The organism is Winogradskyella aurantia, from assembly GCF_002266855.1.
Lineage (GTDB): Bacteria > Bacteroidota > Bacteroidia > Flavobacteriales > Flavobacteriaceae > Winogradskyella > Winogradskyella aurantia.
In genome coordinates, this window is record NZ_NGJN01000006.1 from 115,344 (window position 1) to 173,014 (window position 57,671).

59 protein-coding genes and 1 tRNA gene (2 of these 60 cut by a window edge) are annotated in these 57,671 nt (G+C 36.0%); 29 read left to right on the forward strand and 31 right to left on the reverse strand.

The window, feature by feature from the left end:
- From neuC to CA834_RS11625, 9 genes are all read left to right on the forward strand, one after another.
- Nucleotides 1–844, forward strand: partial view of a UDP-N-acetylglucosamine 2-epimerase gene (gene neuC / locus CA834_RS11585; RefSeq protein WP_094968880.1) — the 3' portion only. It extends 275 nt beyond the left edge of the window; 844 of the gene's 1,119 nt are visible here — the last part of the coding sequence; its start codon lies off the left edge, out of view; the stop codon is at nt 842–844.
- Nucleotides 837–2,222 (forward strand): hypothetical protein, encoded by a 1,386-nt coding sequence (locus CA834_RS11590; RefSeq protein WP_094968881.1) that lies wholly within the window; start codon nt 837–839, stop codon nt 2,220–2,222. The genes neuC and CA834_RS11590 overlap by 8 nt, the downstream gene beginning before the upstream one ends.
- Nucleotides 2,222–3,367 (forward strand): glycosyltransferase family 4 protein, encoded by a 1,146-nt coding sequence (locus CA834_RS11595; RefSeq protein WP_094968882.1) that lies wholly within the window; start codon nt 2,222–2,224, stop codon nt 3,365–3,367. Before CA834_RS11590 ends, CA834_RS11595 begins: the two co-directional genes overlap by 1 nt.
- 6 nt (nt 3,368–3,373) lie before the next feature.
- Nucleotides 3,374–4,165 (forward strand): sulfotransferase, encoded by a 792-nt coding sequence (locus tag CA834_RS11600; protein ID WP_094968883.1) that lies wholly within the window; start codon nt 3,374–3,376, stop codon nt 4,163–4,165.
- Between the two features lie 72 nt (nt 4,166–4,237).
- A complete protein-coding gene (locus tag CA834_RS11605; RefSeq protein ID WP_240507582.1) occupies nt 4,238–5,407 on the forward strand; it encodes a glycosyltransferase family 4 protein in 1,170 nt (389 codons plus the stop codon).
- Entirely contained in the window at nt 5,400–6,479 is a 1,080-nt protein-coding gene (locus CA834_RS11610; RefSeq protein ID WP_094968884.1) for a glycosyltransferase, read from the forward strand. The genes CA834_RS11605 and CA834_RS11610 overlap by 8 nt, the downstream gene beginning before the upstream one ends.
- Nucleotides 6,480–6,506: 27 nt before the next feature.
- Nucleotides 6,507–7,847, forward strand: a complete 1,341-nt coding sequence (locus CA834_RS11615) for an O-antigen ligase family protein (protein ID WP_240507584.1) — start codon at nt 6,507–6,509, stop codon at nt 7,845–7,847.
- Nucleotides 7,801–8,820, forward strand: coding sequence for a glycosyltransferase family 4 protein (locus CA834_RS11620; RefSeq protein WP_094968886.1), 1,020 nt, complete (start codon nt 7,801–7,803; stop codon nt 8,818–8,820). Before CA834_RS11615 ends, CA834_RS11620 begins: the two co-directional genes overlap by 47 nt.
- A 46-nt stretch (nt 8,821–8,866) precedes the next feature.
- On the forward strand, nt 8,867–10,261 hold the full coding sequence (locus CA834_RS11625; protein ID WP_094968887.1) for a sugar transferase: 1,395 nt from the start codon (nt 8,867–8,869) through the stop codon (nt 10,259–10,261).
- 7 nt (nt 10,262–10,268) lie between these two features.
- Here the strand turns inward: CA834_RS11625 and CA834_RS11630 are convergent, their stop codons facing one another.
- Both CA834_RS11630 and CA834_RS11635 read right to left on the reverse strand, forming a co-directional pair.
- The gene (locus tag CA834_RS11630) at nt 10,269–11,426 is read right to left on the reverse strand and encodes a lipoprotein N-acyltransferase Lnb domain-containing protein (protein ID WP_094968888.1); all 1,158 of its coding nucleotides are present in this window, start codon (nt 11,424–11,426) and stop codon (nt 10,269–10,271) included.
- 10 nt (nt 11,427–11,436) lie between these two features.
- Nucleotides 11,437–12,507 (reverse strand): putative type IX sorting system protein PorV2, encoded by a 1,071-nt coding sequence (locus CA834_RS11635; RefSeq protein WP_094969020.1) that lies wholly within the window; start codon nt 12,505–12,507, stop codon nt 11,437–11,439.
- A 114-nt stretch (nt 12,508–12,621) separates the two neighbouring features.
- Here CA834_RS11635 and CA834_RS11640 point away from each other — a divergent pair, with 114 nt between their 5' ends.
- Together CA834_RS11640 and CA834_RS11645 are read left to right on the forward strand one after the other, a co-directional pair.
- Entirely contained in the window at nt 12,622–13,380 is a 759-nt protein-coding gene (locus tag CA834_RS11640) for a CDP-alcohol phosphatidyltransferase family protein (protein ID WP_094968889.1), read from the forward strand.
- 25 nt (nt 13,381–13,405) lie between these two features.
- Nucleotides 13,406–14,287: a DUF808 domain-containing protein gene (locus CA834_RS11645; RefSeq protein WP_094968890.1), complete on the forward strand. Its 882-nt coding sequence runs from the start codon at nt 13,406–13,408 to the stop codon at nt 14,285–14,287.
- 6 nt (nt 14,288–14,293) lie between these two features.
- Here the strand turns inward: CA834_RS11645 and lptB are convergent, their stop codons facing one another.
- The 4 genes from lptB to CA834_RS11665 form a co-directional block, all read right to left on the reverse strand.
- Nucleotides 14,294–15,034 (reverse strand): LPS export ABC transporter ATP-binding protein, encoded by a 741-nt coding sequence (lptB, locus tag CA834_RS11650; protein ID WP_094968891.1) that lies wholly within the window; start codon nt 15,032–15,034, stop codon nt 14,294–14,296.
- Nucleotides 15,035–15,107: 73 nt separating this feature from the next.
- Nucleotides 15,108–15,455: a carboxymuconolactone decarboxylase family protein gene (locus CA834_RS11655; protein ID WP_094968892.1), complete on the reverse strand. Its 348-nt coding sequence runs from the start codon at nt 15,453–15,455 to the stop codon at nt 15,108–15,110.
- Between the two features lie 10 nt (nt 15,456–15,465).
- A complete protein-coding gene (tatC, locus tag CA834_RS11660; RefSeq protein WP_094968893.1) occupies nt 15,466–16,290 on the reverse strand; it encodes a twin-arginine translocase subunit TatC in 825 nt (274 codons plus the stop codon).
- Entirely contained in the window at nt 16,290–17,255 is a 966-nt protein-coding gene (locus CA834_RS11665) for a KpsF/GutQ family sugar-phosphate isomerase (RefSeq protein ID WP_094968894.1), read from the reverse strand. Before CA834_RS11665 ends, tatC begins: the two co-directional genes overlap by 1 nt.
- Before the next feature lie 87 nt (nt 17,256–17,342).
- Here CA834_RS11665 and recQ point away from each other — a divergent pair, with 87 nt between their 5' ends.
- Complete coding sequence (gene recQ, locus CA834_RS11670) at nt 17,343–19,544, forward strand: DNA helicase RecQ (RefSeq protein ID WP_094968895.1); 2,202 nt, start codon at nt 17,343–17,345, stop codon at nt 19,542–19,544.
- Here the strand turns inward: recQ and CA834_RS11675 are convergent, their stop codons facing one another.
- Entirely contained in the window at nt 19,545–19,991 is a 447-nt protein-coding gene (locus tag CA834_RS11675) for a hypothetical protein (protein WP_094968896.1), read from the reverse strand.
- 113 nt (nt 19,992–20,104) lie between these two features.
- Here CA834_RS11675 and CA834_RS11680 point away from each other — a divergent pair, with 113 nt between their 5' ends.
- Nucleotides 20,105–21,037, forward strand: coding sequence for a peptidylprolyl isomerase (locus CA834_RS11680; protein WP_094968897.1), 933 nt, complete (start codon nt 20,105–20,107; stop codon nt 21,035–21,037).
- 163 nt (nt 21,038–21,200) lie between these two features.
- A complete protein-coding gene (locus tag CA834_RS11685; RefSeq protein ID WP_094968898.1) occupies nt 21,201–21,920 on the forward strand; it encodes a tetratricopeptide repeat protein in 720 nt (239 codons plus the stop codon).
- 48 nt (nt 21,921–21,968) lie between these two features.
- Here the strand turns inward: CA834_RS11685 and CA834_RS11690 are convergent, their stop codons facing one another.
- The 7 genes from CA834_RS11690 to recF all read right to left on the reverse strand — a co-directional run bounded on the left by CA834_RS11690 (nt 21,969) and on the right by recF (nt 27,992).
- A complete protein-coding gene (locus CA834_RS11690; RefSeq protein ID WP_094968899.1) occupies nt 21,969–22,529 on the reverse strand; it encodes a type 1 glutamine amidotransferase domain-containing protein in 561 nt (186 codons plus the stop codon).
- 187 nt (nt 22,530–22,716) lie between these two features.
- Nucleotides 22,717–23,076, reverse strand: a complete 360-nt coding sequence (locus CA834_RS11695; protein ID WP_094968900.1) for a hypothetical protein — start codon at nt 23,074–23,076, stop codon at nt 22,717–22,719.
- Entirely contained in the window at nt 23,073–25,490 is a 2,418-nt protein-coding gene (locus CA834_RS11700) for a penicillin acylase family protein (RefSeq protein ID WP_094968901.1), read from the reverse strand. The genes CA834_RS11695 and CA834_RS11700 overlap by 4 nt, the downstream gene beginning before the upstream one ends.
- Nucleotides 25,491–25,572: 82 nt before the next feature.
- The gene (locus CA834_RS11705; RefSeq protein WP_240507585.1) at nt 25,573–26,055 is read right to left on the reverse strand and encodes a CIA30 family protein; all 483 of its coding nucleotides are present in this window, start codon (nt 26,053–26,055) and stop codon (nt 25,573–25,575) included.
- 113 nt (nt 26,056–26,168) lie between these two features.
- On the reverse strand, nt 26,169–26,465 hold the full coding sequence (locus CA834_RS11710; RefSeq protein ID WP_094968903.1) for a DUF721 domain-containing protein: 297 nt from the start codon (nt 26,463–26,465) through the stop codon (nt 26,169–26,171).
- Nucleotides 26,466–26,496: 31 nt separating this feature from the next.
- Nucleotides 26,497–26,916 carry a lipocalin family protein gene (locus CA834_RS11715; RefSeq protein ID WP_094968904.1) on the reverse strand — a complete coding sequence of 140 codons (420 nt, stop codon included), beginning with the start codon at nt 26,914–26,916 and terminating at the stop codon, nt 26,497–26,499.
- Nucleotides 26,913–27,992 (reverse strand): DNA replication/repair protein RecF, encoded by a 1,080-nt coding sequence (gene recF / locus CA834_RS11720; protein ID WP_094968905.1) that lies wholly within the window; start codon nt 27,990–27,992, stop codon nt 26,913–26,915. The genes CA834_RS11715 and recF overlap by 4 nt, the downstream gene beginning before the upstream one ends.
- A 138-nt stretch (nt 27,993–28,130) precedes the next feature.
- On the opposite strand from recF, the gene CA834_RS11725 reads away from it, so the two are divergent.
- From CA834_RS11725 to CA834_RS11760, 8 genes are all read left to right on the forward strand, one after another.
- Nucleotides 28,131–28,898, forward strand: coding sequence for a tetratricopeptide repeat protein (locus CA834_RS11725; protein WP_094968906.1), 768 nt, complete (start codon nt 28,131–28,133; stop codon nt 28,896–28,898).
- Nucleotides 28,898–29,404, forward strand: a complete 507-nt coding sequence (gene ribH / locus CA834_RS11730) for a 6,7-dimethyl-8-ribityllumazine synthase (RefSeq protein WP_094968907.1) — start codon at nt 28,898–28,900, stop codon at nt 29,402–29,404. Before CA834_RS11725 ends, ribH begins: the two co-directional genes overlap by 1 nt.
- Nucleotides 29,405–29,569: 165 nt before the next feature.
- On the forward strand, nt 29,570–29,785 hold the full coding sequence (locus tag CA834_RS11735; protein WP_094968908.1) for a hypothetical protein: 216 nt from the start codon (nt 29,570–29,572) through the stop codon (nt 29,783–29,785).
- A 7-nt stretch (nt 29,786–29,792) separates the two neighbouring features.
- Nucleotides 29,793–30,077, forward strand: coding sequence for a riboflavin synthase subunit beta (locus CA834_RS11740; RefSeq protein ID WP_094969021.1), 285 nt, complete (start codon nt 29,793–29,795; stop codon nt 30,075–30,077).
- Entirely contained in the window at nt 30,077–31,936 is a 1,860-nt protein-coding gene (mutL, locus tag CA834_RS11745; RefSeq protein WP_094968909.1) for a DNA mismatch repair endonuclease MutL, read from the forward strand. Before CA834_RS11740 ends, mutL begins: the two co-directional genes overlap by 1 nt.
- 3 nt (nt 31,937–31,939) lie before the next feature.
- A complete protein-coding gene (locus tag CA834_RS11750) occupies nt 31,940–32,692 on the forward strand; it encodes a rhomboid family intramembrane serine protease (protein WP_094968910.1) in 753 nt (250 codons plus the stop codon).
- 2 nt (nt 32,693–32,694) lie between these two features.
- On the forward strand, nt 32,695–33,567 hold the full coding sequence (locus CA834_RS11755) for a rhomboid family intramembrane serine protease (protein WP_094969022.1): 873 nt from the start codon (nt 32,695–32,697) through the stop codon (nt 33,565–33,567).
- A 213-nt stretch (nt 33,568–33,780) separates the two neighbouring features.
- On the forward strand, nt 33,781–34,593 hold the full coding sequence (locus tag CA834_RS11760) for an endonuclease/exonuclease/phosphatase family protein (RefSeq protein ID WP_240507587.1): 813 nt from the start codon (nt 33,781–33,783) through the stop codon (nt 34,591–34,593).
- Here CA834_RS11760 and CA834_RS14760 read toward each other — a convergent pair.
- The 15 genes from CA834_RS14760 to CA834_RS11835 form a co-directional block, all read right to left on the reverse strand.
- Complete coding sequence (locus tag CA834_RS14760; RefSeq protein WP_094968912.1) at nt 34,585–34,893, reverse strand: DUF6122 family protein; 309 nt, start codon at nt 34,891–34,893, stop codon at nt 34,585–34,587. The two genes, CA834_RS11760 and CA834_RS14760, sit on opposite strands and share 9 nt — an antisense overlap.
- Complete coding sequence (locus CA834_RS11770; protein WP_094968913.1) at nt 34,893–35,507, reverse strand: WbqC family protein; 615 nt, start codon at nt 35,505–35,507, stop codon at nt 34,893–34,895. The genes CA834_RS14760 and CA834_RS11770 overlap by 1 nt, the downstream gene beginning before the upstream one ends.
- Nucleotides 35,508–35,527: 20 nt before the next feature.
- Nucleotides 35,528–37,135: a signal peptidase I gene (lepB, locus tag CA834_RS11775; protein WP_094968914.1), complete on the reverse strand. Its 1,608-nt coding sequence runs from the start codon at nt 37,133–37,135 to the stop codon at nt 35,528–35,530.
- 62 nt (nt 37,136–37,197) lie between these two features.
- Nucleotides 37,198–37,899, reverse strand: a complete 702-nt coding sequence (gene dapB, locus CA834_RS11780) for a 4-hydroxy-tetrahydrodipicolinate reductase (RefSeq protein ID WP_094968915.1) — start codon at nt 37,897–37,899, stop codon at nt 37,198–37,200.
- Nucleotide 37,900: 1 nt separating this feature from the next.
- On the reverse strand, nt 37,901–38,503 hold the full coding sequence (locus tag CA834_RS11785; protein WP_094968916.1) for a DUF5683 domain-containing protein: 603 nt from the start codon (nt 38,501–38,503) through the stop codon (nt 37,901–37,903).
- Nucleotides 38,493–39,395 (reverse strand): ParB/RepB/Spo0J family partition protein, encoded by a 903-nt coding sequence (locus CA834_RS11790; RefSeq protein ID WP_094968917.1) that lies wholly within the window; start codon nt 39,393–39,395, stop codon nt 38,493–38,495. The genes CA834_RS11785 and CA834_RS11790 overlap by 11 nt, the downstream gene beginning before the upstream one ends.
- Entirely contained in the window at nt 39,395–40,162 is a 768-nt protein-coding gene (locus tag CA834_RS11795; RefSeq protein WP_094968918.1) for a ParA family protein, read from the reverse strand. The genes CA834_RS11790 and CA834_RS11795 overlap by 1 nt, the downstream gene beginning before the upstream one ends.
- A gap of 132 nt (nt 40,163–40,294) precedes the next feature.
- Complete coding sequence (locus tag CA834_RS11800) at nt 40,295–43,153, reverse strand: M16 family metallopeptidase (RefSeq protein WP_094968919.1); 2,859 nt, start codon at nt 43,151–43,153, stop codon at nt 40,295–40,297.
- 121 nt (nt 43,154–43,274) lie between these two features.
- Nucleotides 43,275–44,156: an SDR family oxidoreductase gene (locus CA834_RS11805; RefSeq protein WP_094968920.1), complete on the reverse strand. Its 882-nt coding sequence runs from the start codon at nt 44,154–44,156 to the stop codon at nt 43,275–43,277.
- 28 nt (nt 44,157–44,184) lie between these two features.
- Nucleotides 44,185–46,308, reverse strand: a complete 2,124-nt coding sequence (scpA, locus tag CA834_RS11810) for a methylmalonyl-CoA mutase (protein WP_094968921.1) — start codon at nt 46,306–46,308, stop codon at nt 44,185–44,187.
- A 53-nt stretch (nt 46,309–46,361) separates the two neighbouring features.
- Nucleotides 46,362–47,738, reverse strand: coding sequence for a methylmalonyl-CoA mutase subunit beta (locus tag CA834_RS11815; protein WP_094968922.1), 1,377 nt, complete (start codon nt 47,736–47,738; stop codon nt 46,362–46,364).
- Nucleotides 47,731–48,057 carry an FtsB family cell division protein gene (locus CA834_RS11820; RefSeq protein WP_094968923.1) on the reverse strand — a complete coding sequence of 109 codons (327 nt, stop codon included), beginning with the start codon at nt 48,055–48,057 and terminating at the stop codon, nt 47,731–47,733. The genes CA834_RS11815 and CA834_RS11820 overlap by 8 nt, the downstream gene beginning before the upstream one ends.
- Nucleotides 48,054–48,662, reverse strand: coding sequence for a uridine kinase (udk, locus tag CA834_RS11825; protein ID WP_094968924.1), 609 nt, complete (start codon nt 48,660–48,662; stop codon nt 48,054–48,056). Before udk ends, CA834_RS11820 begins: the two co-directional genes overlap by 4 nt.
- 51 nt (nt 48,663–48,713) lie before the next feature.
- Nucleotides 48,714–49,157, reverse strand: a complete 444-nt coding sequence (locus tag CA834_RS11830) for a c-type cytochrome (RefSeq protein WP_240507589.1) — start codon at nt 49,155–49,157, stop codon at nt 48,714–48,716.
- A gap of 10 nt (nt 49,158–49,167) precedes the next feature.
- On the reverse strand, nt 49,168–50,268 hold the full coding sequence (locus CA834_RS11835) for a PQQ-dependent sugar dehydrogenase (RefSeq protein WP_094968925.1): 1,101 nt from the start codon (nt 50,266–50,268) through the stop codon (nt 49,168–49,170).
- Between the two features lie 101 nt (nt 50,269–50,369).
- On the opposite strand from CA834_RS11835, the gene CA834_RS11840 reads away from it, so the two are divergent.
- The 3 genes from CA834_RS11840 to CA834_RS11850 all read left to right on the forward strand — a co-directional run bounded on the left by CA834_RS11840 (nt 50,370) and on the right by CA834_RS11850 (nt 52,528).
- Nucleotides 50,370–50,444: transfer RNA gene (locus CA834_RS11840), tRNA-Pro, on the forward strand.
- 237 nt (nt 50,445–50,681) lie between these two features.
- Nucleotides 50,682–51,467: a hypothetical protein gene (locus CA834_RS11845; RefSeq protein WP_094968926.1), complete on the forward strand. Its 786-nt coding sequence runs from the start codon at nt 50,682–50,684 to the stop codon at nt 51,465–51,467.
- A gap of 266 nt (nt 51,468–51,733) precedes the next feature.
- Nucleotides 51,734–52,528, forward strand: coding sequence for a glycosyltransferase family A protein (locus CA834_RS11850; protein ID WP_094968927.1), 795 nt, complete (start codon nt 51,734–51,736; stop codon nt 52,526–52,528).
- Between the two features lie 200 nt (nt 52,529–52,728).
- On the opposite strand, the gene CA834_RS11855 is transcribed toward CA834_RS11850, so the two are convergent.
- Nucleotides 52,729–53,208, reverse strand: coding sequence for a hypothetical protein (locus CA834_RS11855; RefSeq protein ID WP_094968928.1), 480 nt, complete (start codon nt 53,206–53,208; stop codon nt 52,729–52,731).
- A gap of 159 nt (nt 53,209–53,367) precedes the next feature.
- Here CA834_RS11855 and trxB point away from each other — a divergent pair, with 159 nt between their 5' ends.
- From trxB to CA834_RS11875, 4 genes are all read left to right on the forward strand, one after another.
- Entirely contained in the window at nt 53,368–54,351 is a 984-nt protein-coding gene (trxB, locus tag CA834_RS11860) for a thioredoxin-disulfide reductase (protein WP_094968929.1), read from the forward strand.
- Nucleotides 54,352–54,611: 260 nt separating this feature from the next.
- On the forward strand, nt 54,612–55,205 hold the full coding sequence (locus tag CA834_RS11865) for a YceI family protein (RefSeq protein WP_094968930.1): 594 nt from the start codon (nt 54,612–54,614) through the stop codon (nt 55,203–55,205).
- 25 nt (nt 55,206–55,230) lie between these two features.
- On the forward strand, nt 55,231–56,502 hold the full coding sequence (locus tag CA834_RS11870) for a TonB-dependent receptor (protein ID WP_206186874.1): 1,272 nt from the start codon (nt 55,231–55,233) through the stop codon (nt 56,500–56,502).
- A 142-nt stretch (nt 56,503–56,644) separates the two neighbouring features.
- Nucleotides 56,645–57,157, forward strand: a complete 513-nt coding sequence (locus CA834_RS11875; protein ID WP_165764799.1) for a YceI family protein — start codon at nt 56,645–56,647, stop codon at nt 57,155–57,157.
- 5 nt (nt 57,158–57,162) lie between these two features.
- Here CA834_RS11875 and CA834_RS11880 read toward each other — a convergent pair whose 3' ends face one another.
- On the reverse strand, nt 57,163–57,671 hold the 3' portion of the coding sequence (locus tag CA834_RS11880) for a GIN domain-containing protein (RefSeq protein WP_094968933.1). It continues 328 nt past the right edge of the window; 509 of the gene's 837 nt are visible here — the last part of the coding sequence; its start codon lies beyond the right edge, outside the window; it ends in the stop codon at nt 57,163–57,165.

Genomic DNA, 57,671 nt, shown 5'->3' on the forward strand with positions numbered 1-57,671 from the left:
TGATTTAATTGTTGTTCATGGTGATAGAGTCGAAGCTTTGGCCGGTGCTATAGTGGGTAGTTTAAATAACACCTTGGTTGCCCATATTGAAGGAGGCGAGCTCTCAGGCACCATAGACGAGCTGATAAGGCATTCTGTGAGTAAATTAAGTCATATACACTACACTTCAAATGAACGCGCCAAAAAAAGATTGTTACAAATGGGTGAGCTCGCACAATCTATTTTTACTATTGGGTCACCAGATGTAGATATCATGTTCTCTAATCAACTTCCTAATTTGGAAGAAGTGAAGCGCTACTATCAAATAGAATATTCTGACTATGCATTAGCCATGTTCCACCCTGTAACAACAGAAGCTGACAGCATAGCCCAAAAGGCCCAACAATTCGTGGATGCATTGATAAAAAGTGATAAAAACTATGTTGTCATTTATCCCAATAACGATCTTGGGAGTAATCATATCCTGAAAGCCTATGAAAATCTTGAAAACAATAAACGGTTTAAAATTTTTCCTTCGTTGCGTTTTGAATACTTTTTAACCCTTTTAAAGCATGCTAATTTTATTATTGGCAACAGCAGTGCGGGGGTTAGGGAAGCTCCTTATTACGGTATACCCACTGTAAACATTGGTTCCAGACAACAGAATAGAGTAAAGCATCAGAGCATAATTAATTGTAGTAATGGTAAAGAAGATATCTATAGGACTATACAAAATATAAATTTAGTAAAAGCGCAATCTATTGAGGTCTTTGGACGGGGTAATAGTGCTCGTTTATTTTTAGACTCCTTAATAGCACCAAACTTCTGGAAAATCAATCATCAAAAGCAGTTCAAGGATGTCTAGAACTAAAGTGTTATTTGTGGTTCCTGATGGGGTAGGTATAAAAAACTATTTATACTCTTCAGTGTTGGCACATTTAAAGAAAAATTCTGATATCAGTATTTGGTCCCCCTTACCGCATGAAGCGTTCAATGGTATTAAAGATATTCACAATGTAACCTTTAATTATTCCCAAATTGAATTGTTACCAGAAACACCTTTAACACGTCTTTTTAGGGAATCTGCGTCTTATGCAAGGATGCTACATAATAGCAGACTTAAGAGAAATGAAACCATTTTAACCAATTGGAGGCCACAAACCTATAATTTAAAGGTTAAAATTCTATATGCCGCTGCTAAGATATTGGGGAACTTATTTTCTAGGGATTACAATAGAATTCTAAAGTTTGAAAAAAAAAGTACAAAGCACATACCACAAGGTGTTATTAATTCTTACAAGACAAGGTTAAAAGAGTGCCAGCCAGATGTTGTCTTTATAACGCATCAGCGCGTAGCAGGTTTAATGCCTATTTGCTTAGCCGCCAAACAACTTAATATAAAAACCAGCACGGTTATTTTTTCTTGGGATAACCTCCCTAAAGCTAGATTAGCCATACGAACAGATGATTATTTGGTGTGGTCGGCTTGGATGAAAAACGAAATGATGGCTTATTACCCCGAAATAGAAAACCAAGCCATCAAAATTGTAGGTACACCCCAATTCGAGTTTTATTTAGAAGAAAAACGTATTATATCTAGAGAAGTTTTTGCTAGACTCAACGGTTTGGATGCGAAAAAGAAATGGATTTGTTTTAGTGGAGATGACATCATTACGTCTCCTTACGACCACTTATTCTTAAAGGATGTAACCGAAAGCTTAAATTCAAGAAAAAACGATTTGCAAATTATTTTTAGAAGAAGTCCTGTAGACTTTTCAAAAAGGTATGATGACATTTTAAAACGTTCTAAAGATATAGTGAAGGCTGTAGATCCTTTATGGAATATTAAGTCACAAACGGGTTGGGTCGGATATTTTCCCAAGGCTGAAGATATAAACATGCAAGTGAATTTAGCCTACCATTGCGAGCTAGTTATTAATTTGGGGTCTACCATGGCACTAGATTTTGCAACATTTGATAAACCGTGCTTATATCTTAACTATAATCCATCTAATGATGCCATGTGGAGCACGAAAACTATTTATAATTTCGAACATTTTAAAAGCATGGAAGATTTGGAGGCCGTCGGATGGATTAACCAAAGATCAGAAATATTAAATAAGGTAGAACTTGCTTTACATAATCCAGATGGTTTAGCCCCAGATAGAAAAAAATGGATGGAAATCTTAGTAGAGCATCCCTTGGATAGTTGTGCTAGGAGGATAGTCAAATCTTTATCGTGATGCATATTTGTTATATCACATCAGAATATCCAAAGAAAGGTCATCCGCATGGTGGGATAGGGACGGTGGTTCAAACATTAGCTAGGCAATTAGTAAAATCGGGTTTTCTAGTAAGTATTATAGGCCTAAATTATCTCAATAAAGATGAAAGTGAAGAGGATTTAGGTGTAAAAATATATCGATATAATCGCTCAACTATAAAAAAATTAGGATGGTTCATAAACAATAAAATTCTTAATAAGGCCATCACAGATTTACATAAAAAACAGCCCATAGATGTGATTGAGACCTCAGAAATGGGTTTGGCCTTTATTAGAAAACGGCCCGATATTAAGTATATCATTCGGATGCATGGTGGTCATCATTTTTTTGCAGAGTCAGAGAACAGAGACGTTGAGTCATGGAAAGCTTTCCAGGAAAAACGGAGCTTTAAAAAGGCAGATTATTTAATTGGCGTGAGTAATTATGTTGTAGAACATACATCCAAGTTTTTAGATTTTAAACATAAAGGCGGACAGGTTATTTATAATTCTGTTGATTTGAACCGCTTTTATCCTGCTGATTATTCTAAAATCATTGAAGGACGTATCTTTTTTGCAGGAAGTATTTGCGAAAAAAAAGGAATAAGGCAATTGATTCAAGCTTTACCTAAAATCAAATCTCAGGTTCCAGAAGCCCACTTAATAGTAGCTGGACGTGACACTAAGATTAGAGGGACACAAAACTCTTATCTAGCTTATTTAAAATCTGAAATCCCTAAAGAGGTTGAAAATGATATTTACTTTTTAGGGGCCATTGAAAATACACAAATTCCAAAAGAGATTGAAAAGGCCTCGGTTTGTGCATACCCATCACACATGGAAACTTTTGGTCAAACCATCGTTGAGGCCCTTTCTATGGGTAAACCAGTGGTGTCTTCTAATAAAGGCCCAGGTAATGAAGTGATTATACATAATAAAACAGGATTATTGTGCAATCCCCTAGATATTGATGATTTAGCGGAACAAATTATTTATATGTTACAAAATCGTGAAGAGGCATTTGAAATGGGTCATAATGCCATAAATGATGTAAAAGAACGTTTTAGTTTAAAAGTTCTGATGAAACAAAATATAGAGATGTACCAAAAATTAATTGAAAGCTAGGGCATAATGAATATAATACTCAATGGTCCAGGAAGGTCAGGTACTACCCTTTTAAGTCAACTGATAAGTTATCACCAAGATTTAGCATGGATTTCCGGATGGGTTAATAGGTACCCCAAATTTCCTGAACTGGCTTTTTTTAATTTTATGTACCGCATGAAAATTATGAATCTCGATGTTTCTAAAATTAATAAAATGCCTAAACCCGCTGAAGCTTATGGCTTCTGGAAATATTATGTAAAAAATTTTAACTCAGATCATCAACCCGCTCCAGATGAAATAACCCGATTAAAACAAGCCATGGAGAGGCTAATAAACATTCAAAACAAAAATCATTTTATAACAAAAATCACAGGAGATTTAAGAAAAAATATATTTGATCAAATTTTTTCGGATTATCAGGTGGTTTGGATCGAAAGAGATCCTAGGGTCGTTGTAAGTTCCTATATAAAACAGCGATGGTTTTATAAAGACCGAACGAATGATTTCGAGAAGTTAACCATGGAGAAGAAAATTAGATTTTATGCGGAGTATTATTTAAGTCTTTTTGAACAATCTAAAACAATTGAAAAAAAAATTGTTTTTTACGAAGACCTGTGTAAAAATCCTGTAACCTTCTTTGAAAACTTATTAGGTTCATTAAATTTAAATTTTTCGGAACATCATAAGTCAAGAATTAAAAATGAGAAAATTAAAATAGTGGACTGGTCTAACTACGAGGTAAACTACACACAACATCAAAAAAACCTATTAAGTCAGCTTCTAGAAGAGCCACTTGAGCATTATAAGTATTCTTAGATAGCTTGTAAGACAAAAAAGTAGGATGCTCCTATTATATGTTAAAACTTACAATTGAATATTGAGATATAAGTGAAGGCAAATCAAAATAAAGAACAGCGTAAATTAAAGCCTAATGTCATGGTTATATTTACCCTTGTAAAGCATAAAATAAAAGATGGCCAGCTTTATGGTTATGCTCCTTACATCTCAGAAATGAATATTTGGAACAAACATTTTAAGGAGATTATAGTTGTTGCACCTTTTGATGCTTCTACTGACCTTGAAAAAATCGACCTTAGTTATATACATAACAATATTAAGCTCATAAGTATTCCCTCTTTCCATGTAAAATCATGGTTTGGAGTCTTAAATTTCATGGCCAAATTACCGTCAATTTCAATTAAAATGCTGAAAGCAATGCACAAGGCAGATTATTTTCATTTCAGAAGTCCTAGTAATGTTGCGGCTATCGCTGCTATTTTACAGATTTTTTTTCCGAATAAACCCAAGAGTACTAAATATGCAGGTAATTGGGATCCAAATAGTGAACAGCCTTGGGGATATAGATTTCAGAAATGGTTGCTGACCAATAGTCAACTTACCAAAAACATGAAGGTGCTTGTCTATGGAAAATGGAAAAATCAAACACGATACGTTCAGGCTTTTATGCCAGCGTCTTATAGAGCTAATGAGCAACTTCCTTTCAAATCTAAATCCTATTCAAATCGTTTAAAATTTGTTTTTCTTGGGGCTATGGTCTATGGAAAACGGCCTCTTTTTACAATTAGAATAATTCAGTCTTTAATTGAACAGGGATTAGACTGCGAATTACACATGTTTGGAGATGGTAGTTTGATTACTGAAGTGAGAGAATATGTAGATGAAAATAAGTTACAAGATGTCATTTTTGTGTATGGCAATCAAGATAAAAACAGAGTTAAATCAGCTTTATTAGATGCTCATTTTACTATCTTACCTTCTAAGAGTGAAGGCTGGCCTAAGGCTATTTCAGAAGGTATGTTTTTTGGTGCTATACCCATCTCCACAAAAATTTCGTGTTTACCCTGGATTTTAGATAACGGAAATCGTGGTATATTGATTAATCCAGACTTAGATGAAGCTGTTTATTTGATTAAAAGTGAATTGCAAAAAGGAGACCAATATCTAAATACCATGGCTTCAAAAGCATTGGAGTGGTCCCAGCAGTATACAATAGACAAATTAGAGAAAGAAATTGAGAAGGTAATTACTAATGCTTAGATCGCTTCAAATTATAGATACATTGCAGGTTGGAGGCGCTGAGCGTTTGGCAATTAACTATGCCAATGGTTTGTCTCAATTAGGTGTTCAGTCCCATCTTTGTGCCACACGCCAGGAAGGACCATTACTAAAGGTTTTGGATGAAAACGTGGAGTATATTTTTTTGAACAAAAAATCAACTATCGATTTTAAAGCTTTTTTAGCGTTAAGGTCATATATCCTAACAACCAAAATCAACGTAATCCATGCGCACTCATCTTCCTTTTTCATTGCTGTTATAATGAAACTGTTTATACCTCACTTAAAAATTATTTGGCACGACCATTATGGGAATAGTGAGTTTTTAAATAAACGCCCAAAACTATTATTAAAATTTTGTTCCCTCTTCTTTAGTTATATTCTTAGTGTCAATAAAGACTTAAGGCAATGGTCTGCTAAAAACTTACATTGCAAAAATGTAATCTACCTCAAGAACTTCCCAGTTTTAAAAAAAGCCACAGGTTCATCAACAACACTCTATGGAGAAAATGGAAAGAGGATATTGTGCCTAGCAAATTTGCGAGAACAGAAGAATCAAATAAGGCTATTGGAGTCTTTTCAGCAAGTTGCGAGCAAATATCCTGACTGGACTCTGCATTGTGTTGGTAAAAATTTTCATGACGATTATTCTAGACGCTTTTTTGAGAAATTGAGAAAATTAGACCTTAATAACTTTGTTTATTTTTATGATAGCAAGACGGACATCATCAATATAATGCAACAATGTCAAATAGGTATACTTGTTTCTAAATCGGAAGGCTTACCAATGGCCCTATTAGAGTACGGTATATCTAGTTTAGCTGTTATTTGTACCGATGTAGGCGATTGTGGGGAGTTAATTAAAGATAATTGTTATGGAATCTTACTAGAAGATGATAGGTCTACAACTATTTCGGAAGCAATCATGGCATTTATAGAAGATAAGGATTATAGAACGGGGTCGGCTCATAAATTTCATGAAATGATATTGCGAGACTATTCAGAAAAACCTATTTTAACCCAAGTAGTTGATATCTACAATCAGGTAGTGTAAAAAAATTCGCCTATGGGTAGCAAGTATTTGTCTCAAATCATATTGCATATAGTTCTGGGCGCGCTCCTTTATTATTTTAGTTTCTTTCCGAGCCTCTACTTTTTCTCAGTTATTGGCTATTTTTTATACAAAATAATTACAGTTCCTAAAAATGAAAAGACACTTGCGGTGCTTATGGCTTGTGCTTATCTAGTAGGGGCTGAGGTCATTTTCAGAATGACCAGTGCGGGGATCTTCTATGAATCATCGAAGTACTTCATTATATTTTACTTATTTATTGGAATGTTTTACACAGGTATATCCAATAAAAGTTATCCTTATTTTATTGTACTTGTTTTACTTATTCCCTCTATAATAGTCGCGGCAATTGGTCTAAACATTGATGCGAGCCTTCGAAGAAATGTAGCTTTTGTATTGAGTGGTCCCGTGTGTTTAGCAATTTCTGCTTTATACTGTTATGATAAAAAAGTAACACTTCAACAAATCCTAACCATTATATTATATATAGGTTTACCGATCATCACACTCTCAACCTACCTCTTTTTATATACACCAAGTATTAAGGGTGTTGTTACGGGTACTCAATCTAATTTTGCGGCTTCAGGTGGATTCGGACCAAACCAGGTATCTACGGCCCTTGGGCTTGGTATGTTTGTATTTTGCGTTAACTTTTTTCTAAACTCAAAAACACTCTTTTTAAAAACGCTAAATATCTTGTTGTTCAGTTTAATTGCGTTCAGAGGTATCGTCACCTTTAGTCGTGGCGGAATTTTAACGGCTATTTTGATGATTGCAACATTTTTATTTATGGTGTATTTAAAATCAAATAAAAAACAGAAAAATATGATTGTCATATATTTCTTTTCCCTAATAGCTATTGCATCACTGGTTTGGATAGTCAGTTCTTCCCAAACCAGTGGTCTTATAGATAAGCGCTATGCTGGACAAGATAAGTTAGGACGAGAAAAAGAGGATGTTAGCGCAGGAAGAGTAAATATTTTTATGAGTGAACTAGAAGGTTTCATTGACCATCCTTTTTTAGGCGTTGGCGCTAGTGAAATGAAAGAAATCAGGTTAGAAAGATTAGGAAAAGTAGTTGCTACACATAATGAATTAAGTAGACTGCTTTCTGAACACGGTCTTTTAGGAATAATAATTTTACTAATATTGCTTTTTAAGCCACTAGATGTCCGCTCATCAAATAATCACAATTTTTTCTTCTATGCCTTTCTTGCCTTCTGGTTCGCTACCATAAATCACTCTGCGATGAGGATTGCGGCACCTGGTTTTGTATATGCTTTAGCTTTATTAAATGTAAATTATGAAAAACGTCCTTTACATAGGAAACGCATTATCCAGCCAAGGTAACACGGTTTCTCCAATAGAGAGCTTGAGCAAGCATTTGAAAGAGTTTTGCGAGGTCAATGTAGCATCTCATGAGCAGAACAAGATAGTTAGACTATTTGACATGATTGCTTCTGTTTGGCGGTTAAGACGAACCGCAAAAATGGTGCTTATTGATACTTACAGTACTGCTAATTTTTATTATGCCTTAATCATTAGTCAATGGTGTCGGATTTTAAAAATTTCATACATCCCTATTTTGCACGGAGGTCAATTAGAAAATCGTCTTAAATATCATCCAAAAAAAAGTGCCTGGATATTTAAAAATGCACATCAGCTAGTGGCACCTTCTAAGTTTTTACAAACCATATTTCAATCCTATGGATATGATGAGGTCAGGTACATTCCAAATACCATAGCATTGGAGAAATATACATTTGTAGACCGTGAAATAGAGACTATCAAGCTATTATGGGTGCGATCTTTTTCTAAGATCTACAATCCTGCTTTGGCTATAGCTGTTCTTGAAGAGTTAGAATCTCTGGGACATAAAGCGGAATTGATTATGGTTGGCCCAGAAAAAGATGGGTCGCTTTCTCATTGCAGGACCTTAGCACAACGCAAGCAACTAAAAGTCAAATTCACAGGCTTGCTGCCTAAGGAGGACTGGATAAAGCTATCCCAAAGCTGTAATATTTTTATCAATACAACAAATGTGGATAATACCCCAGTTAGTGTTATCGAAGCTATGGCTTTAGGTTTACCGGTAGTATCTACAAATGTTGGCGGTTTACCTTTTCTTATAGAAAATGGAGTTGATGGTCTTTTAGTGCCGCCAAACGATGCAGAAGCATTGGTAAAAGCTATTCTTAATCTAAAAAATAATAGTTTAAAAAGGGAAGCTATAACACAATCGGCCCGTATGAAGGTAGCCAAGTTTGACTGGGAAGAAGTTAAATCGCAATGGCAAGCCCTTTTGTCCTCATCTTATGCTTAATATCAAAATTGACTTTTTATCTTTACGATTGAGTTGACTTTTACTTATGAAACATAAAAAAGGGATTCACTTCGAAGTTTCCGAGCGAAAGGTTCTGCTAAGAATCATAGATATACTGATGGTTTTTATTGGAATTTATACTTTGGGTCTTTTTACAAAGTTTGAATATCTTTCTGTTAATCAGGAGAACAGTGTAGCACTTGGGCTTTTAATTATTTATATCTCTGTTTTTGGAACTGTTTTTGAACTTTATGACTTACAAAAAGCAAGTCAACTAGATGCCACATTCAGGAATATTGTAATAACCTGTTCAACCGTGGTGTTGTTCTATTTATTAACACCGGTACTTTCTCCTTATCTCCCAGAAGAACGTATCCAAATTTTATTTTTCTATTTAGCGCTGATTATTTCTATTTTTATTTGGAGGGTTATTTATATCTATCTGATTGAATCCCCAAGATTTTATAAACGTGTGTTGTTGGTTGCCGAGGTATCAAATATTGAAGGGTTGGTAAAAGCCTTGGATACAAAAGACCCCAACTATAAAATAGTTGGCTTTATAAATAGTGAAACGACCTCCGACCATTCTGTTAAGTATAAAGGGCTAAAGGAGTTTGAGCCAAAACAGTTTCTTGAAATTATTCAGAAGGAGCGTATTTCTGAAGTTTTGGTAGCTAGTTTTAATGCTGAGGCAATTATAGTCGAGGTTTATCACGATTTAATGCTGCTCATGGAGCGTGGTTTTAAAATAAGGGAGTACACGCAAGTGTATGAGGAAATGTTGCAACGTGTACCTATTCAGTTTGTTGGGAAGGATTTTTATAAATATTTCCCATACAGTCGGAGTAATGAAAATAAACTCTATATTTTTTTTCAACGGGCTTTTGATATTGTTTTAGCCATAATAGGATTGTTGTTTTGCATAATTTTATTACCGTTTATTCTATTAGGCAATATAATTGGTAATAAAGGGCCCTTGTTTTATTCTCAGGAACGCGTTGGCAGAAATGGCAAACTTTTTAAGATTTTAAAACTTAGAACCATGGTCGTTAATGCTGAAAAGGATGGTGTTAAGTGGACCCAGAAGAATGACAAACGTATTACTGCTTTCGGTAAATTTCTGCGAAATACACGACTAGATGAAATACCTCAGTTCTATAATGTTTTAAAAGGGGAGATGAGTGTAATTGGTCCTAGGCCTGAACGGCCATTTTTTGTAAAAGAACTTTCAAGGATTATACCTTTTTACGAAACACGCCATATTATAAAACCTGGCTTAACGGGTTGGGCTCAAGTTAAATCGCGCTATGGCTCTACAGTAGAGGAGAGCTTAATAAAACTTCAATACGATCTATATTACATAAAGCATAGAAGTGTGTTCTTAGATTTAAGTATTACCATTAAGACCCTAAGTACCATTTTATATTACAGAGGGCAATAATTAGAGATTACATGTTTTTGATGAGGTACACATACCTGATTCCTAAGGCAATTAATAAAGGAATTAAACCTATAGCAAAAACCTGAACACCAATAAGCCAGTGCAAGGTCATAAGGCATAGCATAATAATCAAAAACTTTAAATAACCTTTTACCCATTTCTTCATGGTTTCTTTACCTAACTGTCTTATCAGAATCATGTTTAAAGGGAAGGCCCAAAGGAGGTTATAATTATATGCGGTTGTTGAGTGATTAGTTGCAAACCACAGTAAAAAGAGAACAATACCTATAATTCCAGTAAAACTTGCTAAGGATATATCTACCCAACGACTTCTAACACCAGTTTTATGGTCTTTGTAGGTTTTGAAAATAATGAATAGGGAAAGCAATCCTAAAATAAACACAGGACTCCACAAAAAGTCAAACTGGGATTGACTTTGTTTTTTTTCATATAATTGAGATGAATTTTTAACTAATTTTCTACCATTACCCAATTGTGCAGTACCAAAAAAGTCGTGAATATATTTGGGTAGGAACATATGTTCTCTGGCAGATGCTTTCTGGTCTATAATTGAGCCCAAGGCTAAGTCTATTCCAAAACCTCCCCAGGAGTTAGGTTTTACATGGTCATGTATTAATTTACGGAAGGTTTTTGGTTCAAAATCTTTTGGAATGGTATAGGAAATCTTGTTGTTTGTAGCCATCTCGGCTACATCTCTAATACGAGTTGCACAATTGTCATAAAAGAAATCGTATAAATAGCGCCTATTTTCCGGTTTGTAGTTATTTTCTAGATAATCAAATAATTTTTGTTTTTCAGAGGCGTTCAAATTTAAAACCTGCTCGTCAATACTGCGGTTGTTTCGAGAGTAATGATCAAAGATGTCAGAAAACCGATGTCTACTAATGAGGTAATTGAGTTTACCTTGGGCGAACTTTAAATAAAAAAATGGTGCGTCAAAGTCGTATTCACCGTAACCGTATACCAAATCAAAACCACGGCTTTTATCAGTTATCCGGAAGGCGTTGTGACCAAAAGCATCATTGAGTGATTCCCCAGGACCAAAGGTTAAAACCGATACTTCTGCATCCTGGGTTAGGTTCAGGGTTTGGGAAAAACCAGGATGAAACAAAAAAAGTACAATGACTAATAAACCTAACCTCATAAAAATTTAATTATCTAAATATACCGAAGTCTATTTTTAAAGAAAAGACGTTAGAATAAAGTGCCGCACTTTGATCGCCAATATCGGTAAAGGCATAATCAATTTGAATTCCCTTGTACTTAAAGCCTACACCAAAATTGGGTTGAAACGTTAGATTTTCTGAATTATCAATCTGTAATTCATTTTGAAAATTTCCTAAACCACCTCTTAAGAATACAAGGTCTGTGTAACCAAACTCAAAGCCTAGTGCAGGGTTTATACTAGCAAAGGAGGTGGATATAATATCGTTGGTTTGAATAAAACGTGCATTTAAATTGACTGCCGCCAATAAGGAATAATCATAATTAAATATCCATTTTTTAGAAATACCCAATTGCATTTTTGGAATTGTAATCTCTGTCGTTTCAGGTAGTTCTTGGTTCTCTCCTTCAACAGCACCACTGATTTGTTCAAATTTATCCTCATCTATAGACCAGGAATTGTAGGTAGTAGTAATATCGCGGACCATTACACCAAATTTCCAATCATTTTTTGTTTCAAACTGAATTCCAGCATCAAATCCAAAGCCCCATGAGGCAGCAAAGTCCCCAATAATACGTCTTATGACTTTAGCATTTACACCAAAATTTAATCCATCTAACGGGAGTTTTCTTGCGTATGAAAAGGTCAATCCGTAGTCCGCCGTTGAAAACGTACTTATTCTGTCGTAATTTATATTTCCTTGGTCATCAATTAGTTGTGTTGTATCTAAAATATCATCAACGCCAAATCGTATCAAGGATATACCAATAGCACTTCGGTCATCTAAGGGCATGCCATAGGCAATGTAATTATAGTTTGCAATATTGGCGAAGTAACTGGAATGCATCAAAGCGAGCTGGTTGTCTTCTAGATGCACCAATCCTGCAGGATTCCAATATCCAGAATTTACATCAGAAGTTTGTGAAACCACAGCATTGCTCATACCCAAAGCCGCTGCATCAACACCAATATTCATAAATTCGTTCGAATACTTTCTGGTGGTTTGGGCATCAACAATGAGCGCTACTAGTGTGAGTACAATTACTAAGTAACTTTTCAATAGCAAGCTTTTTTTTGCAAAGATGCACATTATTTTCCTATCTATTTAACTTGAAAAGTGGGTTCTTATTGTTCTAGGGCCAAATACTTTTATATTTGTACATAAACTAAATTTATGGGTTTAAAGCGCCATGTTCCTAATGCGGTTACGTTGCTCAATTTATTTTCAGGTTGTATCGCTGTTATATTTGCAGTGAACGGAAATTTTATTGCAGCAGCTTTTTTCGTTTTTCTCGGTATTTTCTTTGATTTTTTTGATGGGTTGTTAGCACGTAAGTTAAAAGTCCAAAGTCCATTAGGTATTCAGTTGGATTCCCTGGCGGATTTGGTGACTAGTGGCGTTGTTCCTGGTATTGTGATGTTTAAGCTTATTTCCCTCACGGTCGATGCACCTAACTTTAACGATTATAGTGAGCATTGGAATTCCGTTATGCACTGGCAAGGTTTTAAGTTATCCGTATTACCTTTAATTGGCTTATTTATTCCTTTAGCTTCGGCATATCGTTTAGCGAAATTTAATTTAGATGAAGATCAACAGACGTTTTTTAAGGGCTTACCTGTCCCTGCCAATACCTTGTTAATTATGTCCTTTCCATTAATTTTGGAATATCAGGATAACGATATTATGAATTCTATAATCATCAATAAATGGTTTCTTGTTGGAGTAACGCTTTTAACTTGCTATTTGTTGAATTCAAGAATGAAGCTTTTTGCCTTGAAGTTCAAGGATTTTAGTTTTAAGAATAACGCTGTAAGATATGTGTTCATTATTCTAAGCATAACGGTATTACTTATTTTACATTTTGCAGCTATACCATTGATTATAATTCTTTACGTTTTGCTTTCACTACTTGACGCGAAAAATATAACTTAGACCATATACCATAGAAACGATAAACATGGCTTCAGGATTTTTTGCTCTTCTAGACGATATAGCATCCATAATGGACGATGTTGCATCTATGACCAAAATAACCACAAAAAAAACAGCTGGTATTTTAGGTGACGATTTAGCTGTAAATGCTGAAAAAGCCTCTGGCTTTAGTGCGTCAAGGGAGTTGCCTGTGTTATGGGCAATCTCCAAAGGGTCATTATTGAATAAAATCATCATTTTACCCTTAGCATTTTTATTAAGTGCCTTTGTTCCTTCGGCAGTTATTGTGGTATTAGTGATAGGTGCGTTTTATTTGGCTTATGAAGGTGCTGAAAAAATTTACGAATTTATTTTTCCGCACCCTAAAGAGAAAGCTATCACGGTTAAGAAGAATCTTACGGAAGAAGAGTTGCTTGCTGCAGAAAAAGTAAAAATTAAATCGGCTATACTGACCGATTTTATATTATCTGTTGAAATCGTTATCATCGCTTTGGGAACAGTGGTGCATGAAACCTTAATGTTTCAGATTTTGGTGGTTTCAATAGTTGCGCTTATTGCAACGGTAGGAGTTTATGGTATTGTGGGCTTTATTGTAAGAATGGATGATATAGGCCAAAAATTAGTTAGAACAAGTAAGCGTAAAAAGGGATTAATTTATTCTTCGGGTGTTTTTTTGATTAGGGCTTTGCCTTGGGTTATAAAAAGTCTTTCAGTAATTGGTACAATAGCCTTATTGTTGGTAGCAGGTGGTATTTTTGTCCACTATATTGACTTTTTACATGACTTTTTTTATCAAATACCTGAAATTTTGAGGGATTTATCTGCGGGCTTACTCGGCGGAGTTCTCTCTCTGGCTGTTGTGAAAGGTATTAAGGCTTTGTTCTCAAAAAAGAAGGAAAGGCACTAAAAAAAATTAAAACTCTAATTTCTTTTTACGGAGCTCAAAATTTTGACCTAGATAAACTTTGCGAACCATCTCATCGTTAGCTAATTCTTCGGGTATCCCAGCTTTAAGAATTCCACCTTCAAACATTAAATAAGTTCGGTCTGTTATGGCCAGGGTTTCTTGGACATTATGGTCGGTAATTAAAATCCCAATATTCTTTTTGGTAAGTTTAGCTACGATACGCTGAATGTCTTCAACAGCAACGGGGTCTACTCCTGCAAATGGTTCGTCAAGAAGTATAAAATTCGGATCTGTGGCTAAAGCACGAGCAATTTCTGTCCGTCTTCGTTCTCCACCTGAAAGTAAATCACCACGATTGGTTCTAATGTGGCCCAGACCAAATTCTTCAATTAAGGATTCCATTTTTTCATGCTGCTCCTTCTTGCTCAGTTTGGTCATTTGAAGCACGCTGAGAATATTATCCTCAATACTCAATTTCCTAAAGACCGACGCTTCTTGGGCCAAATAGCCAATGCCATTTTGCGCACGCTTATACATGGGGAATTTGGTAATATTGGTATTATCAAGATAAATATTACCACCGTTGGGTTTAATGATGCCCACAATCATGTAAAACGATGTAGTTTTACCAGCGCCATTAGGACCAAGTAAACCAACGATTTCACCTTGGTTGACTTCAAGAGAAACATCCTTAACCACCTTTCGTCCACCATAGGACTTCATTAAATTCTCCGCTCGTAACTTCATATCTTATCTAACAACGCTAAAAATAACAAAATCATATAGATTGCGTTAAATCAGCTTTAGGTTTTTAGTTACTTTAACCTTTATTCTCTAAAGCTTCCCAATATTCATGGGCCCGTCTAAGATGTGGAATAACTATAGTGCCCCCAACAAGCGTTGAGATGGCAAGAGCCTCACTCACTTCAGCTTTGGAAAGACCTTCCTTGAAGCAAGTTTCCAAATGATATTTTACACAATCATCGCAACGCAAGACCGTTGAAGCTACTAAACCAAGTAATTCTTTGGTCTTTTTATCTAGAGCACCTTCTTGAAACGCATTGGTATCTAAATTAAATATCCGCTTGACTATCTTATTGTTGTCTTCTAAAATTTTATCATTCATTTTAGCGCGGTACGCATTGAAATTTTCTACTATATCTGACATATGTTAAGTCCTAAATTTTTGATTTTCGTTTGGTTTCTCGCCTTAATACAAGTGCCGAAATATAAATGCTTACTTGATATAAAAGCAGTATAGGAATGGCTACTATAACTTGACTAGCGATATCTGGAGGCGTTATAATTGCAGATAATATTAGGACAAGTACGAGGGCGTATTTTCTGTATTGTTTTAAGATTTTTGGTGTTACTAGACCTACTTTTGTCAAGAAAAAAATGATGATGGGCAGTTCAAATACAAAACCTGAAGCTATAGAAGATGACCTTACTATGGCAATAACCGAACTAATATCAAATTCATTGGATATCTTTTCGCTAATGGTGTAGTTGGCTAGGAAATTAATAGAAAGTGGTGTTACAATGTAATAACCAAATAACACCCCTATGAAAAATAAAAGCGATGCAACTATGATAAAACCTCTTGAATTTTTACGTTCGTTCGGCTTTAAGCCAGGACTTATAAAACTCCATAATTGATATAATACGTAAGGGAAAGCTATTATAAAACCAGCATAAATTGAAGTCCAAATATGAGCTGAGAATTGACCTGCAACTGTTCTGTTTTGAATTATAAATGGAAATTTATCTGCGCAAAAAGTGGTGTCCTCAATACCTAAGAGCTGCGAGACCTTACATAAGCCTTCATAGGTAGCGAAGTCCATATTGGTAGGTCCAAAAATAATGACGTCGAAAATAAACCTTTTGAAAATGAAAGCAAGTGTAGCAGCTACGAGAATACCTAATGTGGCTCTAATTAAATGCCATCTTAAATCTTCAAGATGGTCTAAAAAAGACATCTCATTAATATTCTTTTGCGCCATCAGATAATGCCCTCCTTTATCAAATCATGAAGGTGTACAACACCAGCGTAATTTCCATCTCTTTCTACTAATAATTGGGAAATACCAAATGACTCCATCATCTCTTTGGCGTCGACTGCCATTGCATCTTCAGCTATTCGTCTTGGGTTTGAACTCATAATATCCTTAGCTGTGAGGCTGCTTATATTATCGCTTTTACTCAACATCCGTCTCAAATCACCATCCGTAATTATACCTATTATTTTTTCATTATCCACTACGGCAGTCACACCAAGCATTTTTTCTGTGATTTCTACAATGACCTCCTTTATACTGTTTTCAAGATGAACTTGTGGCTTCATGTTTTGTGACGATAAATCACCCACCCTTAAATAAAGCTTCTTCCCCAACGCACCTCCCGGATGGTATTTTGCAAAATCATTACTGCTGAACCCTCTGAGCTCTAACAAACAAATAGCAAGTGCATCACCAATTACAAGTTGTGCTGTGGTACTGGTTGTAGGAGCTAAATTATTGGGACAAGCTTCTTGCGCCACGTAGGCATTCAAGATATAATCCGCTTGCTGCCCCAAAAAGGAATCTTTATTTCCTGTAATTGCTATCATCTTATTTTTTGCATGCTTAATAAGCGGTACCAGTACTTTTATTTCTGGTGTGTTACCACTTTTTGAGATGCAGATAACCACATCATCTTCCAAAATTAAACCAAGGTCGCCATGTATCGCATCTGCAGCATGCATAAAGATAGCGGGTGTGCCAGTAGAATTTAAAGTCGCCACTATTTTATTTGCAATTATGGCGCTTTTACCGATTCCTGTAATAATAACCCGTCCCTTAGAGTTGTAAATTAAGGTAACGGCGTCAGCAAAATCATCAGTCAATAATTCTGATAAATACAGTATCGCTTTACTTTCAGACGCAATGGTTTTTTTTGCAGTGCTTAAAATGGATTGTCTACTGTTCAAAACTTGTTGATTATGGTTTTTTTTGAATTAAAGAAATTGTTATCTTTAAACATGTTGCAAATGTATATAAAATACTAATAAGGATTAATGAGTATTGCAGAAATTGACTTACACTCCGCGCTAAAAAAATACTTTGGTTTTTCGGGATTTAAGGGACTTCAAGAGGAGGTTATAAAAAATGTTATTGAAGGTAATAACACTTTTGTTATTATGCCCACAGGTGGTGGAAAATCATTGTGTTACCAATTGCCTGCCTTAATAAAGGAAGGAACAGCTATCGTAGTCTCTCCTTTAATTGCGTTAATGAAAAATCAAGTAGACGCTATTAGAGGTATTTCAGATAATGAAGGTGTAGCGCATGTCTTGAATTCATCATTGAATAAAACGGAAATAAAACGTGTTAAGGAAGATATTGTAAATGGCATCACAAAGTTGTTGTACGTGGCACCAGAGTCCTTAACCAAGGAAGAATACGTAGATTTTCTTAGAAGTGTCAAAGTATCCTTTATGGCTGTTGATGAGGCACACTGTATCAGTGAATGGGGCCACGACTTCAGACCAGAATACAGAAATTTAAAGCATATAATTAAGCGTATTGGCGATAATATACCAATTGTAGGATTAACGGCAACAGCAACACCGAAAGTACAAGAGGATATCCTCAAGAGTTTGGGTATGACCGATGCTGTAACTTTTAAAGCATCATTTAATAGGCCAAACCTATATTATGAGGTACGTCCAAAAACCAAAAATGTTGATGCAGATATTATAAGGTTCATCAAGCAAAATGAAGGAAAATCAGGTATTGTGTATTGCCTAAGTCGCAAACGAGTTGAAGAATTGGCCCAGGTGCTCCAAGTAAATGGTATTAAAGCCGTTCCTTACCATGCAGGACTCGATGCCAAAACAAGGGTAAAACATCAGGATATGTTTTTGATGGAAGATGTTGATGTTGTCGTTGCCACTATTGCATTTGGGATGGGAATCGACAAACCAGATGTGCGTTTTGTGATTCACCATGATATTCCAAAAAGTATTGAAAGTTATTATCAAGAGACGGGACGCGCTGGGCGTGATGGAGGTGAAGGTCATTGTTTGGCTTTTTACGCTTATAAGGACATTGAAAAGCTTGAGAAATTTATGTCAGGCAAACCGGTAGCCGAACAGGAAATTGGACACGCCTTGTTACAAGAAGTTGTCGCTTTTGCGGAGACATCAGTGTCTAGGCGTAAATTTATCTTACACTATTTCGGCGAGGAGTTCGATAATGACACAGGTGAAGGTGGCGATATGGATGATAATGTGCGCAACCCTAAAAAACAAGTGGAAGCCAAAGATGATGTTAAGATATTGCTTGAAACGGTTGAGAAAACTAACGAAAAGTACAAATCTAAGGATTTGGTGCGGGTCATCGTTGGTAAGTCTAATGCCTTAATTTCTTCACATAAAACAGATGCCCAAGCTTTTTTTGGAATCGGACAAGACAAGGATTCTAGGCATTGGATGGCCTTGATTAGACAGGTCCTGGTTGCTGGTCTACTCAAAAAAGATATAGAAACCTATGGCGTTTTGCGATTGAGCGATGAGGGGCGTTCTTTTATAAAAAAACCGAGTTCATTCATGATGGCAGAAGATCATGTTTATGACGATACAAATAATGACGGGATTGTGACCAATACCAAAGCAGGAGGAGGCGTTGCTGATGAGAACCTTATGAAAATGCTAAAGGATTTAAGGAAGCGAAGTGCCAAAAGTCTAGGTGTGCCACCATTTGTTATATTTCAGGATCCTTCGCTAGAGGATATGGCCTTAAAATACCCTATTAATTTAGAAGAACTGTCTAATGTCCACGGTGTTGGTGAGAGTAAGGCTAAGAAATACGGAAAGGATTTTGTACAGCTGATAGAGCAATACGTGGAGGATAATGATATTGTTCGACCTGATGACATGGTAGTTAAATCTACAGGCTCAAATTCAGCTTTAAAACTCTATATAATACAGAATGTTGACCGAAAATTGCCACTAGATGACATAGCATCAGCTAAAGGTATGGAAATGCCTGAATTTATAAAGGAAATGGAAACCATAGTATATTCTGGCACCAAGCTCAATATTGATTACTGGATTGATGAAATTCTCGATGAAGACCAACAAGAAGAAATACACGATTATTTCATGGAGTCTGAAAGTGATAAGATTTCGGATGCCATTGAAGAATTTGACGGTGATTACGAGGATGAGGAATTAAGGCTTTACCGAATTAAATTTATTAGTGAAGTGGCTAACTGATTACTCTTCTTCGTCATTTGGCGCGTAGTGTTTTAGAAATATGATTTCGTGTTGTTTAACGTTGAGTTGAATGCTGTTTAACTCGGCTTTTTCAAGAAGTTGAAGGTCCTCTTCCTCAATTTGAAAGTCAACTTTTGTTACAAATCTTCCTTTTACAGGAGATTTTTCTGATTCAAACTCCAATATGTCGGCATCTAATTTTAATTCAAAATTTACGCCTTTTAATAGTAATTGGGCCCCTTTTTTTGATTTTACATTTAAAGATCCAACGGTGACCGTTTGAAAAAAATAGTAACTGCCCAATTCATTTAATCCAGCGTATAAAACATTGGCTTCTGAAACGCCAAAAGGCTTGTTTTCAACATCTTTAATAATAGCATCAGTACTGTCATCTGTGCTTGCATCAGATGGTTTGGCACCAAAAAGTTTTGATAAAGAAATTCCCATACGTCTATTTTAGGCAAATCTAAGTTTATTAGGCAAATTCTCAAATCTTAAACGGAAATTCGTTAATCATAAATCATTACTTATCTTTGCAGCCTTAATTAAAAGAGAAAAAAATGCAAGACGGATTATATGCAAAATTCAACACTTCAAAAGGAGATATCCTAGTTAAATTAGAGTTTGAAAAAACCCCAGGTACTGTGGGTAATTTTGTGGCCTTGGCAGAGGGGAATTTAGAAAATTCTGTAAAACCACAAGGGACGCCTTATTACAATGGCCTAAAATTCCATAGGGTTATACCGGATTTTATGATTCAGGGCGGATGCCCCCAAGGAACCGGAACAGGTAACCCAGGTTATAAGTTCGATGATGAATTTCATCCTGATTTAAAACACGATGCTCCAGGAAAGTTGTCTATGGCAAATGCGGGACCAGGGACCAATGGTAGTCAGTTTTTCATCACCCATGTGGAGACGCCATGGCTAGATGGCAAACACACGGTATTTGGAAATGTTATCGAAGGTCAAGATGTTGTTGATGCCATCGCTCAAGGCGATACCATTAATACCATTGAAATTATAAGAGTTGGTAAGGCTGCGGAAGACTTTAATGCTGTTGAGGCATTCAGAACTTTTGAAGGTGAACGAGAAAAGCGGGTTGCGGCGGAACGTGAAGCCCTTAAAGCTGAATTGGATAAAGTGGCAGCTGGTTTTGATGAGACCGATTCGGGCTTACGATACAAAATCATTCAGAAAGGCAAGGGTAAAAAGGCAGAAAAGGGCAACATGGTTTCGGTGCATTATAAAGGCCAATTAGCTGATGGAACTGTTTTTGATTCCTCATACAAACGCAACCAGCCTCTTGATTTTCAGGTTGGTGTTGGCCAAGTTATTCCTGGATGGGATGAAGGCATCCTTTTATTGAATGTTGGAGATAAAGCTCGATTTGTAATTCCAAGTGATTTGGCTTACGGGGCAGCTGGAGCTGGTGGTGTTATCCCTCCAAATGCAACCCTGGTATTTGATGTTGAACTAATGAATATTAAGTAAACCGACCAAAAAAGCAATCTTACGGATTAAATTAGGAATTACTTTCTTTTCTTAAAAAGTTAGATTGATATATACTTTTATCAGAATTACGTAACATAAGTCAAATTAAAACGTCTCACTTATAAGTGAGACGTTTTTTTTATTCTACCATTCAAAATATAAAATGAGATTAGCAGTTCGTTACATTTGGCTCGCATCAGTTATTGGTTTTATGAGTTGTTCAAACTCTGTAAAGTATTCAGAAGATTTTAAAAATAGGACAACAGGAACATATTTGTTTAATGACGATGAGCTGATTAAGGTATTCTATCAAAATGACAAACTTCACTTAAAATGGAAAGGAGGAGAATTTATTCCGGTTGCCTTAGGTGAGAATGAATTTTTTGTTGCAGACATGTACGCAAAAATGCGTTTCGTCGTAGACCCAAAAACTGGTGAGCGTTATTTGTCAAAAATCCCAGAACACAAAGAGGACAGTATCCGTTATGACTATTTAAAAGTTGAAGACGATTATAAAACACCAAGTATGCATCTAAAAGAGGGTAATTATAAAGAAGCTCTTACTGGGTTTATGGCCATAAAGAAAAAGGATTCGACAAGTTCATCTATTGACCAATGGGAGTTAAACAAAATAGCTTACAAGCATCTCAGAGCGAAAGAATACGAGAGTGCCATAGAAGTTTTTAAAATTAACGTTGCCTTGCATCCAAACAATGAATACATCCATGGTAGTCTGGCAGATGTTTACTTAAAGCAAGGTGATAGCGCTATGGCTTACCTTAGTTATAAAGAGGCGTTAGATATAAACCCTAGAAACAAACGAGCAGAGCGTTTTATAGAAAGTCATAAGGCAAAGGATGTGCCTACAAAAGAATCACAATGAAAAAAAGCACCTTGAAAAGGTGCTTTTAATTTTATGTATTGACACAAATTACGCAGTTTGTAATTCGTGTTTACCTTCATAAACTTCCTCAATTAATTTGGAAATAAATGCTGGTATATCACTCGGTTTTCTGCTGGTGACCAAGCCTTCGTCCACAACAACTTCACTATCTTCCCACTTAGCTCCTGCATTTACCATATCGCGTTTAATAGAACTGAACGAAGTAATTTTACGGCCTCTCAAGACATCTGCCTCAGCTAAAATCTGTGGTCCATGACAAATTGCGGCAACTGGTTTTTTTTGAGTAAAAAATGCCTTTACGAAGCGAATAGCATCTTCATTACGTCTTAATTTATCTGGATTAATTACACCACCTGGCAATACCAGGGCATTGTAATCACTTTCCGATACTTCATTAATGGTTTTGTCAACGTTGTATGCGTTACTCCAATTACCATTAGACCAAGACTTTATCTTCCCTTTTTCTTCAGAAACAATATCTACATCTGCTCCAGCTTCTTTCAGAGCATTCATCGGTTCTTTTAATTCACTTTCTTCAAATCCATTTGTTGCCAGAATTGCAACTTTCTTTCTTTCTAAGTCTTTCATGTTTTATGATATTAATAATTAATAAATCAGTTATATATAAGATAACATAAATAGATACAATAAACGAAGATTAAGGTTGTCTTAACTGGACTTTAATAGAAACTGTTAAAACAATGGTTGTAAGTGTTAAAAACGACTTTTAACGTAAAAAAATGAGAGTAAAATTTAAGGTTGCATGCGGTGATTGTTAGGACTTGGTCGTTATAACTTGTCTAAGTTGTTTTCCGAATATAGCGGCTATTCCGGCAGCTATACCTCCAAGGAGACCAGTTATTAGTATGAGTATGTAAGGATTACCATCTAATGGCAGTAAAATCGCAATTTTTTTTGCCAATATAAAATCATTACCACTACTTAGAAAGTAGCTATAACTTATCCAAAACAGTAGAATTGCAAAAAATGGAACAAAAAATACAGCACTTTTTTTCAGAGGTATCAATAAAGCGGCTAGCAAACCTGCTAGCATTACAGACCACCATGGCAATACAAAAGAAAGTGATAAGGCAAAAAGTAGGGTCGCTAAAAAATTAAATTGTCTTTTGGTCATTGGTCAGATGGTATTAAGGTTTGTGTACCAATAATATCTTTGGTGGGTGTATTAGATTGAAGGAAATTGAGACTGTGGTATTTTCCGGTGGCCCAATCATCTATAAAATTATCATAAAACTTACTTCCAGGATTTCCAGACTGCCCGCCCGGATAAATGCCATAAGCCTTTGGCGGAGAGCTTAATTCCACAACCATTCGCCAAGAAGGGCCATGGTTTTTATCCATAGCATTAACTGTATTCCGGTCTCCACCGATAGGTAATTCAAATCTCGAGAAGGCAGGTAATCCTTGTAGTAAGTGCCCAACAAAAGTGCCTTTGTAATTCTGGTAATTGTACTCACCATTAGTTGCTTTCCATTCCATAAGCTCGTTTGCCGCTTCCTTAAAGGTTAAAAGAAATAAATCTTGAGCGCTTTCTTTTTCAGGGGTGTCTTTTACATCCATAAATTCATCATTGGACATATGCGTGAGCATATAAATCGTTTGATATGTGAAAGGTACGTCTAGGGCGACATCCTCAATATCAAACTCGTCCCAAACTTTTGCGTACAATCTGGGCCACCATGCACTCCAAATGCTAGGCGCTAGCTTATCGATATCACTATAAAAGTCCCAATTTTTAACTTCATCATAAATGCGCAGTTCATCTTCGGTTAATGACGAAGTATCCATTGTTTCAAATACGTAAGGGAGAAGTTCTGAAGCTTTTAAATTAAACGTGTTATTCTGTAGACCTTTTAAATCCTCTACCGAGAATTTATCCTTTGACCTAAAGAAGTTGTTGATTACGCGACTTCGATAAGTGTCATACCCGTCATTAAATACATAAAAGGGATATTGCTCATCTACGGGGTGTTGGTTGGCCGAACTTACAAATCCGCGTTCTGGGTTTTTGGTATGGGCATTGAACTCCTGAGGAATAAAATCCGGCCAATCATGGTCTGGATTACTGCCGTCCATTAAAAATTTACCTTGACCTTCCCATTTATTTGGAAATTTACCTTGAATCCACAAGGCGATATCCCCTTCGGCTGAAGCAAAGACAAAATTCTGTGCAGGTGCTACATAAGGCTTAATGGCATTGAGGTAATCATCGTAATTTTTACCTCTATTTAAGTCCAAGAAGGTCCGTTGGTTATTGCCGCCTTCAAGTCCGATCCATTTCATAGCGTAACCAGAAAGTGGATTATCTCCCTTAAAATTATGGTCGTAAACAACTGGGCCATGGTGTGTGTATAGAACGGTGTCTTTTAAGGTTTTACCGTTTTTTACTTTAATTTCTTCAATGCGTTCAGTAACGTCTCTCCAGCCATCTCCATATTTATACTGTGTTCTTGTGTCGTCTTTAAATACGATTTTATACCAGTCTAAAAGATCTCTTGTTGCATTGGTTTCTCCCCAGGCAATATGTGTATTGAATCCTGAAATAACTCCTAAGGCACCAGGCAGTGTGGCACCCATAGAAGAATGTTCGGGTGTACTCAGCTGCATAACGTACCAAATAGAGGGGAGGTTAAGCGTTAAGTGTGGATCATTTGCTAATATTGGATGTCCTGTAATGGATTTCTCGCCGGAAATGGCCCAGTTATTACTGCCGTTATTCTCATGAGGTTTTGATAAGGTCTCCGATATAGTATCTAAAGGTAGTTCACTCAAAGGTGTCGCGGTTTGCTGAGCTGTTATAAAACTCCAATCGGTTTCTTTTGGTATTATGGGGTCGATAATTTCAAAAAACTCTGGATAGAGCTTATTGAAGGTATCTTCGCCAAAAATCCGTAATGCATTGGTATATTCTAAATCGTGCTCTCTACTGGCTAGCGTTTTTGTCATGTACATCAGCAGCAATGCCGTTTTTTTGATATTCCACGGTTCAGGTTTGTAATTCAAGAGTTTATATTCAAGAGGTAGGTTTTTATCCTTCAAACAATTAATGTAAGCGTTAACCCCATCACTATAAGCTTCAAGATAAGACATGGTTTCTGTGTCGTTTGCCATTCTTTCTAGTGCTTGTTCTGCACCATATACCATACCTAAACGTCGTTGTTGACGATCGTAATTGAGAGCGCCTTCTCCAACTATTTCAGACAATCGCCCTGCCGCAGCATAGGTTTGAAATTCTAATTGCCAAAGTCTATGTTTGGCGGTAACATAACCCTGAGCCCTATATAAATCGGCATCATTCTGGGCAAAAATATGAGGGATTAATAAATCATCATAAAGTATGGATACTGGTTCTTTCAATCCTGAAATTACTATTTCACCAGTAATATTTTCATCGGTTTCGTTTTGCCAAATGCCCGTATAGGGATTTAGAAACTTTCCCAATGGAGGAATAGGTCCTAATTTTGTATTTAAGACATAAAAAATCCCTAGAGTTAGCAAAAAGGATAGGGTTAACTTGAGGTACTTCATTAATTGGTGTTTATCTCGTCTAAAATACCAAATAATTTAAATATGAAACCTGAGTTGATTTAAATTCCGCTGATTATTAGAGCTACTTTAAGCCTATAGCGTCAATCAATAATTTAAATTGCTCTTCTTTTTTATTCCCAATAAGAAAGGCGATTTCTTCCATGTGATTACCATCAAAATTTGGAATATTTAACCTGTTACCTCTAAATGATGCATACATTTGAGAAAATGGAATTTTAATAGTTTGCCAGTCACCGTTGGTGGTAAATTCAAAAACATAGGAATGCCGTCTGTTTCTGTCGTCCTTAACTCTAAATTGGTATTTTTTTCCATCGCCTTTAATTCGGAGAGTAAATTCGGAGAACGCTGTAGTTTCTATTTTTTCAAAATAGTAACGTACAGAGGAAAAGCCACCATTGTTTTCTAAAGAGATTTTACCAGAAAATTCACCATGGTTATCTTCATTTAATTTAAAGATTCCATTTGAACGGCCCCCCATTACAACATCATCAAGAATTCTCCAATTAGATAGGTTGCAGTCTTTGGAAAAATCAAATAGCGTCATGGATTGTAGGATTGTAGAGATTAAAAATATAATCAAAATTCTAAACATGCCTTAAAGATAATGTAGAAAGCAGTCAACCGTAGGAGCTTTTGCAAAACTTTAATAGGTGGATATTATTGCAGTACTAGTTTTTTTACAAGGTCTTTGCCTAATGATTCATTGAGCATGTTTACAATTTTTTCCTTGCCATAACTCAATTCTTCTCGTAAAACACTAGAGCTCAATTGAACGTAAAGTGTTTCGTGTTTAAGTTCTATAGCAGTTGTATAATTATTAACGCCATTGCCCATAAGATTGGCCCAGGCTTCTCTTGCATTGACCTTGTCAAGCCCCCCTTCCAGATTGTTCGTTTTTACAAACTCCTTTAGTATATCTTGTATGGGTTGATTATCATTGTTGCGTTTGGCCATATTCAACTCGCTTTCTTGGGTTATCTTTTAATTATTCAACGTTCAACTGTATTGGCGTGTAGCGTTTATATAAATATACAGCCTTATTTTCATTTATTATTTTTAGTTGGTCTTCAGTTGCTTTTAAAACAGTTTCTTTCCATTTTGAAAATGGAGTCGAATAATAAATACGAAGGCTGTCATCTTCAACCATAACTGTAAGAGCTTCGGCATCATCAGAGGTAAAATAATTATTGTTTAAACCCGGCTTAAGTTTTTTCCTAAAGCCTTTCAAACTGTCGTTAAGACTAATATAGTCAATGGTTTCATTTACTTTATAATTTTTCACACTACCATCGGACAAGATAACCTCTTGTATTTCCCAATAGCCTTCCAAATGGTTTATATAGCTTTTAGGGTTGTTGGAACAACTAATAAAAATGAACCATAAGCACCATAATAGCTTTTTCATAATTTAAATATTTTGTAGGACTGGTGGATTTGTTTCACGATAGCTTCAGTACGCTCAGGATGAGTATCACTTATGAATATTTGGCCAAAATGGTCATCATCTACTAAACTTATAATTTGGGCAACCCTATTTTCATCCAGTTTGTCAAAAATATCATCTAAAAGTAATATTGGCGCCACACCGCTTTGCTGCTTGATAAAATCGAACTGCGCCAATTTCAGTGCAATTAAAAATGATTTCTGTTGGCCCTGACTTCCAAATTTTTTAATGGGAAAATCATCAATTAAAAAAATTAAATCGTCTTTATGTATTCCTACACTAGTATATTGTAACGCTTTATCTTTATTTAAATTGGACTTAAGAAGCGCATTCAATTCACCCTCAAACAAATCACTCTTATACTTAAGGTTAATGACTTCTTTGCTCTGGCTAATAGCTTCATAGCGTTCCTTAAAAATAGGAATGAATATTTTCAAGAATTCTTCTCTCTGTTCAAATATCTCTCGACCATAGGTGTGCAGCTGTTCGTTATATATGGCTAAGGTATCAGTATTAAAAGTATTGTTTAGTGCAAAATATTTTAAAAGCGCATTACGCTGACTGAGTACCTTGTTATAGGCAATGAGTTGGTTAAGATACGTTTTATTGCTTTGTGAGATTACACTATCTATAAATTTTCTTCGGGTGTCACTACCTTCGATAATTAAGTCACGATCTGCTGGAGATATTATAACCAATGGGATCAACCCCACATGTTCACTGAACTTCTCATAGGCCTTACCATTTCGTTTAATAACCTTCTTTTGTCCTCGTTTAAGGGAAACTACTATTTTTTCAGGTTTACCATTTTTTAAGAAAGCACCATCCGTGACAAAATAATCTTCACCGTGTTTTATATTTTGAAGCGCAATGGGATTAAAGTAACTTTTACCAAAGGCGAGGTGGTAAATAGCATCCAGTGCATTAGTTTTTCCAATGCCGTTTGCACCGACAAAACAGTTGATTTTATTATCAAAATCAAAAACCTGGCTTTCAAAATTTTTATAATTGACTAACGAGAGTGTATTCAGATGCATAAAGATGTCATGATTTGCCCGATTTTACTACTATAAATGGACGTTCAATGCCTCAAAAATTATTCAAAAATAACAAATAAATAGGCTTTTAAATCCCAATAAATATTTTATTTTTGCGCACGCACAAAATGACAAGTTATGGCAACGTACAAGAAAAGAGGCTACAAACCAAAAACCAAAAAAGAAAAGGAAGACGTCCTTGAGGATGGGTCAACTACTGCTGAGGTATTCAATACTTTAGATGAGGGGGCATCAAAGACGGAAGAGTGGGTTGTAAAGAACCAGAATTACATTGTAGGCGTAATTGGTGCTATAGCTTTAGTGGTTTTGGCTTATTTAGGATACAATAGATTTATAGCCGCTCCCCAGGAGAAAGAGGCCATGAATGAAATGTATCAAGCCAAGAAATATTTTGAAGATGCCGTAAGCGGTATTTCTTCTGATTCCTTGTACACTATGTCATTAAATGGAGGTGAAGGAAAGTATGGCATGCTTGATATAATTAATGAATATAGCGGTACACCAGCTGCGAATTTGGCTAATTATTACGCCGGTATGGCCTACCTTAACTTAAAGGACTACGAAAACGCCATTACCTATTTGAGCGAATTCTCTAGTGATGATAAAATGTTAGGTCCAATAGCTTATGGTGGTATCGGAGATGCCTTTGTGCAATTAGAGCAATTACCAGAAGGGTTAGAATATTATGAAAAAGCGTTCAATGCCAATAACAATGATTATACAACTCCAATGTATCTCATGAAGGCTGCTAGAGTTGCTATAGAATTAGGCAAGAATCAAAAGGCATTAGATTACTTAAAGCGAATAGACGCCGAGTTTCCTTCATCTAATGAGGGTTCTGAGGTTAAGGTTCTCATAGGGAAAGTAGAAGCAAGCTTAAATTAATGGCTACGGCAAACCACAATTTATCCAATTACGATAAAACAACAATCCCAAATGCGAAAGATTTTCGGTTTGGGATTGTTGTTTCTGAGTGGAATTCACAAATTACTGAAGGTTTGTGGCAAGGCGCCTTTGAGGCTTTAGTTGATTGTGGTGCATTGAAAGAAAATATAGTTCGCTGGAATGTTCCAGGTACTTTTGAGCTTACCTATGGTGCTGCACGAATGGGCAAAAGTATTTATGCCGATTCTGGTATGTTAGATGCCATTATTGTTATTGGTTGCGTTATTCAAGGCGAAACCAAGCATTTTGACTTTGTTTGTGACGGTGTTACTCAAGGGATTAAAGATTTAAATCTTAAAGGTGATATACCTGTTATCTTCTGTGTGCTTACAGATAATAACTTGCAACAATCCATTGACCGTTCAGGCGGAAAGCATGGTAATAAAGGCACTGAAGCTGCCATCGCTGCAATAAAAATGGCAGAATTACGAAAAGATACTATGTAATTTCATCACAATTGTATTTGGTGTTATACAATACGCGGCGCTTCACACTTCATTCTTATGACTTTCACTTGGCATCCTTTTTGTTGATATTTTAAGGAATCCTTAAGCATTATTTGCTAGTATTTTAAGTACTTTTGAGAGGAAATTAGAGTATAATAGATTACTTTGTTTAAGCAGCGAAAACATAAACGGTTCAATTACAAACCGCGTTTCCAGGATTCTGAAGATTATAAGTCAAATACTGATTTTGAAGCTAGATGGAATGAAGCAAAAGGTTCGGTAAAACGCAGAGGAAGTATTTTTACCTCACTTCCGGCTCTAATTGTCATCCTATTGGCACTGTTTATTTTAATGTATATCCTTGATGGATATATTAAATAAGAAGATTATGGGATTAATGAAAACGAAGAAGAATAGGAAATTTAACTATAAACCACGTTACTACAAAGGTGACGGAAATCCATATGAGCTTAAGCATAAGTTTGACGAATACAGAACAACGGTTAACCCTGCAAAAGGCTTAAAAGGAAAGTTTAATGCGGCCATGAATGATTATAAGAACAACAATGATGAAAGTGTAAACAAACGTGTTTTGCTTATTGTTGGGATTCTAATTTTTATTTTTTTACTAATTATTGGTTTTGATTTGTCAATATTCTTCCCTCAGAGCTAATGGCAGATATTATTCATCTTTTACCAGAACATGTTGCTAATCAAATAGCTGCAGGAGAAGTGGTGCAGCGCCCTTCCTCCGTAGTTAAAGAATTATTGGAAAATGCCATTGATGCCGATGCAACTGAAATAAAACTAATCGTCAAAGATGCTGGTAAAACACTTGTTCAAGTTATTGATAACGGTAAGGGCATGAGTGTTACAGATGCACGGCTGAGTTTTGAGCGTCATGCCACGTCAAAAATTAAAGCTGCAGAAGATTTATTTCAACTAAATACTAAAGGGTTTAGGGGTGAAGCTTTGGCAAGTATTGCAGCCATTGCCCATGTCGAGCTAAAGACTAAACAGTTACATCAGGATTTAGGAACGGCGATTGAAATTGAAGGCAGCGAGGTTAAATCCCAAGACGTTAGTGTTACTCCAACTGGCACGTCCGTAGCAGTTAAGAATTTGTTTTTTAATATTCCAGCTAGGCGAAATTTTTTAAAATCGGACACCGTTGAATTACGCCATGTTACAGATGAGTTTCACAGGGTAGCCTTAGCACATCCTAACATAGCTTTCAATTTTTATCATAATGGCAGCGAGCTATTCAATTTGCCAAAAGAGAACTATAGACAGCGAGTGGTTCATATATTCGGGCCAAAAACTAATGAGAAGTTGGTGCCTGTAGAAGAACAAACTGAGGTCTTGAAAATATCAGGATTTGTGGGGAAACCAGAGTTCTCTAAGAAAACAAAATCAGAGCAGTTCTTTTTTGTTAACCAAAGGTTCGTGAAGAGTCCATATCTAAATCATGCAGTTAATGCCGCTTATGAGGGCTTATTAAAGGATAGATATCATCCTAGTTACTTTTTAAACTTAACTGTTGACCCAAAGACAATTGATATTAATATTCACCCTACCAAAACGGAGATTAAATTTGATGATGAACATACATTGTATGCAATAATTCGATCATCAATCAAACATAGTCTTGGTCAATTTAACATAGCGCCTGTATTAGATTTTGAGCAGCAGTCTCAATTTAATACACCATACGGTTATCGACATAGGCAAGCATCCACACCTAAAATTGAAGTTGACAGGAATTTCAATCCCTTCAAAGATGAGAATAGTCATACACTTGGACAAAGGCAATCGTCATTTAGGCAAGGACCTACAGCTAAATGGGAAAGTCTTTACGTAGGATTGGAATCTAAGGAAGGCGACAATTTATCGCAACATAATTCAGATGAATTTACATTTGAAACCCAATCAAAAACACATTCCATCTTCAGTGATGATGCCGTTGAGACCTCCAAAACAACATTTCAACTCCAGCAGAAGTATATCGTAAGTACCCTAAAATCTGGGATGCTCATTATTGATCAAAACAGGGCGCACCAACGCATATTGTATGAGAACTTTTTAAAGCATATGACGCTGAAGGAAGCTACAACGCAACAATTGCTTTTTCCGTTGCATTTAAACGTTACGCCAAGTGAGATGAAAATTATTCGTGATTTGAAATCTGATTTAGAAGATACGGGTTTTGTCTTTACGGATTTTAGTAAAATCGAAGTCACGGTTACTGGTGTACCAATAGGTGTACCAGAAAGTGAAGTGTCTATAATCATTGAACAATTAATAAGTGATGTTGAGAATGATGTACCAGAAGCCAATTTTAGTGCTACTGATTTATTGGCTAAATCTATGGCCAAAAGTTTAGCTATAAAAAATGGGCAGCCTTTGAATAATGCAGAACAAGAACATATGGTCAACAGTTTGTTTGCATGCAAGGATCCTAGTGTGTCACCCACTAATAGACCTACATTTATCACTATGGCGATAGATGATCTAGAAAAACGATTTATGTAATTTATGAGAAGAGGAATAACAGATACCGTAAAACACTTATTAATTATCAATGTCATAATGTTTGCGGGAACTTACCTAATTGGCAACAGTGAGTTATTTTATCAATGGTTTGCGCTATTTTTTCCAAAAAATGAATTGTTTCAACCATGGCAGGTGCTAACACATATGTTCATGCATGGTAATTTAATGCATATCTTATTTAATATGTTTGCATTATGGATGTTCGGTACAGCAGTAGAACAGATTTTTGGAGCACGAAAATTTTTAATTTTTTACTTGCTCTCAGGTTTGGGTGCGGCAGTAATTCAAATAGGCTTTTTGTATTATCAGTTTAATTCAGGATTATCTGAGCTTATCTCATCTGGGATTCCTGAGGCTGAAATATTGAATGTGTTAGGAGAGGGCAAGTACGATACTCGCTGGGTTAATATTTTAGGTTCAGGTTTTCAGTCATTTATCAGTTCGTATAATTCTACAATGGTTGGTGCTTCAGGTGCTATATTTGGTGTCTTGGTAGCTTTTGGAATGTTGTTTCCTGAATCTAAACTTATGCTTATTTTTTTGCCGATTCCTATTAAAGCCAAATATTTTATCCCTGCAATAATTGCCCTAGATTTATTTTCTGCGCTGTCAGGTGAATCAATCTTTAGTCCAAGCAATACGGCTTATATGGCTCACGTCGGAGGTGCACTTACGGGATTTCTGTTAATGTATTTTTGGAAAAAGAATGAAACTGATAAATACCGTTGGAACTAGCTATGAATATATTTAATGATTTAAAATATAAATTTAATACCCTGGATATTTTTGGAAAGATTATCGCCATCAATGTTATCCTATTTATTGTTGATTTTATTTTAACCAGGTTGATTAAGGTGAACCTTATCAACTACTTTAAGTTACCCTCGGACTTCTTTGAATTTATTGTGCAACCGTGGTCCATTCTTTCTTATGGTTTTATTCATAATGACTTATTCCACTTACTGTTCAATATGCTATTCCTATTTTATTTAGCCAGAGCCTCAACCAATTTATTTAGGACAAAAATGATACTCAACGTCTTTTTTATGGGTATTATAGTTGGTGGTTTGGCATATCTCAGTATTGCAAATCTTATAACAACCAATTTTTTTGGTGCGAGGGGTGTATTGGTTGGATCATCAGCAGGAGTTTGTGCCTTGCTATTGTTTGTAGCAGCATACATGCCAGAATCACAAATAAGATTATTTAATGCTTTTAACGTTAAGTGGAAACACATAGCCATATTCTTTGTGGTTATAGACGTATCCAGACTGTTGCTAGGACTTAATCAAGGTGGCTATATTGCCCATTTAGGGGGATACTTGTTAGGTTATGTTTATGCTACCCAATTAAAAAAAGGAAAGGATATAGGAACAGGGTTTGAACGTGCCATAGATAATTTTTTGGGTTTTTTTAAACCTAAATCTAAATTAAAGACAGTTCATCGCAAGAAAGGTAAGGCTGGTTACACCAGTAAGTCAAATAAAGAATTTGACGCGGTTACAAAACAGAAAAAAATAGACATGATTCTGGATAAGATTAGTAAAAGTGGTTACGAGAGTCTTTCAGCTGAAGAAAAGGAGTTTCTTTTTAAGGCGGGTCAAGATTAATTTAAGATGAAGGGTTTAGGTTTTTTTGACAAGCTAATTTTCACTATCAATTCGTTGCTGGCTTTCTTATTGCTCTTGTCTTATCTATTGCCTTTTATTCCACCCAAAAGTTTTTCGACCTTATCCGTTCTCAGTCTCGGGGTGCCATTTTTGATTATTCTCAATGTTTTATTTTTAGTATTTTGGTTATTTCGCTTAAAGAAACAATTGTTTTTGTCACTTTTTGTACTTGTTTTAGGATGGAACTACATTAACTCACTCTATAAATTTTCTAGTTCTAAGCATATTGAATCTGACGATAATTTTTCGGTAATGTCATTTAATGTGAGGCAGTTTAATCTATTTGAATGGTTATCTAGCAAGACTGTCAAAGAAGACATCATTCAATTGATAGAATCCGAACAACCGGATATATTATGTTTACAAGAATCTCCAAGAGGAGACAAGGTCGTATTAGAAGGATACAATCAATTTAATGCAACTTATGTTAGTAATGTTAGAGGTGGCCTAGCCATCTATTCAAAATTCCCAATCATCAGCTCAGGATCGTTAGAATTCCCCAATACTAATAATAATGCCATATTTGTTGATATTGTGAAGACTAAAGATACCCTCCGAGTCTATAATATCCATTTGCAGTCTTCAAAGATTGACACGAAGGTTGAAGCGTTGAAAAAAGAATCATCCGAAAACTTATTAAAGCGAATAGGCATTACTTTTAAAACTCAGCAAGAGCAATCTGAATTAGTTTTAGACCATAAAAACAAGTGCCCTTATAAAACTATTATTGCTGGCGATTTCAACAATACGGCTTATTCATACGTTTATAATCAACTCAAAAGGGACTTGGTTGATACCTTTGAAGAGGCAGGTAACGGCTTTGGAAAAACCTATAATTTTAAGTTTTTTCCGGTTAGGATTGATTTTATTTTGGTGGATGAGGCTTTTACTGTAAATGGCTATAAGTCCTTTGAAAACGAATTATCTGATCATTTTCCTATTAAGGCAACACTTAAACTACATTAGCCAACAATCCGCTAAATCTGACACAATATGCGCTAAAAGCCCAAAGGCAAATATCCTCGTAAATTTAGGTAATAACATCAACACATAAACTCCAATCGCATAGTAGCTGTGTAATGGATGAAAATTAATGCTACATCGATTTGGATTAAACATTGGACTGGCTAATAAATGATCTAAATCAATAACAAAAGCACAAATCATAATTAGATATGCACGTATCCATAACTTTCTGAAAAAAATAAGTGCCATGGCTAGGGGTAAGCCAAAATGTAAACCATAATGTATTGCAAATTGAAACATTAGCCTAACTTTTGATTTACGAGGTATAGTTCAGAATTTGGTCCTTCATTAAATAGTAAATCTAAAATGCTTAGGTCTGCTTTAAACCCATGCTTTTCAGAAAATACTTGAGTATAGGGTGTATAGGTATTTGAGGTATTTTTCTTTTGCGACAAATGCCTATAATCCATGATGTCCTTAGGATTTATCTCAAATTTTGTGGTCACGGCTTTTGGAATATAAACCTGTAAAGCGTCTTCAAGAATCTCTAGGCATTTTAAGTTGAGATCTAAAAGAAACTTGAATTGTATTTTAAAGAGGGGCACTAAATCATCTATATAAAATTCAAAAAAAGGGGACATGCTATAGGCCGACATAAGGGACGTTAAATGGTTTTGCTGCCAATTTTCGTCATAGGAGATTTTAACATCTTTGAAAAGTTGTCTATTTTTTTGAGTATAGTTTACAGGTACGCTTAAAGCTAATTTACCGTTAGCACCATAGATTTCTGCCCTATTTCTAAAGGTTTGCTTTTGGTAATTACCATAAACCTCCAAACAAACCTTATCGGCTTTCATCATCGCAATAAAATGCGATACATTAGGAAAGTAAGTTGGGTGGATAAGACAGTCCATAAACTAAACTTATCGGTACACTATTTTGATTGAGATTTCCTTTTCTTTCGCCATCTATTAAAAAAGGTAATACCTAGGACTACAACTAAAAAAGGAATGAGATAAGAGGTGCGTTTACCGCTGCCACTTACCGTAGTAAAAATCCTGTCCCAACGGAAGCTCCAATTTTTAATTCCATCATTTATGCCATCGATACTCATCCAAATGAACACAGGTTTTCCAAAAATGTGATTATAAGGCACAAATCCCCAAAACCGACTGTCAATGGAGTTATGCCTGTTATCTCCCATCATCCAGTAATAATCTTGCTTAAAAGTGTAGGATGTGGCAGGTTCGTCGTTAATGAATATCTGGTTGCCTCTTGTCACTACCTTATTTCCTTCGTATTCTGAAATGGCACGCTTGTATAAGGCGATATTCTCTGTGTTCAACTGCACTGTTGCTCCGGCTTTGGGAATCCATATTGGGCCAAAGTTGTCAACGTTCCAATTATAATTAGGATCCCTAGGAAATATATCTTCTGTTTCGCCTTTGGCTCGTTTTATGGGTGTAATTTTAGCGACTTCAGGATGGGCTTTTAAACGTGCAATGGCCTCATCCGTAGCGGCTGGTATACGATAGGAGCCTTCATTAGAGCCATAACCTAAACCATCGGTGATATCATATTTTTTTAAAATACTAAAAATTCTAGCGGGTTGTAAATTTCTCTTAAATGTAATCTCATAAGAGAATTGTAGATGTGCTCTAGGAGGCAATTTGTTTTTCTTTCCATCTATATATACATAACCATCCTTAATTTCTAAGGTATCGCCAGCAACACCAACACACCGCTTTACTAGATTTGTTTTTTTGTCAATGGGTTTATAATAATTACGATCTGGTTTGAACTGGTTCATGTCCAATAACGTATCTGCGGGTTGATTGAACACGACAATATCATTGCGTTCAACATGCTCAAACCCTGGTAATCTAAAATACGGCAGTTGAAGTTTATTTAGCAATGAGGAATTCCGTTTCTCGTAATTATCACTGAACAAATAGGATTTTGTTTTGAGTATAGGAATGGTATCATGTACCATTGGTGCAGCCACAGTTGTCATTGGCCCCCTTGGACCATAATGAATTTTACTGACAATTAGAAAATCACCAACCAATAGGGATTTTTCGAGAGAAGAAGAAGGAATGACAAAAGGCTGAAAAAAATACGTATGAACTATGGTTGCAGCGACTATGGCAAATAAAATGGACGTTACCCACTCACCAGCTGAAGTCTTTGGTTTTAACTGTCTGTTTTCTATGTATTGGACATCAGCTACATAATTAAGATAGTACAAATAGAACCCAAGAGACAAAATACAAATCAACGCATCTAGTTTGGTGTCTTTTCCAAAAGTTCTTGCTGTTTCTACCCAAACAGCTGGTATCATTATAAGATTCACTATCGGTAAAAACAATAAAACAACCCACCACCAAGGGCGTGAAATTACCTTCATTAAAATAACGGCATTGTAAACGGGTACAAAAGCTTCCCATGCCTGTCTCCCGGCTTTAACATAGAGTTTCCAAGTACCTAAGCCATGAACCACTTGAATTATCAATAAGAAAATAAACCACTCTGTCCAGTTCATAAATTGTATTTTAGTCTTAGTAGGTTGAAAATTATTTTATTTTGTTTCAAACTATTGAGAGATTAACCAATGTTTAACACGTCTTTCATGGTAAAAATACCTTTTTTATCGCTTATCCACTCCGCTGCGATCAATGCTCCCAAAGCAAAACCTGCTCTGCTATGTGCTATATGTTTTATGCTTATGGTGTCTATATCAGAATGATACGAAATCTCATGAGTTCCTGGAGTATTTTCTATTCGTTTGGCCTCAATATGTATTTCTTTGGGCTTGGCCTCCTTTAAGGTCCAATTGGTGTAATCCGTATTTGCAATGATAGCCTCTGCCAATGAAATTGCCGTACCACTTGGCGCATCTAACTTTTGGGTATGATGAATTTCTTCCATTGTAACATGGTAAGCCTTAAATTCTGACATTAATTGACTAAGCTTTTTGCTCAATTCGAAAAAGAGATTGACACCAAGACTAAAGTTTGAGGCATATAAAAAACTTCCTTCTCTTTGTTCGCAGTAAGTGACGACTTCATTATAATCATCTAGCCAGCCCGTTGTTCCAGATATAATAGGCACATTGCTGTCTAAAGCACGTTTAATGTTTTTTACCGCAACTGAAGGTAAACTAAAATCAATAGCAACATCAGCTCCTGATAAGTCGAAAGTATCAGTTTCACTAGTTACTTTCAATACAATCTGATGATCCCTTTCTAAAGCAATTTTTTCAATGCTTTTACCCATTTTTCCATAGCCTAATAGTGCAATATTCATCCTAAAACTTAAAATTTAAGGTTAATCCCAAATCTGAGCTATTTTCCATTTCGTTATATTGAAAATGTGGACTTAAACTTAGGTCTTCATTTACATTAAACTGCATTAAATGGGCATCTACATTAGCATCTATTATATTTAAGACATAAAGCCCGACCGTTACTAAAAGCGATACTTCCTTATTTCTTCTGAATTGCTGTTGAGCGCGTATTAAAGCATCATTGGAAATAGCAGGAGTAGCGCCACTACCATAAAACTCATCATCCTTAAATCCAGCAAGCCTTCTTTTGTAGGCATCCCTATATCTATCGAACTGCCTGTCATTTCTAACATAGAAATATATTCCTGTACCAATAGCTCCCCAAACGAGAGGAATTTTCCAGTATTTTTTGTTATAAGCCTGTCCCAAACCAGGAAGAACTGCAGAATAAAATGCTGCTTTTGATGGCCTTAAGGGGTCAATGGCCTGTTTTTTAAGGGTTTTGTTTGCTATAATAGGAGACTCCTCCAATGAGATATTCGTACTGTCTTTTTCTTTTTGGGAAAATATAAAGCAGAAATTTAAAAGTGTAATCGTGACAAGAAATAAACGCTTATTTAGCACGCTGAACCAATTTTTTTATCCTATTGAAATCTTCTTCAGAATGGAAAGGTATAGTTATTTTGCCACTTCCATTTTTAGCGACTTTAACATCAATTTTATGACCAAAATATTCAGAGATTTCTTTAATACCTTTTTTGATGTATTTTGGAAGTTCGTTAGACGTGGGTTTTGATGTTTCTTCAGCTGGTAGGCTTAAATTTTTCACCAATTGTTCAGTGGCCCTTACAGAAAGTTTATTACTAATTATTTTTTCATAGATTTCAAGTTGATCAATCTGCTTTTCTATATTTACCATGGCCCTTCCGTGCCCCATAGATATGAAGCCATCGCGCATACCCGTTTGAATTATAGGGTCTAATTTAAGTAGACGCAAATAGTTGGCAATAGTAGAACGCTTTTTACCAACACGCTCACTCATTTGCTCTTGGGTTAAATTAATCTCATCAATAAGACGCTGGTATGAAAGGGCTATCTCAATAGGGTCTAGATCTTGACGCTGAATATTTTCTACCAAGGCCATTTCTAGCGATTCTTGATCGTTGGCAATTCTAATATAAGCGGGGATGGTCTTTAAACCTATCAATTTGGATGCTCTAAAACGACGTTCCCCTGAGACGAGTTGGTATTTGTTAAAGGCTAATTTTCTAACGGTTATAGGTTGAATAACACCCAATTCCCTAATGGAGGATGCTAATTCTTTAAGCGTTTCTTCATTAAAGTTGGTCCTGGGCTGAAAAGGATTAACTTCTATACTTACTATGTCTAGTTCAACAATATTGCCAACAATCTTATCGGCATTTTTGTCTTCTGCAGAATTAATATCTTTTTCTGGGTCTTTCAGCAATGCCGAAAGCCCTCTTCCTAATGCCTGTTTTTTTGTTGCTTTCGCCATTAAAATTCATTTTTTTTAATTAGCTCTTTGGCCAAGCTTAAGTAGTTGGCCGCACCTTTGCTACTTACATCATAATTTATAATACTCTCTCCATAACTCGGTGCTTCGCCGAGCCTCACATTTCTTTGGATTATGGTTTCAAAAACCATATCACTAAAATGTTTTTGTACTTCTTCCACAACTTGATTTGAAAGACGAAGTCTTGAATCATACATCGTGAGAAGCATACCTTCAATATCTAACGCTTGGTTGTGTATTTTTTGTACACTTTTAATGGTATTTAACAATTTTCCCAAACCTTCTAGCGCAAAATACTCACATTGAATCGGAATAATAACCGCATCTGCCGCAGTCAGTGCATTTAAGGTTAATAAGCCTAAAGAGGGTGCACAATCAATTAAAATATAATCGTAGTCTTCTTTCAATTCCGTAATGGCTTTTTTAAGCATGTATTCGCGCTCATCTTTATCTACCAGTTCAATCTCTATCGCCACGAGGTCAATATGAGCGGGAATTACGTCAACATTAGGTGCATTTGATGGTACAATGGCATCTTTTGCAGCTTTGGTGTGCTCTAAGACTTGGTAAGAGCCAATTTCAACATTATCCACATCGATGCCCAAGCCCGAACTAGCATTGGCCTGAGGATCAGCATCTATAAGTAGGACTTTCTTTTCGAGTACGCCAAGGGAAGCAGCTAAATTTACTGAAGTTGTTGTCTTACCTACACCACCTTTTTGATTTGCAATTGCAATGATTTTACCCATTAAGAGATTTGGTTTAAATAAGGCTTAAAAATACAATTAATTATGGGTTTAGAAAACGGAAGTTGTTAACATTGGTTAAACAGAAAGGCAGCCGTTGTGACTGCCTTTTCTAATCCATAAATGATCTATTTTTTATTCCTCAGGTAATAATATGGCCTTTATATAACCACCCTTCAAATACTTATTAGCAACAGCTTTAACATCGTCTGTTGTTAAGGCATTAATGTTGCTTTCGTAATTTACTACATTGTTAAGGTCTGATTGATTGTAATCAGCACTTCTTATAGCTGATAACCAGAAACGATTTTGTTCCAGTTCATCTTTGCGCGATAATAGGAGTGCTTTTTTAACTTTATCCATATCAACTTCCGTAGGACCATCCTTAATTATTTTTTCAAGTTCTGCAATGGAAGCATTTGCCAATTTTTCAGCGTTCTCAGGAGCGCAAGGAAATGAGATACTAAAATTAAAGTTACCATACGGAATCTTGCTTATAGAGCCTCTTGCGCCAGCGCCGTATACACCACCTTCTTCCTCTCTGAGTTTTTCAATGAGTTTTATGCTTAAAATTTCGCCCAAAGCACTGATAGCTCTAGCTTCTTTTTCATTGTAAGTGGCGTCACCACTAAAGATTAAATTCACCTGGCTTTTAGGTTCTGTACCTTTCCTATAAACAAACTCATGATCTCCTGATTTCTGTCTAAAGGGAAAGGATTTGTACATTTCTTTAGTTGAATTACCGGGTAATGATGCAATATAAGTTTCGGCTAAATCGATTAACATTTCTTCATCGATATTTCCAACAAAATAAAAGTTGAAATCCCCAGCATTAGCAAAACGTTCTTTGTATTTCTGGTAAGCTAAATCATAATTTGCCTTATCAAAATCCTCTTCTGTTGGAAATCCTGTATATCTAGGATTCCCCTCATTTAAGAATTTGCCAAGAGCTATAGAGAACGAGATGTTAGGGTTGGATAAAATATTTCCTAAAAATGCCTTTTGTTTACTGATGTATGAAGCAAAGGCTTCAGGGTCTTTATCCAATTTGGTGAAATACAAATGAATCATCTGAAACATGGTCTCTAAATCCTTTGGCGTTGAGGAGCCGCGCATGCCTTCATCGTTACCTCTAATGTAAGGTCTAACACTGGCTATTTTACCAGACATCATTTTTGTCATTTCATTTTTTGAAATGCCATCTATACCGGCTTCAAATAAACCACCATTTGCACTGGCTGTTTCTTTTAATTCCTCGTTAGAGTATAACGATGTTCCTCCGTAGCTAAATGCTTCAAAAAGAATTTCATCATTTTTAAAATCTGTTTTCTTGTAAGTTATTGTAGAGCCATTGCTCAGCGTTAATTGTGTTATTTCGTTTATTTGACCTTCGAACAGGGTCTCTTTTTCAACAACACTCCCTTTCGCTGGTTTTACGGCCATCATATCTGAACGGACCTCTTCATCGACGTAGTCATCAATGTCAGCATTCTTGACATCGTTCAATAGTGCAACCACTTCTTCTTCTGAAACTTTTTTTAGACCCTCTTTTTTTGGACCGGTTAGGACTACTAACCTATTGTCATCATGCAAGAAATCGGCAATAAGCCCATTAACTTCCTCTAATTTTATATTTGGCAGTTCTATTTGCGCGTAGTTGTAGGACCATTCGATTCCTGGAATAGGGCTTTCATCAATAAAATTTTGAATGTAAGCACCAACAATTCTATTAGACTCTCGTTTATCCCTATCTTTATAAGAGCGTTCCAATCTTGCTAAGTAGTCTTTTTTTGCACGTTCAAGTTCCGAAGCTTTAAACCCGTAGCGCTTTACTCGTTCATTTTCTTCAAGGAGGACTTTCAAAGCCTCTAACTGCCCTGTTTCATTGGTTTGTGCAATGGATTGATAAGCTTCTTTGTTGCCTATAATGCCACCGTGATAAGAGAAGCCAAAAATGAATGGTGGATTAGGTTTGTTGGTGTACTCATTAAGTCGATTATTAATCATTTCAGTAAAAAGACCTTCTACCATGTTATCGCGATAATCTTGGATGGTTTTTGTCTTTTTTCTTTCGCCTTTGTCTTTATAATACACCTGTACTTGACTGCCCGTGGCTTCCTCGTCCCATTCAATGGCCACAAAGGTTTCCTTGTGGTTTTCTGATCCAAATTCCTCCCGTGGTCTAGGGTTTTCAGGATTTTTAAGGCCATTGAAATTTTCTTTTATTTTTTGTTCTAGTGTTTCAACATCCAAGTCTCCAACTGCGATAACTGCCATCAGATTAGGACGGTACCATTGCTTTTGAAAGCGCCTTAAACTTTCATACTTGAAGTTCTCTAAATTTTCTTTGGTGCCAATTGGGAGACGGTCAGCATATTTAGATTTATAAGCAATCTTGTCTAGGTATTTGGATTGCATCCGGGTTGCTGCTCCAAGTCTAGTTCTGTACTCTTCAATGACCACACCTCGTTCATCGTCAATATCCTCCTCAGTCAATAAGGCATTGCCAGCCCAATCCTGTAAAATTTGAAATCCTTTATTTAGTTTTTCTGGATCATCACTAGGAATTGGAAGTATATACACAGTTTGATCGAAACTCGTATAGGCATTTAAGTCTGCGCCAAACTCAATTCCGATACCTTGAAGATAATCTACCAATTCATTTTTCTTAAAATTGGTGGTGCCATTAAAATTCATATGCTCCATAAAATGGGCAAGACCCACTTGGTCGTCGTCTTCTAAAATAGATCCAGCTTTAATAGCTAGCCGCAATTCTACTTTATCTTCTGGTTTACCGTTGTTTTGGATGTAATAGGTTAAGCCATTTTCTAGTTGACCAATTTTTACTTCAGGAGTAATAGGTAACTTCTCAGATGGTACGGCTACACTTTGTTGGTTTTCTAGGGTCTTTGTGGTTTGTGCTTGAACTGTAAAACCAGTAAATGACGCACAACACAATAAAGTTAAAAACACTTTTGAGAACATTGAATTCATGATTGATGGTTTAATATTTATAAGAATTTTCTCTAAAATAGGTATAATAATCCTGTAGAAAAATGTATAAGAAAATTTTAACTAATATTTAGTGTAATAGGCTTAATGTACTGAAATGCTATTATTTGTTCTTTTTGGCTCTAATCATTTTTTCCAGATTGTCCCAAAGAGATTCAGGAATTTCAGAAAGCATATTAAATTCTCCTGCGCCTTTGAGCCATTCACCACCATCAATGGTTATGACTTCGCCATTTATATAGGCAGAGAAATCTGAGACCAGGTAAGCTGCTAGATTAGCCAATTCTTGATGCTCACCAACCCGTTTTAGAGGTACTTTTTTAGCCATATCAAATTTTTCTTGTAAATCTCCAGGCATTAAACGATCCCAAGCTCCTTTTGTTGGGAAAGGTCCTGGAGCAATGGCATTAAATCGCATTCCGTATTTGGCCCATTCTACAGCGAGACTTCTGGTCATAGCTAACACTCCAGCCTTGGCGGCGGCGCTCGGTACAACATAGCCAGAACCGGTCCAAGAATAAGTTGTTACGATGTTAAGAACGTTGGTATTCGTTTGCTTTCGGTCTATCCAGTGTTTGCCAAAGGAAAGTATGCAGTTTTTAGTGCCTTTTAGAACAATATCTATTATGACATCGAAAGCGCGAGGGGATAGGCGCTCTGTTGGAGAAATGAAGTTTCCTGCTGCATTGTTCAACAATACATCTACTTGACCAAAGTGGGCTACAACCTTTTCGCGCATGTTCTCAACTTGGTGGTACTCCCTTACATCACATTGCACAGGGAGGCAACTACCCTTGGTCTCAGCTTCTAATTCCTTAGCTGTATTTCGAAGCTTTTCTAAATTTCGGGAGGTTATGGCAACGTTGGCACCAAGTTCAAGGAAGTACTTAGTCATCGCCTTTCCCAAGCCACTACCGCCGCCAGTGACGACGATTGTTTTTCCTTTTAAGGCGTCATCACGAAGCATTTTAGCTGTGTAATCCATATAGTATTTTTCAAATGGGTAAAATAAATTAATCTATCAAAATCTCTAAAATCTTTATTGCTGCCTCGCTTATTTTAGTTCCAGGACCAAAAACAGCAACAGCTCCTGCATCAAATAAATATTGATAATCTTGTTTTGGAATAACGCCGCCTACGATAACCATGATATCTTCCCGTCCATATTTTTTTAATTCCTCGATAACTTGCGGAACCAGCGTTTTATGTCCTGCTGCCAAGGACGAAACACCAAGAATGTGTACGTCATTTTCTACCGCTTGTTTAGCGGCTTCTGCCGGCGTTTGGAACAAGGGCCCAATATCTACATCAAAGCCAACATCTGCATAACCTGTGGCAACGACCTTAGCACCTCTGTCGTGACCGTCTTGCCCCATTTTTGCTATCATTATTCTAGGTCTGCGACCATCTTGTTCAGCAAATTGGTCTGCCAAGGCTCTAGCTTTTTCGAAACTTTTATCGTCCTTTATTTCTTTACTATACACACCTGAAAAAGATTTGATTTGTGCTTTATATCGTCCATATTCTACCTCTAGAGCATCACTGATTTCGCCCAATGTGCCACGTTTACGAGCCGCATCAATGGCTAAAGCTAGTAAATTTTCTTGTCCTGTCTTGGCTGCTTGGGTAAGTTTTGCCAATGCTTTGTCTACTGCATCAGTATTGCGTTCTGCTCTTAAGCGCTTTAATTGTTCAATCTGTTGATGGCGCACGGTTTGGTTGTCAACCTCTAAAATACTTAATGGATCTTCATGGTCTAGCCGATACTTGTTGACGCCCACTATTATATCTTGACCTGAATCGATTCGGGCTTGCTTGCGGGCAGCAGCTTCTTCTATTCTAAGTTTAGGAATACCTGCCTCAATAGCTTTAGTCATGCCCCCTAATTCTTCAACTTCCTCAATTAATCCCCATGCTTTATGAGCGATGTCATGAGTAAGTTTTTCTACGTAATAACTTCCGCCCCAAGGATCAACAGTTTTAGTTATATGTGTTTCTTCTTGAAGATAAATTTGTGTATTTCTTGCGATTCTAGCAGAGAAATCCGTAGGTAGAGCAATGGCTTCATCCAAAGCGTTGGTGTGTAAACTCTGAGTTCCGCCAAATGCCGCTGCCGCTGCCTCAATACAAGTTCTTGCCACATTGTTAAATGGGTCTTGTTCCGTTAGACTCCAGCCCGATGTTTGGCTGTGTGTTCGCAGTGCTAAGGATTTAGGGTTTTTAGGATTGAATTGCTTGACTAATTTGGCCCAAAGTAATCTTGCTGCGCGCATTTTGGCAATCTCCATGAAATGATTCATTCCAACGGCCCAGAAAAAAGACAAGCGCGGGGCAAAGGTATCGATATCCATTCCAGCTTCAAGGCCTTTTCTTATATATTCTAGTCCGTCTGCCAAGGTATAAGCCAATTCGATATCACAGGTAGCTCCAGCTTCTTGCATATGATAACCGGAAATACTGATGCTGTTAAACTTTGGCATGTTTTTGCTAGTAAATTCAAAGATATCCGAAATAATCTTCATGGATGGCGTAGGGGGGTAGATGTAAGTATTCCGAACCATAAACTCCTTTAGGATATCGTTTTGAATGGTGCCAGCTAATTGTTCTGGCTTAACGCCTTGTTCTTCAGCTGCCACAATATAGAATGCCATAATGGGGAGTACTGCCCCGTTCATGGTCATTGAAACTGACATTTTATCCAATGGAATTTGGTCAAAAAGCACTTTCATGTCTTCAACCGAATCAATGGCCACACCCGCCTTGCCAACATCGCCAACAACACGTTCATGATCGGAGTCATAACCCCTATGGGTCGCCAGGTCAAAAGCAACTGAGAGGCCTTTTTGTCCTGCGGCTAAATTACGTCTGTAAAATGCATTACTTTCTTCCGCTGTTGAGAAACCGGCATACTGTCTTATGGTCCATGGCCGCCTTACGTACATTGTGGAGTATGGCCCTCTTAAATATGGTGCGATACCCGACACAAAATTGAGATGATCTAAATTGGATATATCTGCTTTTGAATATGTGGATTTAACATCTATATCTTCAGCAGTTTTAAATGAAGACCCATTGATTTTTTCCTGTGTGCCGAAAGCGTTTTGAAGACGGATATGTTGAAGTTTTTTTCTACTCATGTTTCTCTTGTTTTTGAATAAAAACTAACTATAGATTTTAACTATACTTAGTTTTATTCATCATTTAACCTGCTTATTTCCAATTTTTCAGATAATCTTTTTTCAATAATAGGTTCAATTAAGGTTTTTCGTTTATCCACTTTTAAAAAGGGAGATATGTCTAGTTCATTTTTCATTTTATCATCAGTGTTAGGATGCTTATTAGACCCTAATAGCACCAATTTTCCGTTGTCAAAATCGTCTTGTTCTTTTGAGGCGCTTTCCTTAATTTTTCGCTGAATGGTACCTTCTTTCAATTGACTTAAAAACCCTCCGTTGGCTTCAATATCCTTAAACAAATCGAGTGCCTTTTCTGCTAATTGGCTCGTTATTTTTTCAATATAATAAGCGCCATCTGCAGGATTATTAACCTTATCAAAATAGCTTTCGTGCTTTAAAATAAGTAATTGATTACGTGCTATGCGACTGCCAAATTCATTGTCTTTATGATAAAGTGCATCATAAGCCAAATTCGACACAATGTCCGAACCTCCTATAATGGCGCTCATACATTCTGTTGTTGTTCTTAGCATATTAACGTTGTAATCGTAAATGGTTTTGTTGCGTTTGCTCGGCGTACTTAGTATTCTACAATTTGAATTGACCTTGTATTCTAAGGCTAGGGCAGCCCAGAGTTTTCTCAAGGCTCGGAGTTTTGCAATTTCAAAAAAGTAATTTGACCCAACTGCCATTAGGAAGGTCACTTGTAAATCTTTATTGTCGTCTTTAATAAGGGTTTCTTCAAAGTGGTTTAAGTATTCATGGATATGGGCCATGGCGTAAGCCAACTGTTGGACATTATTTGCTCCTGAATTATGATATAGCCTTGTATCGATGCTTATGTGGCCAGTGGCTCTCAAGATTTTTTCAAAGTTGCTATGATCTTCTTTTAAACTTGAATACCAATTACCCGTTTTAGCTATATGGCCAATTATATCTACGTTAAAATTAATGTTGTCATTTGCCGATATTTTGGAGAGTGCTTCAATCTGTTCAACTAGTGAACTGGTTAAATGTTCTATGTTGATATCAACCGATATATTTTTTAAATTAAGTCCTGTTATTAGTTCCTTAAGTGTAACTTCGTTTTCAACGATGAACAAAATGCTCTCGGCGCCTGTTTTTATAACCTCATGCGCCTTGGTATTGGCCTCTTTCGTATTTTTAACGACTATGGTTTGGCAGACTTTCCAATCGGTAATATTTGTGTTGGATATTAGCGGTAACGCTTCAAACTGATCCGCATGATAAAATGGTTTTACGTCAATGTCGTCATATGTTTTCCAAATTAAGGTGTCATTGTAGTCGGCACCCTTTAAATCAACCTGTATTTTCTGTTTCCAGGCTTTTGAAGAGACTTCTTCAAATTGATTAAATAAAGATTTAGTCATCTTGTTTTTGTTTAGCAATACTGTCTTCGTATTCTATAATAAATATATCCTCGTTAGGCTTTTTCATGTAGTAGGTTTCTCGCGCAATCCGCTCTACACCTTCTTCCGTGCTCAATTCCTTTATGGCTTTATTATCCTTAGCCATTTCCTTTTTATAATGTTCTTTTTGGTATTCCAATTCTTTAATCTCTGAGTTTAATTCGTGATGGAAGAGTAATGAATGTGCATCAAAAAACAACATCCAAATCGCAAATCCCAGCAGGATAATGACGTATACGTTCTTGAAGGGTTTAAGGTATTTTGAATTAAATTTTGTCATTGCAGTCGTTCGTTGATTATGGTTTTTACAATATCAACAGCAACGGTGTTGTATTTATTGTTAGGTATAATGAGATCTGCATATTCCTTCATGGGCTCAATGAATTGTTGATGCATTGGTTTTAAGGTGGTTTGATAGCGGCTTAGGACCTCATCGATATCGCGCCCTCGTTCATTAATATCTCGCTTAATACGACGGATAAGCCGTTCGTCTGAGTCCGCGTGGACAAATATCTTAATGTCAAATAATTCTCTGATGTCTGGATGAGATAGAATCAAGATGCCCTCAACAATCATGACCTTTCTCGGATGTGTTTTTATGGTATCTCCTGTACGGTTGTGTTTTACAAAAGAATACACAGGCTGTTCAATTGATAAACCTCTTTTTAGATACTCAAGATGCTCTTTAAGCAAATCAAAATCTATAGATCTGGGATGGTCGAAATTAATTTTTATACGCTCATCATAGCTTAAGTGTGATGTGTCTTTGTAATAAGAGTCTTGCGAAATCACCCCGACGTCACTTTCTGAAAGTTCCTTAAGAATGGTATTTACAACCGTCGTCTTTCCGCATCCAGTACCCCCTGCAATGCCTAATATGAGCATATGTATGACTAGTTTTAGAAGTAATTTATAAATGTAAAAGATACTACTATATTACTTATCAATTTTTGAAACTATTTCTGGTGTTACCCAATTGTCAATCTTATTCCCCCAAGCATTATTAATATAATTCATAACATCAGCGACTTCTTCATCTATTAAACCTAATGGTGCCATGACACTGTTGTAAACGACTCCATTAACTATTATTTCTCCGCTCATACCATATTTAATAGCTTTTATGCTCTGGGTCTGATTGTTTTTCAAGAAATCTGAATTTGCCAAAGGGGGAAATACTTTTTCAGCGCCTTTGCCGTCTGCCATGTGGCAGGTGATACATAAATCATTGTAAACCAATTTTCCTCTTTCAATACTAGATTGATTAACGTTTGTTTTAGTACCATAAAAATCGTTTTTCTCTTTTTCTGATTTACATGACAAAAATAGTAATGCCAGCATCAATAAATTTATGACTTTTATCATTTTGAATCGTTTCATTTTGTAAGTTCTACTTTCTCAATAATTTAACTATACCCAAATTTTCAACACCGACATAAATGTAGCCATCTGGACCTTGTTCTACGGATCTTACGCGACCTATGCCGTCTAACAATCGCTCTTGTTTCACAACCTTATTGTTTTTTATAGTGCACATGTTCAGGTATTCAAATTTCAATGAGCCTACAAGTAGATTTTCATCCCAATCTCCGTATTTTTCACTGTTTATAAATGCCATACCACTTGGTGCTATTGATGGCACCCAATAGTAAAGCGGTTGCATCATACCTTCTTTTTCAGTTAACTCCGTGAATTTAGTACCACTGTAGTTAACTCCATAACTAATAACTGGCCAACCATAATTTTTTCCTTTTTCTACGATGTTTAATTCGTCACCACCTTTTGGTCCGTGTTCATGAGTCCAAATTTTACCCGTCTTTGGATGGCGTACCATGCCTTGAGGATTTCTATGTCCAAAGGAGTATATGGCTGTTTTGGCTTCAACAATACCAACGAAAGGATTGTCATTCGGTATCGATCCGTCTGGGTTAACTCTGTAGACCTTTCCACCGTCTTTCGTTAAATCCTGAGGGTTTACATCCCTAAGACCTCGGTCTCCAATGGTAAAATATAGAAAACCCTCATCATCAAAAGCCAATCTTGAGCCCCAGTGCTGACCTTTTCTGGTATTTGGTACAGCTTTATATAGAAGTTCAAAATCAACAAGCGCCTTGTTATTAAGTCTTGCTCGTCCTATGGTTGTGTTTCCTCCCTCTTCTCTATTATTTGTTGATGAATAAGACATATAAATCCATCCATTTTCCTCATAATTGGGGTCTAAGATAATATCCATAAACCCACCCTGACCTCTAAGGTAAACCTCTGGTGCTCCTGAAATAAGTGACTTGATACTATCTTTAAAATGGATGAGCTCGCCAGTCTTTTCTGTTATTAAGAGCCCACCATCTGGTAAAAAAGTAAATCCCCATGGAATGGATAAGTCAGGCACAAAAACTTCGTATGTATTTTCCGTATTGACGGGGTTTTTATCTTGCGAGCATGCATAAAAGCAACTTAAGATTGTAAAGAACAAGAATAGCTTTGATTTCATGACAAGTTTGAGAAAAGTTTAATACTCGAAAGTAAGAAAAATGTAGTTGGAATATAAAGAATTAACTATATATTTGCAATCCAAAATTGATAACCAATTTTCGGGGTGTAGCGTAGCCCGGTTATCGCGCCGCGTTTGGGACGCGGAGGTCGCAGGTTCGAATCCTGCCACCCCGACAAATAAAGCTCTGCTAATGCAGAGCTTTTTGACTACGGGATATTTTTGGTTTTAGATATAAGTTATTTTTTGCTTAATTGATATCTTCTTTTGCTATTGATATCTAGGAAAATAAACTGTAAAATTCACAAAAGATATGTCGTCGTCCAATGAGCTAATAAAAATCAATTTGAACGATTATTTTGACGGTCAAGAGGATAATTAATTTACTTTTCGGCTTTATATAAAATACAGCAATGCTTACCTTTATTATTCCGGTTAAAAGTCAACAGGTTTCTTCAGATTGGCCAAAATTCTGCCAATTATTTGAAAGAACATTGGGCTCGGTTTTCAATCAAACTGATAAGAATTATAAGGTAGTGGCTGTATGCCATGAAATTCCTGAGATAAGGTTTAAACATGAAAACCTCTTTTTCGTGCAAGCGGATTTTGAACCACCTATTCCTAGGGATTCAGAAAGTCAAGAAAGTCTCAATAAGCGTAGGGAACTAGATAAGGGGAAAAAGATAGAATTAGGTGTTGAATATGCCCAACGTCAATTCAATACAGACTACGTAATGACGGTTGATTCTGATGATTACATTAGTAAAGGTATTTCCGCTTATGTTAATGAAAATAATGGAAATCTTCCAGGGTGGTACATTAAAAACGGATACATACATTTTGAAGGAAAGAATTTTTTATTCAAAACTTACAAATTCAGCTACCTTTGCGGCAGTTCAGTTATTGTAAAACCAGAACTTATTAAGTATTTCATTGGTGTAGATTCTAAATTATATTTTGATCATAGATTGAAGGTGTTAGGCCAAAATATTTCATTGTCTGAACTACCTTTTTCAGGTGGAATCTACAGTATGGCGAATGGTGAGAATCATCTTATGTCTCTCACAAATATCAAGAAATTTAATAATCATAACGGTTGGATGTCCTCAGAAGGTCTGCGTAGAATTTATAATAAATTCAGGAATTATAGCTTCCGGTTTATTACACCTTCAATAAGAGACGAGTTCAATTTTTATTAGTTTCGCTGGGTATAAATAGTGAATCTTCCCAATGTTATTGCATAAAGAAGACAAGAAGATTTAATAGCCTCTGGCCATTTTATAGGCTGTTTTACGGATATCAGCTAATGGTAATTTATTACTATGTATTTAACCTCAAAAGGTTCTTCACAATTGTCATAATATAACTAGAGAACCCTCAAGTTTAACCAATTATCCAGAAAAAATTAATTTTGATTATTATTTTGGTAGTTTACAGAATTATTAATTTACTTACGTAAAATACCATGATTGTCTTCATAGTTCCGGTAAAAAGCAAACAGGTGTCCTTGGATTGGCCCAAGTTTTGTAAATTATTTGAAAGGACCTTAAAATCTATATGTAATCAAACAGATAAAAATTTTAAGGTGGTCGTAGTGTGTCATGAGATACCTGAAATACAATTTACTCATAAAAATATTCATTTCATTAAAGCTGACTTTGAACCACCCACATTAAACAAATCAAATCCTGAGGGTTTTCTCTTAAAGCGTAGACTTGACAAAGGCAACAAGTTAAAATTAGGAGTTGCCTTCGCTCAGCAGGAATTTAAGCCAAGCTATGTAATGACTGTAGATTCTGATGATTTTATTAGTAACCGAATAGCAGCTTATGTCAATAGTTATGACGAAGATGTTTCTGGTTGGTACATAAAAAACGGCTATTTACACTTTAATTGGAAGAAATTTTTAGTTGTTACCCACAAGTTTAGTTATTTGTGTGGTAGTTCTATTATTATAAAACCAGAGTTGATTTCATATTTTTTTGATGAAAATAAGATAACCCTTTATTTTGACCACCGTCTTAAAGTTTTGAATTCAGGACATGTGCTCGCTGAGCTCCCTTTTCCAGGTGGGATTTATCATATTGCCAATGGAGAGAACCTCTTCATGTCCTTCCAAAATGTAAAAACCCTTAACAATCATGGTAATTGGTTATCCTTACAGAGTTTAAGAAGAATCTATTCTAAAATTAGAAATTATAGCTTTCGATTAATTACACCCAAATTGCGAAAGGAATTCAGCTTTTATAATTCTAATTAGACCTTGTCCTACTTTATTTGGTTGTGATATCTATTTGGCTCTCGGTTTAAAACATCTTAATATTTTAAACTTACATTCAAGACTAATTTATTTCCTGAACCATATGGTTTTTAACAGTTTAACACGAGCATTGTTAAGCCCTAAAATAATTGACGTATTTGAGTATCATCATAATTATTGACGGTGCTGATGTCGTAGCTTTATTCCACCCGTTTATAATTTTCGGAATAAATCCGATTTCCTTCCTCGTCTAATTCAATTTGTTCAAAATGATTGCTAGATAGAGATAACTCAAATATGAATTCTTTTTTGGCTTCAATAACTTCATTCATAACCGAAGACCCAAAATCTAATTTTTCAGTGAGCCGCTCTCCGTCAAAATTATAACTACCGTACCCAAACCATTCTGACGAGTCTGCAGGTTTATGCTTGCACCACATCACTTTATTGTCAGTATACATTTTAATTTGCCTAAAATCTGGGTTCATCTCAAAAGAATCCACTACTACATTGTCTTTATAGTTGTAAAATCCTGTGAGTTCCCAAGTGCCTTCCAATTTATCTGCCGTCTCCGAGTTTTGGTCTACCTCCATATTGGATGGACTAGCGTTCTTTTTGTTGTCATTACAAGCCAATAGGCTTAACAACAATAGTCCCATGATAATTGATTTGATTTTCATGACGTCTTGGTTTTTTAAGATTAACACCCTTTAAATTACAAAATTCTCTTTAGTTTCTGGAGCCATCGAGATTATTTCTTGTTGAAGAAACGGTGTTGATAACTTCATTGTAAGGATTTAGTCAAAAATCCTACTTTTGTTTTAGATAAAACATATGATATGTCTGATACAATTGAAAAAGTAAAATGTTTAATTATTGGCTCGGGCCCTGCGGGATATACTGCTGCCATCTATGCCTCTAGGGCCAACATGGCTCCTGTATTGTACCAAGGAGAGCAGCCTGGAGGTCAACTGACCACAACTAATGATGTCGAGAATTTCCCAGGTTATCCAGATGGCATTACCGGTCCGGAAATGATGATACAATTACAAAAACAAGCTGAGCGGTTTGGTACTGATGTAAGACACGGTTGGATTACTAAAGTCGATTTCTCTGGAGATATTCATAAAGTATGGGTGAATGGTGAAAAAGAAATCCACGCTAGTACGATTATAATTTCTACCGGAGCTTCAGCCAAATATTTAGGATTACCTTCTGAGCAAAAATATTTACAGCTGGGAGGTGGTGTATCCGCTTGTGCAGTGTGCGATGGGTTTTTCTATAGAAACCAAGAGGTAGTTATAGTTGGTGCTGGTGACTCCGCTTGTGAAGAAGCACACTACCTGTCTAAACTTTGTAAAAAAGTCACTATGCTTGTTAGACGCGATGAATTTAGAGCCTCTAAAATAATGGCCAATCGTGTTAAGAATACTAAAAATATTGAAATTCTGTTCAATACAGAAACCGATGAAGTTTTAGGGGATGGTCAAGTAGTTACTGGCGTAAGAGTTTTCAATAATATTACTAATAAGAAGTTTGAAATTCCTGCTACCGGTTTCTTTGTAGCCATCGGGCATAAACCTAATACAGATATTTTTAAGGATTATCTCGATTTAGATGAAACGGGGTACATTATCAATGCTGTTCCGGGCACAAGCAAAACTAATGTTGAAGGTGTATTTGTTAGTGGCGACGCTGCAGATCATGTATATAGACAAGCTATAACTGCTGCAGGTACCGGATGTATGGCTGCATTGGACGCAGAACGCTATTTAGCAGCTAAAGAAGCCGATTTTGAAGTCTCTACACCAACTTATAATTGAACTTTGAAAAAGAAGTTGTCATACGTTAAGACTTCAATGAAGTTAAAAGAAGGACGGTACAAGAAACTTACAATTTATTCTTAGAAATAGCATTTAATACCTTATTTAATATTTAAAATAGACCAAATCCAGTGGATTTGGTCTATTTTATTTTTATAGGGTTTTATTGCGAAAGATGCAGCAAAACATTATGATATGATAAAAGTCATAAAATTTGGTGTTATAAATTCAAATCTTTGTGCCAACATTAAAAAACCACAATGATTAATTCAACTAAATTTTTGGCCCTAGTCTTAATTAGTATTTTTAGCAGCATCCTTTTTAGCCATGTTGCGTTTTCCCAGTCTTATAATTTAAACAATGATACTTCTTTATTAGAGGTTCATGGTACATCTTCCCTTCACGATTGGCATGTAGATGCTGAAAAGCAAATGGGAAAGGCAGAAATATCGACTTCTAACGGTATGGATATTAAAACACTCAATTTTTCAGTGGCTTCAGAAAGCTTGAAGAGCGGAAAGGGTAGTATGGATAAGAATACCTATAAGGCCCTTAAAACAGATTCTTTTAAGACTATAGACTTTAGTCTTACAAGCGTTAAAAATGTGGAAAAAACATCTGAAAATTCATTCAAAATTAATGCTATTGGTAATATGACCATATGTGGCGTCACTAAGTCTATTCCTATAGACTTCAAAATTAAATCAGTGGGTAATCAATTATTGGTAGAAGGAGAGAAACCAATGCTTATGACTGATTATGGTATAGAACCTCCAAAGGCACTCTTTGGGACCATTAAGACAGGCGATGAGATTAATGTCGTCTTTAAAGCAGTATATGAAACCAAAAATTAAAACAATAAACTAAAAACAATTTATCATGAAATCAACTTTAAAACTAGTAAGCTTCGTAATTATATGTGCTATGGGGCTGAGCGCATTTGCTCAAAGTAAAAGTAAAAGAGATTTAGACAATTACAGACAACCAGACAAAAGAGGCATTAATGTGTTTGAAGCCCCAAAGGATTCTGTTACTTCGTTTGATGATATTTATGTAAGAATAGGAGGCCAGTCAACGATACAGTATCAAGATCTATCCCATGAAAACTCTGGCGCAGTAGAATTAAAAGAAATAGGTGGGAACTTTAATCTTGCAACAGCAAATTTAGACATTGACGTGGCGCTGTTCAATGGAGTGAGAATGCACTTAAGAACCTATTTATCTTCACGCCACCACCCAGAACCTTATGTAAAAGGGGGTTATATTCAAATTGATAGACTCGATTTTGTTAATGAAGGCTTCATGGAAAATTTCATGAAATATGCCACGTTGAAAATCGGTCATATGGAAAATAACTATGGTGATGCACATTTTAGACGTTCGGATAATGCACAGGCCCTTTATAACCCATTTGTGGGGAATCTTATTATGGATGCCTTTACAACTGAGGTGGGTGCTGAATTATATTATCAGAGAAACGGATGGATTGGAATGGTAGGATTTACTAATGGTAAATTAAATCAGGACGTCGCTAATCCAGATACAGGTGGTGCTTCATTTTTGGCTAAATTAGGTTATGACAAACAGATTACTGATGATTTTAGATTTAGACTTACAGGATCTCTTTATAATACAGGGGCTGTACGAAACTCGTATCTATATAACGCCGACCGTGCAGGGTCAAGATATTACTTAGTTCTTGAAGATACTGAGGCAACAGCTAAAAACAATTTTAGATCAGGACGCTATAACCCAAGCCTTAGAAATAAGATAACTGCGATAATGTTTAATCCATTTGTAAAATATAAAGGATTAGAGTTCTTTGGAACTTATGAAACTGCTACAGGACGCGCTAATAGTGAGCCAGACGACAGAACTGCAACACAATACGCGGGTGAATTGATTTATCGCTTTGGTCAGGATGAAAAATTCTACGTCGGCGGTAGATATAACAAGGTAGATTCAGAAGATCCGAGTGGTGATGATATTGAAATAAGCAGATTTAATGTGGCAGCCGGGTGGTTTTTAACAAAAAACATTCTAGCTAAACTCGAGTACGTCAGCCAAAAACACGACGGCTATAATTCTGCTAGTATTTTTAATGATGGGCAATTTGATGGCCTAATGATTGAAACCGTAATTAGCTTCTAAATTTCAAGAAAAAGAAGGTCCCTTTAAAAGAGACCTTCTTTTTTTTATAACTTTAAGTATGATTTACCTGTTCAGATATCTTTTAGTTGCCACACTAACTTTCGGTTTTGTTATGCCTCTATTGTATTCAAACGAGAAATCAATGAATGTCTCAGTATCACCTGCGAGTTCATTGATAATAAAGGGTGAGTCTAATGTAAATAAATTTCAATGTTCTTATGATGTTTTGCAGTTTTCAGATTCCATTGAAGTTAGCTTTATTTCTGACAAAGCCTATCTAAACTTTACAAATACCCAACTGCATCTAAAAAATTCTTTTTTTGATTGTGGTCATAAGGCAATTAATAGAGATTTCAACAAACTTTTAAAAACAGATGAGTTTCCTTCTATTAAAATAGAATTGATAAGTGCCCATAATCAACCCAATAACTTGAGTATAATGACAAAACTGAACATAGTTATTAGTGGTATCTCAAAACGTTATGATATTCCTGTAGAAGTAGACAAGACCACGGATGGGGTTATGATATGTGGCAATTTACCAATAGATATCAATGATTTTAATTTAAGCCCTCCAAAAAAATTACTAGGGATGATTAAGGTTTCTAATAAAATAGAAATTGATTTTAATTTAGCAGTTAAAACATCTGAATGAAGTCCTTAGCGCTTCTTTTTCTGAAGTTTGGCAGAGTCCTCAAATTTGGTAATAGTTATTGTAGGACTGCCATAAAGATATACTTCGCTATCTCCTGAAATTGCCAGGGAAATTGATTCCAAAGCAGAGATGATTAAATCACTGTTATCTTCTAAACTAGCATCAATGGTCTTAATATCAAACTTTTCACCGGTAAAGTTTGTGCTATTGTCCATTATAATTACTGAGGTATTGGCATTGCCTTCTATCACCGCATCTGAGCGCTGATATAAATTAAAATTAGCTGTTTTGCTTTTTATTAGCGCATCTAGTTTTGAATTATCATTCAATTCAATCCGAACGGAATCAGCGGTTAAATTTAATCGCGTTTTAGATTTTCCATAACTTTTATAGTCAAAGCTCTTCGCATTAATATTAAGGTAAGCTCTCGCATCATCTTTCGTTATTAAAGTAGTATTGCCAAGTTCCATGGAGGTTAAGGAGCGAATTTCACCTTCACCATTTACTTCGATGT

Bases quoted from the DNA above. Each gene is read 5' to 3' on its own strand.
- CA834_RS11590 (WP_094968881.1), top strand. From the start codon at position 837: ATGTCTAGAACTAAAGTGTTATTTGTGGTTCCTGATGGGGTAGGTATA.
- CA834_RS11595 (WP_094968882.1), top strand. From the start codon at position 2,222: ATGCATATTTGTTATATCACATCAGAATATCCAAAGAAAGGTCATCCG.
- CA834_RS11600 (WP_094968883.1), top strand. From the start codon at position 3,374: ATGAATATAATACTCAATGGTCCAGGAAGGTCAGGTACTACCCTTTTA.
- CA834_RS11610 (WP_094968884.1), top strand. From the start codon at position 5,400: ATGCTTAGATCGCTTCAAATTATAGATACATTGCAGGTTGGAGGCGCT.
- CA834_RS11620 (WP_094968886.1), top strand. From the start codon at position 7,801: ATGAAAAACGTCCTTTACATAGGAAACGCATTATCCAGCCAAGGTAAC.
- CA834_RS11625 (WP_094968887.1), top strand. From the start codon at position 8,867: ATGAAACATAAAAAAGGGATTCACTTCGAAGTTTCCGAGCGAAAGGTT.
- CA834_RS11630 (WP_094968888.1), bottom strand. From the start codon at position 11,426: ATGAGGTTAGGTTTATTAGTCATTGTACTTTTTTTGTTTCATCCTGGT.
- CA834_RS11640 (WP_094968889.1), top strand. From the start codon at position 12,622: ATGGGTTTAAAGCGCCATGTTCCTAATGCGGTTACGTTGCTCAATTTA.
- CA834_RS11645 (WP_094968890.1), top strand. From the start codon at position 13,406: ATGGCTTCAGGATTTTTTGCTCTTCTAGACGATATAGCATCCATAATG.
- lptB (WP_094968891.1), bottom strand. From the start codon at position 15,034: ATGAAGTTACGAGCGGAGAATTTAATGAAGTCCTATGGTGGACGAAAG.
- CA834_RS11655 (WP_094968892.1), bottom strand. From the start codon at position 15,455: ATGTCAGATATAGTAGAAAATTTCAATGCGTACCGCGCTAAAATGAAT.
- tatC (WP_094968893.1), bottom strand. From the start codon at position 16,290: ATGGCGCAAAAGAATATTAATGAGATGTCTTTTTTAGACCATCTTGAA.
- recQ (WP_094968895.1), top strand. From the start codon at position 17,343: ATGAGTATTGCAGAAATTGACTTACACTCCGCGCTAAAAAAATACTTT.
- CA834_RS11675 (WP_094968896.1), bottom strand. From the start codon at position 19,991: ATGGGAATTTCTTTATCAAAACTTTTTGGTGCCAAACCATCTGATGCA.
- CA834_RS11680 (WP_094968897.1), top strand. From the start codon at position 20,105: ATGCAAGACGGATTATATGCAAAATTCAACACTTCAAAAGGAGATATC.
- CA834_RS11685 (WP_094968898.1), top strand. From the start codon at position 21,201: ATGAGATTAGCAGTTCGTTACATTTGGCTCGCATCAGTTATTGGTTTT.
- CA834_RS11690 (WP_094968899.1), bottom strand. From the start codon at position 22,529: ATGAAAGACTTAGAAAGAAAGAAAGTTGCAATTCTGGCAACAAATGGA.
- CA834_RS11695 (WP_094968900.1), bottom strand. From the start codon at position 23,076: ATGACCAAAAGACAATTTAATTTTTTAGCGACCCTACTTTTTGCCTTA.
- CA834_RS11700 (WP_094968901.1), bottom strand. From the start codon at position 25,490: ATGAAGTACCTCAAGTTAACCCTATCCTTTTTGCTAACTCTAGGGATT.
- CA834_RS11705 (WP_240507585.1), bottom strand. From the start codon at position 26,055: ATGACGCTATTTGATTTTTCCAAAGACTGCAACCTATCTAATTGGAGA.
- CA834_RS11710 (WP_094968903.1), bottom strand. From the start codon at position 26,465: ATGGCCAAACGCAACAATGATAATCAACCCATACAAGATATACTAAAG.
- CA834_RS11715 (WP_094968904.1), bottom strand. From the start codon at position 26,916: ATGAAAAAGCTATTATGGTGCTTATGGTTCATTTTTATTAGTTGTTCC.
- recF (WP_094968905.1), bottom strand. From the start codon at position 27,992: ATGCATCTGAATACACTCTCGTTAGTCAATTATAAAAATTTTGAAAGC.
- CA834_RS11725 (WP_094968906.1), top strand. From the start codon at position 28,131: ATGGCAACGTACAAGAAAAGAGGCTACAAACCAAAAACCAAAAAAGAA.
- ribH (WP_094968907.1), top strand. From the start codon at position 28,898: ATGGCTACGGCAAACCACAATTTATCCAATTACGATAAAACAACAATC.
- CA834_RS11740 (WP_094969021.1), top strand. From the start codon at position 29,793: ATGGGATTAATGAAAACGAAGAAGAATAGGAAATTTAACTATAAACCA.
- mutL (WP_094968909.1), top strand. From the start codon at position 30,077: ATGGCAGATATTATTCATCTTTTACCAGAACATGTTGCTAATCAAATA.
- CA834_RS11750 (WP_094968910.1), top strand. From the start codon at position 31,940: ATGAGAAGAGGAATAACAGATACCGTAAAACACTTATTAATTATCAAT.
- CA834_RS11755 (WP_094969022.1), top strand. From the start codon at position 32,695: ATGAATATATTTAATGATTTAAAATATAAATTTAATACCCTGGATATT.
- CA834_RS14760 (WP_094968912.1), bottom strand. From the start codon at position 34,893: ATGTTTCAATTTGCAATACATTATGGTTTACATTTTGGCTTACCCCTA.
- CA834_RS11770 (WP_094968913.1), bottom strand. From the start codon at position 35,507: ATGGACTGTCTTATCCACCCAACTTACTTTCCTAATGTATCGCATTTT.
- lepB (WP_094968914.1), bottom strand. From the start codon at position 37,135: ATGAACTGGACAGAGTGGTTTATTTTCTTATTGATAATTCAAGTGGTT.
- dapB (WP_094968915.1), bottom strand. From the start codon at position 37,899: ATGAATATTGCACTATTAGGCTATGGAAAAATGGGTAAAAGCATTGAA.
- CA834_RS11790 (WP_094968917.1), bottom strand. From the start codon at position 39,395: ATGGCGAAAGCAACAAAAAAACAGGCATTAGGAAGAGGGCTTTCGGCA.
- CA834_RS11795 (WP_094968918.1), bottom strand. From the start codon at position 40,162: ATGGGTAAAATCATTGCAATTGCAAATCAAAAAGGTGGTGTAGGTAAG.
- CA834_RS11800 (WP_094968919.1), bottom strand. From the start codon at position 43,153: ATGAATTCAATGTTCTCAAAAGTGTTTTTAACTTTATTGTGTTGTGCG.
- CA834_RS11805 (WP_094968920.1), bottom strand. From the start codon at position 44,156: ATGGATTACACAGCTAAAATGCTTCGTGATGACGCCTTAAAAGGAAAA.
- scpA (WP_094968921.1), bottom strand. From the start codon at position 46,308: ATGAGTAGAAAAAAACTTCAACATATCCGTCTTCAAAACGCTTTCGGC.
- CA834_RS11815 (WP_094968922.1), bottom strand. From the start codon at position 47,738: ATGACTAAATCTTTATTTAATCAATTTGAAGAAGTCTCTTCAAAAGCC.
- CA834_RS11820 (WP_094968923.1), bottom strand. From the start codon at position 48,057: ATGACAAAATTTAATTCAAAATACCTTAAACCCTTCAAGAACGTATAC.
- udk (WP_094968924.1), bottom strand. From the start codon at position 48,662: ATGCTCATATTAGGCATTGCAGGGGGTACTGGATGCGGAAAGACGACG.
- CA834_RS11830 (WP_240507589.1), bottom strand. From the start codon at position 49,157: ATGAAACGATTCAAAATGATAAAAGTCATAAATTTATTGATGCTGGCA.
- CA834_RS11835 (WP_094968925.1), bottom strand. From the start codon at position 50,268: ATGAAATCAAAGCTATTCTTGTTCTTTACAATCTTAAGTTGCTTTTAT.
- CA834_RS11845 (WP_094968926.1), top strand. From the start codon at position 50,682: ATGCTTACCTTTATTATTCCGGTTAAAAGTCAACAGGTTTCTTCAGAT.
- CA834_RS11850 (WP_094968927.1), top strand. From the start codon at position 51,734: ATGATTGTCTTCATAGTTCCGGTAAAAAGCAAACAGGTGTCCTTGGAT.
- CA834_RS11855 (WP_094968928.1), bottom strand. From the start codon at position 53,208: ATGAAAATCAAATCAATTATCATGGGACTATTGTTGTTAAGCCTATTG.
- trxB (WP_094968929.1), top strand. From the start codon at position 53,368: ATGTCTGATACAATTGAAAAAGTAAAATGTTTAATTATTGGCTCGGGC.
- CA834_RS11865 (WP_094968930.1), top strand. From the start codon at position 54,612: ATGATTAATTCAACTAAATTTTTGGCCCTAGTCTTAATTAGTATTTTT.
- CA834_RS11870 (WP_206186874.1), top strand. From the start codon at position 55,231: ATGAAATCAACTTTAAAACTAGTAAGCTTCGTAATTATATGTGCTATG.
- CA834_RS11875 (WP_165764799.1), top strand. From the start codon at position 56,645: ATGAATGTCTCAGTATCACCTGCGAGTTCATTGATAATAAAGGGTGAG.